Source organism: Bacillus cereus group sp. RP37, assembly GCF_040459695.1.
In the GTDB taxonomy this organism is placed as follows: Bacteria; Bacillota; Bacilli; order Bacillales; family Bacillaceae_G; genus Bacillus_A.
Genome location: NZ_JARVHP010000001.1, coordinates 4,139,223 through 4,196,893, shown reverse-complemented (window position 1 = coordinate 4,196,893; position 57,671 = coordinate 4,139,223). Strand labels below are relative to the sequence as shown.

Here is a 57,671-nt window from a genome sequence, read left to right as displayed (position 1 = left end):
TAATATGTACTAGAATTAATTTTTTGAAAATTATACGCAATTAAAGGTCTGATTTCAAGATGATGGTAGCAATGTTAACGTATCCCTTTACAAAAAAATAAAAAAATAAACATTTTATTAAAAATTTTAACAAAAAAACAAAAAACTATATTCACAATTGTTATATTATATGTATAATGAAAATTGTAGAAACTTGGAGATTATTCTTTCAATTCTACTTTTTTACAAGTGAGGGTACAGGAAGTGCAATTAGGGGAGGCAACACAACATGAAGAAAAAGATACCGTTATTACTTGCATCGACGTTGACGGTCAGTATGTTAGGAGCTTGTAGTTACCAAAAAGAGGATAATAAAGCAGGCGCAAAAGAAAAATCCTCAAACAAGCAAGTGTTAAATCTAACCGAGACAGCTGAAATTCCAACTATGGATACGACGTTATCAACAGATGCAGCATCTTCTAACATCATGAATAACACAATGGAGGGATTATATCGTCTGGGGAAAGACGATAAACTTGTTCCAGGTGTCGCTAAATCTTATGAGAAATCAGAGGATGGAAAAAAGTATGTATTTAAATTACGTGAAGATGCGAAATGGTCTAATGGTGAACCTGTAACAGCGAAAGACTTCGTTTATTCTTGGAGAAGAGCTGTAGATTCAAATACGGGTGCTAAGTTTGCTTACATACTATTTGATGTTAAAAATGCGGAAAAAGTTAACAAAAAAGAATTACCAGTTGAAGAACTTGGTGTAAAGGCAATTGATGATCATACACTTGAAGTGGAATTAGATAACCCTGTTCCTTATTTTGTAAGTTTAACAGTCTATCCAACCTTGTATCCTTTGAATGAGAAGTTTGTAACAGAACAAGGAGCAAAATTTGGATTAGAATCCAATACGACACTTTATAATGGTCCATTCGTATTAAATGAATGGAAGCATGAACAAAGTTTCCAACTTAAGAAAAATCCAACGTATTGGGAAAATAAAGAAGTAAAACTTGAGGAAATAAACTTCAATATTGTTAAGGATCGTTCAACTGCTATAAATTTATATGAAACGAAAGCAATTGATCGTGTAGTGTTAACATCAGAATTTGTAGATAAATACAAATCAGATGCTGACTTTAAAACGATTAAGAGACCATCTACACAATTTATTCGCTTAAATGAAAAGAATAAATTTTTAGCAAATAAAAATATCCGAAAAGCAATTGCAATGTCCTTTGAACGTGAAAACATCGGAAAAGTGATCTTAAACGATGGTTCAGAAGGAATATATGGTTTTGTTCCGAAAGGCTTAGCAAAAGGTCCGAATGGAAAAGACTTCCGTGAAGAAAACGGAAAGCTTATAAAAGAGGATATGAAAGAAGCACAAAAATACTGGGAAGCTGGTAAAAAAGAACTTGGTGTAGACAAAGTAGAGTTAGAGCTATTAAACTTTGATACTGATGATGCGAAAAAAATCGGAGAGTATTTAAAAGGCCAATTTGAAAAGAACTTACCAGGTTTAACAGTTTCAACAAAAATGCAGCCATTTGCACAAAAACTAAAACTTGAAGCAAGTGGAGATTATGCAATGTCATATGCGGGATGGAGTCCAGATTATATGGATCCAATGTCATTCCTTGAAATGTATACAACAGGTAATGCACAAAATAAAGTGAATTACGCAAATGCAGCGTATGATGATTTAATTAAAAAAGCGAAAACAGAAGTTGATGTACAAGCTCGCTGGGATGCTCTATTAAAAGCAGAAAAACAATTGCTTGAAGATGCAGCGATTGCTCCAGTATATCAACCTGGTAAAGCATATTTACAACGTGGCTCAATTACTGGCCTATTAGAACATAAATATGGCGGAGAATTTAGCTATAAGTGGGTTGAACTTAAAAACTAAAAATGGTTTCCATCATGAATAAGGGTATATGCCTATGATGGGCATATGCTCTTATTTTAAAAAAATAAAAGTAAGAATATTTTAAACTATCTTATTGCTTTTGAGAAAAACGGGGAGGTGCTTGACTATGGGACGTTATGTATTAAAACGTTTCGTGTACATGGCTTTGACATTATTTTTAATTACTACACTGACTTTCTTTTTGATGAAATTACTTCCGGGTTCTCCGCTTAAAAACCAGGAGAAGCTATCACCGGCACAAAAAGAAATCATTCTTGAAAAATATGGCTTAAATGATCCAGTACCAGTTCAATATGCACGTTACTTAGGTAACTTAGCAAAAGGTGATTTAGGGGTATCATTCCAATATGATAACCGTCCGGTAACAGATATGATTGTGGATCGAATTGGACCATCAGCACAACTTGGTTTACAAGCGATTATATTAGGAACATTTATCGGTTTAATTTTAGGAATCGTTGCGGCACTTCGCAACAATACGTGGGTCGATTATGGGGCGACAATTATTTCCGTACTCGGGATGTCGGTACCATCGTTCGTATTCGCCGCATTACTACAATATTTCGTAGGGGTAAAACTTGGATGGTTCCCAGTAGCATTCTGGAAAGGACCAGAGTTTACAGTAATGCCTACAATCGCTTTATCGATGGCAGTTATCGCAACAATCGCACGTTTCGCTCGTGCAGAGTTAATTGAAGTTATGCAAGCTGACTACATTTTAACAGCGAAGGCAAAAGGAATTAGCCAAGGCGTTATCATTATCAAACACGCACTTCGTAACGCGTTAATTCCAGTTGTAACAATTTTAGGACCAATGGTTGCAGGTTTAATTACAGGTACATTAGTTATTGAGCAAATTTATGCTGTACCAGGACTTGGGGAACAATTCGTTAAATCGATTACAGTGAACGACTATACAGTTATTATGGGAACTACAATTTTCTATAGTGCGATTTTCATCTTAGTTATTTTCATTGTTGATATTTTATACGGAATTATTGATCCTCGTATTCGTTTAGCGGGAGGGAAAAAATGATGAAAGATGTACAAAAATTATCTCCAGATTTATTTCAACAAGCCAATCAAAATAATGTTGATAATGAAGTCATTGCCCGTCCAAGCTTAACGTTTTGGCAAGATGTAAGAAGACGTTTGTTCCAACATAAAGGGGCAATGTTCGGTTTCGTTTTATTAGCGCTTATTATCTTACTAGCAATTTTAGGACCGATGGTAAGTAAGCATTCTTATAAAGAGCAAGATTTAGGTCGTTCGAAATTACCACCGAAAATTCCTGTTATTGAAAATGTTCATTGGCTACCATTTGACGGTACAGATCAATATGGTGTTGACCAATATGAAAAACGTGATATTAAAGAGTATTTCTGGTTTGGTACAGATGATCTTGGACGCGATTTATGGACAAGAACATGGGAAGGTACACGCGTATCATTATATATCGCTCTTTTAGCAGCAGCAATTGACTTAGTAATTGGGGTTGCATATGGAGGTATTTCAGCGTTCTATGGCGGTAGAGTAGATAATATTATGCAACGTATTATGGAGATTATTAACGGTATTCCATACTTAATCATCGTTATTTTAATGGTAATCATTATGGGATCTGGTATATGGTCAATTACACTCGCAATGGCGATTACAGGTTGGATAGGGATGTCGCGTATCGTTCGTGGACAAATCCTGAAATTAAAAAATCAAGAATACGTATTAGCATCTCGTACATTAGGTGCAACAAATACACAGTTAATTGTAAAACACTTAATCCCGAACGTAATGGGACCAATTATCGTAATGACAATGTTTACAATTCCAACAGCAGTGTTTGGTGAGGCGTTCTTAAGCTTCATCGGTTTAGGTATTCAGCCACCATTCGCATCACTTGGTTCTCTTGTAAACGATGGTTATAAATCAATTCAAACGTATCCACATATGATGTTCATCCCAGCGGTTGTCATCAGTATGTTAATCTTAGCATTCAACTTAATGGCAGACGGATTACGCGACGCGTTAGATCCAAAAATGCGTAAGTAAAAGAGGGGAGAAGTAAAAATGAAAACATTGCTAGAGGTAAAAGATTTGCAAGTCTCCTTTGATACACATGCAGGTGAAGTACAAGCTGTACGCGGTGTTACTTTTGATTTGAAAAAAGGAGAAACATTAGCGATTGTAGGAGAATCTGGTTCTGGTAAATCAGTTACTTCTAAAGCGTTAATGGGATTAATTCCGAATCCTCCAGGACGTATTAAAAACGGTGAAATCGTATTTGAAGGTCGTGACTTAACGAAACTAACAGAAAAAGAAATGCAACAAGTGCGCGGTAAAGATATCGCGATGATTTTCCAAGATCCAATGACATCATTAAACCCAACGATGACAATTGGAAATCAAATTATGGAAGGCCTTATTAAACACCAAGGGATGAGTAAAGCTGATGCACGTAAAGTTGCGTTAGAATTAATCGATCTTGTAGGTATTCCAAATCCAGAAGCGCGCTTAAAACAATACCCTCACCAATTCTCAGGTGGTATGAGACAGCGTGTAGTTATTGCGATGGCGTTAGCTTGCAACCCAAAATTATTAATTGCCGATGAGCCGACAACAGCGCTAGACGTTACAATTCAGGCGCAAATTTTAGAGCTTATGAAAGACATTCAGCAAAAAACAGAAGCGGCAATCATTTTCATTACGCATGACTTAGGTGTAGTGGCAAACGTTGCGGACCGCGTGGCAGTTATGTACGCTGGTAAAGTTGTTGAAATCGGAACTGTAGATGAAATTTTCTACAATCCAAAACATCCGTATACTTGGGGCTTAATTGCATCTATGCCAAGTTTAGATGGTTCAGAAGAAGAATTATATGCAATCCCTGGAACGCCTCCAGATTTATTGAAGCCGCCAAAGGGAGATGCTTTTGCACCACGTAACCCACAGGCATTGAAAATTGATTTTGAAATGGACCCACCTTTATTTAAAGTAAGTGATACACACTATGCGGCAACTTGGTTACTTCACGAGCAAGCTCCAGAAGTAAAACCGCCGGCAGTTGTTGAAAAACGTATTCTTCAAATGAAAGCAGGTGAACAACATGACTAAACAACGTGAGAAATTAATTGAAGTAAAAAATGTAAAGCAGCACTTCGACGTGAGTGGTGGTGTTGTCAAAGCGGTTAATGATATTTCATTTGATATTTTCCGCGGAGAAACATTTGGTCTTGTAGGAGAATCAGGTTGTGGTAAATCGACAACTGGAAGAACGATTATTCGTTTATATGATGCAACTGCTGGTGAAGTGTTGTTTGATGGTGAAAATGTACATGGTAAAAAATCACGCGCACAACTGAAGAAGTTCAACCGTAAAATGCAAATGATTTTCCAGGATCCATATGCATCATTAAATCCTCGTATGACAGTAGGGGATATTATCGCAGAAGGTATTGATATTCACGGACTAGCAAAAGGCAAAAAAGAGCGTATGGACCGTGTGCATGAATTATTAAACACAGTTGGTTTAAATAAAGAGCACGCAAACCGTTTCCCACATGAATTCTCAGGTGGACAACGTCAACGTATCGGTATCGCTCGCGCACTTGCTGTAGAGCCTGAATTTATCATTGCCGATGAGCCAATCTCAGCACTTGACGTATCAATCCAGGCGCAAGTTGTAAACTTACTGAAAAAGTTACAAAAGGAAAAAGGTTTAACATACTTATTCATTGCCCATGATTTATCAATGGTAAAATACATTAGTGACCGCATCGGCGTAATGTACCGTGGTCAAATCGTTGAGCTAACAACAAGTGAAGAGTTATATGCGAATCCAATTCATCCATATACAAAATCACTATTATCAGCGATCCCGCTTCCGGATCCAGATTATGAGCGCAATCGTAAACGTATCGTATACGATCCATCTCAGCATGATTATGCTAGTGAAGCACCAACAATGCGTGAAATTCGCCCAGGACATTTCGTATTATGTTCTGAAGCAGAGTATAAGAAATATAAAGAGATTTATCAATAATAAAAAAGCCAATCTTCCGTTATGGAAGATTGGCTTTTTTCTACTATATAAAAGAGTTGTCAACATTTCTCGGTAAGTCGATTTATTTAAAGAATCGCTCATATAAGTTTCATTTACTAAAGACTACACCTTAATCAAACGAGTATTATTGCGCTTGAACAGAAACAATCTCTTCTTTTTCTTCAGGTTTAACAAGTGCATAACGCTCCCACGCTCTACTTTTCCAGCGGAAGAACATAATAATGGCACGTGTCCATTCATCGATAGCAATCGCTAGCCAAATACCAACGAGCCCCATATCTAAATGGAAGGCGAAAAAGTAACCGAGTGGTAAACTCATTAACACCATAGAGAATGCTCCGATTAAAACAGGATATTTTGCATCACCAGCTGCACGAAGTGAATTGATAATAACGATGTTCATCGTGCGTCCCGTTTCAAGTAGTATACTTAGTAAAAGAACTGATGCACCTAATGTAATAATGTGCGGATTATCTGTAAATAGTCCCATTAATTGTGTGCGGAATGTAATAACGAGAGCGACCATACATAAAGTGACGCCAATTGCCCATTTCACACTTTTCCATACGCGTTCATATGCTTCATCTTTTTCACCACCGCCAACGAGGCGCCCGATAATAATTGCTGTTCCCATACCGATTGCAATAGCGAATAAATAAGTGAACATAGAAATATTCGTAGCGTATTGTCTAGCCGCTAATGATTCCGTTCCTAAGTACGTTGCATAATACAGAAAGACAATTTGGCAAGCTTGATACATAACTTGCTCAAATGCAGAGGGAATCCCGATTTTTAAAATTTTCCCGATGTATTCTTTTGATAAGGTGAAGTAATATTGTATTTTCACACGGTATTCCATAACGCGGTACAGTAACCAGAAGAAAACGATAAGAGCGATTAATCTGCTGACAGCAGAAGAAATGGCAGCCCCTTGTACACCGAGTTCTGGGAAACCAAATTTCCCGAAAATGAGTACATAGTTTCCAGCGATATGAATAATATTCATTCCAAGTGAAATAAACATCGCTTGCTTTGTGAAGCCGTGTACGCGGATAATTGCGGCTAATGAATTAATAATAGCTTGAAGGAAAATAGCTCCCCCGACGATGGATAAATAGTTTTGTGCATACATGAGTACATCGCCTTGTAAGTTCATTGCCATCATCATATGTTTTGAAAATAAAAGAAAACCAGCGCTTATAACGAGTCCGACCACTAAATTTAATGTGACGGCTAAAGCTGATATTTTAGATGCTTCCATAAAACGTTTGGAACCGAGGTATTGAGATACGACGATAGCTGCGCCGTTCCCGATGACTTCTAGTACCAAAATAGCGATATGGAGATATTGATTCGCTGCACCAACCCCAGATACAGCATCGTCTGATAATGCACTTAACATGAAAGTATCAGCGATACCCATTAACATAAATAGAAAAACTTCTAGAAAAATAGGCCATGTTAATAAGAATAAACTTAATTTCTCTGTTGGCCCGTTTTTTGCCTGAATTGCTGTCATGTCCGTCCCCTCTTTACCGATATCTATTTTTAGCAAGGTGTATCGTAACATACTTTCTTATCCTTTGCACCCATTTGAGCCTACATATTTTTAATATGAAGGGCCTGCAATTTTATGTTAAAAAGAGAAGGATAATTATGCACAAAGTATTATGAAATATAAAATTTATTTTTCTCTGATAATTTAGAAAAATATAAAAATAGTTATTATCGACACTTTAGCGAGGAAAAATAGTAATATGAAACGTTTACATGGATACATTTTTTAACAGAAAATTTTAATGAAATAGAAATATAAATATACAAAAAATATATTTGTGTGTATAATATGAATTATTAGAACATATATATATTTCTTTCTGTTTGAAAATGAAAGGGCTAACATTTTTTGGAGGGTGGAAGTATGAAAAAAAAGATACCAGTTTTTGTAGCGTCAACAGTAGCAATGAGCATGATGTTAGGGGCATGTAGCTATCAAAAAGATGAACCGCAAGCGAACGCAAAAGGGGATAGCGGGAAAAGCGGTGCGAAGCAAGTTATTAATCTAACAGAAGTGTCTGAAATTCCGACAATGGATACAACACTTGCCTCGGATGCTGCTTCTTCAAAAGTTATGAATAATACAATGGAAGGGCTATATCGACTTGGGAAAGGCGATAAGTTAGTTCCAGGTGTAGCGAAATCCCATACGAAATCTGAAGATGGTAAAAAATATACATTTAAATTGCGTGAAGACGCTAAATGGTCGAATGGTGATCCTGTAACAGCAAAAGATTTTGTATATGCATGGCAAAGAGCTGTTAACCCGGATACGGCAGCGAAATCAGGATATATTATGTTAGATGTGAAAAATGCAGAGAAAATTAATAAAAGAGAGCTATCACCGGATCAATTAGGTGTAAAAGCGATAGATGATTATACATTAGAAGTTGAATTGGATAATCCAGTTCCATATTTTCTTGATTTAACGGTGTATCCACTATTTTTCCCATTAAATGAGAAGTATATGAAAGAACAGGGAGAAAAATTTGGTTTGGAAGCAAATACAACGTTGTATAACGGTCCATTTGTATTAAATGAATGGAAGCATGAACAAAGTTTCCAACTAAAGAAAAATCCAGGTTATTGGGATCAAAAAGAAGTGAAATTAGAAGAAGTTAATTTTAATGTTGTAAAAGATACAGGAGCAGCTGTTAATTTATATAATACGAATGCGATTGACAGAGTTGGTTTATCAGCGGAATTAGTTGATAAGTATAAAGGGCAAAAAGATTTTAAAACAATTAATGATCCAACTGTGTTCTTCTTGCGTTTTAATCAAAAAAATCCAGCGTTAGCTAACAAAAATATTCGTAAGGCTATTTCTAGTGCATACGATCGAGATGGTATTGGTGAGGTTATTTTAAACAATGGTTCTAAGGGAGCTTATGGTTTAGTACCATCTGATTTTGTTAAGGGACCAGATAAGCAGGATTTCAGAAAAGAAAATGGAAAACTTTCAAAAGTAGATGTGAAGGAAGCTAAAAAATTCTGGGAAGCAGGAAAGAAAGAATTAGGTAAGGATAAAATAGAACTAGAATTTTTAAACTTTGATAATGAAGAATCTAAGAAAATTGGTGAGTATGTAAAGGGAGAATTAGAAAAGAATTTACCAGGTCTAACAGTAACGATTAAGATGCAACCATTTGCACAAAAATTAAAACTTGAAGATAGTGGACAGTTTGATATTTCATTTACTGGATGGGGGCCTGATTTCCCTGATGCAATCACATTCCTTGATATGTTTATAACAGATGGTTCACAAAATAAAATGAGTTATTCTAATGCCCAGTATGATGGCCTTATTAAAAAGGCAAAGCAAGAAGGTTCAGATGTAAAAGGACGTTGGAATGACCTGTTAAAAGCGGAAAAAATCTTATTTGAGGATGCAGCAATTGCACCAGTATTCCAACGCGGTAGATCTATATTAGAAAGAGAAACAATTAAAGATGTATATATCCACAAATATGGCGGCGAATTAAGCTTTAAGTGGGCATCTGTAGAAAAATAAAAAAAGCAGGCTGACCGCCTGCTTTTTTTAATACGTACGTTTCTTATAAATACCTTTTCCGCCAACTTGGTTCCAGCCGGACTGTACATCCAAGCTTTTATTAACAAACTTCATCTTTTCTTTTCCGCCAAAGAGTTTTTCACCAATGCTATTTGTAATGACACCAATCAATGCTGTTATTCCGATGATGAGGGCAGCAACAGTGACAAAATCAATAAAAAAAGCAATCATTTGCAAATTCCCCCTTTGCCTGTCTGTATTTTTATTGTATGAGATAAAAGATAAAAAAGAAAGAACTGTCAGAAAAATAATGGATTTATTTTAGAAATCGTATAGACATGAATGAGAATATTTGTTAAAATAAGAACAAATGTTCCTTTCAATTCTCACTTGTACAGTCTTACATTTCTTAATTGATTTATCAGGAAAAGGTAAGAAAACGTTCTCTTTTTCATAGGAAAGATTATGAGAAAATAACTATATATCATATGAGGAATCTATGAAAACTGAGTGTTAAAAGGGTTAAAGGTTATTGTTAAAGAACAGGTAATGTGAGTGTAATCTTGTTACATAGCAGTGGAATGCACGGAAGAGTTTTCTCAATTAGAAGGAAATTTACTGTATATTTCTTGCAAAATCTATTGTATAATGATTATAGAAGTTACTTATTAAAAGTAATTGTTGTTTGCTTAAAGTTGTTGCTTACATGAAATGCGATTTTTGCACTTTGTTTTAAGACAAGGTATCGCGAAAAATTGCTGAATTTAGAAATTTAAACTGTAATTAGTACAGAATTTGTACTCTTTAAGGAGAGTGAGCTTTGTATGGTAACATTATATAGTTCTCCAAGCTGTACGTCTTGTAGAAAGGCGAAATTATGGCTAGAGGAAAATCATATTCCTTATACAGAACGTAATATTTTCTCAGATCCATTAACGATTGAGGAAATTAAAGAGATTTTACGTATGACAGAAAGCGGAACGGATGAGATTATTTCTACTCGTTCAAAAGTTTTCCAAGAATTAAATGTAAACTTAGAGTCTTTACCACTTCAAGATTTATATAAGATGATTCGTGACTATCCAGGGATTTTACGTCGTCCAATTATGATTGACGAGAAACGCCTTCAAGTAGGTTACAATGAAGACGAAATCCGCCGTTTCTTACCACGTACAGTAAGAACGTTCCAATTACGTGAAGCACAGCGTCTTGTAAATTAATTATAATAATATGAAAACCTTCTACCTATTATATAGTAGAAGGTTTTTTTTAATGTTTCACATTTCGTAATCGAACTTGTTGAACGATAAAGCCGATACATAAAATGGTGAAAATAAACAAGTATGGAATGCTTGCAGTGAAACTTGGGTTGTTATGAAAAAAGGTTGCAAGTCTGTCTTCATGTGTGACCATTTTTCCTGCTGTATAGGAGAGAATCGCTGCCCCGCAATAAATGAGGAATGGAAAGCGTTCCATCAGTATTAAAATGAGTTTGCTGCCCCAAATAATAATCGGGATCGAAATGAGTAAGCCGATTATTACGAGTAAAAATCTTCCGTGAGCTGCCCCTGCAATGGCAATAACATTGTCAAATCCCATAACGAGATCCGCGAATACAATTGTACGCACAGCTTGAAATAAAGTTGTTTTTCCTTGAATAGAAGAAAGATCGTTGCTATTATCAGTTAGTAAATTTACTGCAATTAATGTAAGTAAAACGCCCCCGATAAGTTGCAGAAATGGAATATCGAGTAAATAGACAGCTAGTATAGTGAGGATAATTCTTAGTACGATTGCTAAAAGAGTACCAATTAAAATAGCTTTATTTCGTTTCGATTCAGGTAAATTTCGGCTAGCTAGTGCGATGACGATTGCGTTGTCACCCCCTAGTACAACATCGATACCGACAATCATTAGTACAGATGTTAAAAACTCTAAGTCCATTCGTCTGCCTCCATTTATGATGTTTTAATAAGCGAACTATATGTATGTGGTGAAGAAAGAGACTAAATAATCTTCTCTAATAAAAGTTTCACTTTATTACAGTGTACGGGGGAAGGGGGAAATGTATGTCCAAATTTTTTGTGAGTGAGAAATCGCTATAATGATATATTTGTGTAGATGGTCGAATAAAGATAGGTATATAACTATTTTTGTAAAATAAATCGATTTTATTTCCATTCTGGAGAATCTTATCATAAAATGAGAGTACAAGAATCTATTGATTTGTCATATGAGTGGGGAATCCCTTCATAACAATTCTAAGCAGGAAGGGAGAGTTGTATTTTGGATATTGAAAGAATTAATGACCATACGATGAAATTTTTTATTACGTACATTGATATAGAGGACAGAGGGTTTAATCGTGAGGAGATTTGGTATGACCGCGAACGAAGTGAAGAGCTCTTTTGGGAGATGATGGACGAAGCTCGTGATCATGATGATTTCTTTATTGATGGACCGTTATGGATTCAAGTGCAAGCAGTCGATAAAGGGATTGAAGTACTTGTAACGAAAGCAGAGCTTTCAAAGGATGGACAAAAGCTAGAACTACCAATAGGTGTAGATAAAATTATAGACATTCCTCTAGATGAAGGCATTGAATCATTATTCCAGCAAGAATTAGTGGAAGAGGTAGAAGAACAAGCAGGAACAAACTTTAACGAAGATGGTACGTTTGGCTTTTTAATTAAATTTAATGATTTTGAAGATGTCATTTCATTAAGCCACCGTCTGATCTTTGAAGATATAAAAGATGAGCTATATTCATTTGAGAACCGCTATTATGTATATGTGGAATTCGATGAAGTGCTACATGATGAAGAAGAAATTGATCGTATTTTAAGTATTGTTTTAGAATACGGAGAAGAATCAACTTTAACAATTCATCGTGTAAGTGAGTATGGGAAACAAATTGTGAAAGAGCATGCGCTTGAAACAATTCGCAATAATTTTCCTGCTAAAACGTAGGCCGATTTCTGTAGTATGAAATCGGCTTTTTATATGAAGAATAGGAAAGCTTTCTTAGTAAGGAGGTAAGAGATGAAAAATACGTTAAAGTTGATTTTCTTTGTTCTACTATTGTTCGCATTATTTGTTTCGTTACGTATGTTTATTGATGTAGCATTTTATTCGGATGTAATTGGGATAAAAGATGTTTCGATTTTAGGTATTATTAGTATTTTATTTACAGTATCTGCATTTTTAATTGGCTGCGTTATTTTCTTAGAGAACCGTCATCCGTCTAAAACACTTACATGGCTCATTGTGTTAGGTATTTTTCCGGTATTTGGATTTTTCGCTTATTTATTATTTGGACAGAATTTTCGGAGGAAGAGAATGTTCCAAAAGAAGGCGTTGCTCGATGAACAAGCATTTTTACAATATAAGGGGCATGAAGATTACGAAGAACGGATTTTGCGCAATCATAAACATCAAGAGCTGTTATTTCGTTTAGCGGACCGCTTAGGCGCTTTAAATATTTCATTTCAAACTGAAACGAGAACATTAACAAATGGAGATGAAACATTTCAAGCCATTTTAGATGGATTAAAACGAGCGAAACATCACATTCATATGGAATATTACATTGTACGTGATGATAAGCTTGGAACAGAAATTAAAGATATTTTAATACAAAAATCAAAAGAAGGCGTAGTCGTTCGTTTTTTATATGATGCGGTTGGAAGTTTTAAATTATCGAATTCGTATATTGAAGAATTGAATGATGCAGGAGTAGAAATGGTTCCATTTTTCCCTGTGCGCTTTCCGATTTTAAACGATAAGATTAATTATCGAAACCACCGAAAAATCGTTATTATTGATGGAAATGAAGGATTTGTAGGTGGATTAAATATTGGTGATGAATATTTAGGGAAAGATAAGTACTTCGGTTTTTGGCGAGACACGCATTTATATTTGCGTGGTGAAGCTGTACAAAGTTTACAGCTTATTTTCCTTCAAGATTGGTTTTATATGACTGGTGAGGCTGTCCTGGCCCCTGAATATTTACAAGCGAAAGCAGTTGAGGGTGATCATTGGGGAGGCGTGCAGCTTGTTGCAGGTGGGCCGGATAATAAATGGGAAACAATTAAACATTTATATTTTGCCATGATTGCTTCTGCGCGGAAATCCATTTGGATTGCGACGCCGTATTTCATTCCGGATGATGATATTTTATCCGCATTAAAGGTAGCGGCACTTGCTGGTATTGATGTTCGTTTGCTAATGCCGAGTAAGCCTGATAAGCGCACTGTCTTTTACGCATCAAGATCGTACTTCCCAGAGCTTTTAGATGCAGGGGTAAAGATATATGAATACGAAAAAGGTTTTCTTCATAGTAAAGTTGTCATTGTTGATTCTGATTTAGCGTCAATTGGGACCGCTAATATGGATATGAGAAGTTTTCATTTGAACTTTGAAGTAAATGCCTTTTTATATGATACAGATAGCATTAGAAAACTTGTTCAAGATTTTAAAGAGGATATAGAAGAATCAAGTGAAATTCATGTCGATCGTTTTCATAAAAGGCGTCTTCATAGACGAATTGTTGAATCAACGTATCGGTTATTATCACCTTTATTATAAAAAGAGATGTCCGAAATTGGGACATCTCTTTTTTTAAAAGGAATTTGTAATAAATTGTAGAATATAAGGAGCTGAAAGGGTGTGATTCCGATGTTTATCGCCGAAAGAGAAAACGGAGAAAAAATTCATCTACTCTATCATCATGATGAAGAGCTTTTACACCGTATGCGTAAAACGGAAAGCTTCTTTTGCATAGCTTGCGGGAAGGAAGTGCAAATGAAATTAGGGAAACAAAAAAGTTGGCATTTTGCTCATAAGAAAGTGGATTCATGTTTAGCCTTTTATGAAGCGGAATCTATGTATCATATGCATGGTAAAGAATTGTTATATAGGTGGTTCAAACGTCAAAACTTTCATGTAGATATAGAGCATTATCTTCCGGAGATTCAACAAAGACCAGATATTTTCTTAGAGAGAATGGGCAAAAAAATTGCGATTGAATACCAATGCGCAAATCTCTCCATAGAGCAGCTGTACAAGCGAACTTATTCGTATTGGCGAGCTGGTATACAGGTTATTTGGATCATTGGTGGAAATCAATTGAAAAAGCACTCTGCATACTGGATGAAATTCTCCTCACTTCTGGCTTTCTCCTTACAGTCTTATCCTCAGCCACTTCTTATTTTCTTCTGTTCGAAACAAAAATCATTTATGAAATGCGCATTTGTTACTCCATTTTCTACAAATGTCTCTTTTTCACATACTATATATTTATCAACTGAAACGACTACTTTTGAAATGCTATTTTCCCCCATCTCTTTCCGAAAAGAAACATTAGGTGAGGAATGGAAAAAGCGAAAGAGCTACTTTCGGCAAAATGCTTTGCCTATTTGGAGTTATAATCATAAGTCACTATTACGCCTCTTATATCAATGTAAATGTACCCCAGCGAATTTTCCTTCTGAAATCGGTGTGCCGCTCCCGTCCTCATTTGCTTTTCAAACAAATCCGTTTGTATGGCAAGCTTTTCTATATATGAAGTGTATAGGTAAGTTTGCGGTAGGGGATTATATTTCCCTTCAATATGTGTGTAGTTATGTGAAAACGTATACGAAAAGGCGCATGCTCCCGTACTTTTCACAGCATATATGGAAAGTAGCAGTTACTGAATATATGACATTTTTATGTTATGCAGGTGTATTGCAGAAAGTAGGGGCTTATAAGTACCGGAAAAAAAGGGGGATAGTTATGTTAAAAACAGAGGAGGAAATCATGAAATATGATGAAATTTGCTTAGCGTATGCCTTATCTTTATTTGAGGCAAAGTACAACATGAGAGAAGGAAAAGGGGATATAATAAAGACTGATCGTGAAGGAATTACATAAGAAAAATCGAATTGTATGTAAGTAGAGATATTTAAAGGAGGGCTTAAAGGATGTCTGAACAAAACACAAAAACATTACCAAATCGCAGTGAGATTGAAGAAGCAAACACATGGCGACTAGAGGATATTTTCCAAACAGATGCAGAATGGGAAAAGGAATTCCAAGCTATTAAAGAGCTATTACCGAAGTTAACTGAATTTAAAGGGAAACTTGGTGATTCTGCGAACAATTTACTTGAAGCATTACAATATGAAGATGAAATTTCAATGCGATTAGGTAAGCTATATACATATGCACATATGCGTTACGATCAAGATACAACAAACTCTGTGTATCAAGCGTTAAATGACCGCGCGACAAATTTATATTCACAAGTATCTAGTAGCACAGCATATATTGTGCCTGAAATTTTATCGATTTCAGAAGATACACTGCAAACATTCTTGAAAGAAAATAGAGACTTAAGTGTATATGAACATGCATTAGAAGAAATTACGCGTCAACGCCCTCACGTATTATCTGAAGCGGAAGAGGCTCTATTAGCAGAAGCATCTGAAGTAATGAGTGCGTCAAGTAATACATTTGGTATGTTGAATAATGCGGATTTGAAATTTCCATCTATTAAAGATGAGGATGGAGAAGAAGTGGAAATTACACATGGTCGTTACACTCAGTTTTTAGAAAGTGATGATCGTCGTGTGCGCGAAGATGCATTCAAAGCTGTATATGAAACGTACGGAAAGTATAAGAACACATTTGCAAGTACGTTAAGCGGAGCTGTGAAGCGTAATAATTTCAATGCGCGTGTTCGTAAATATGATTCTGCACGTCAAGCGGCATTGAGTAATAATAATATTCCTGAAGCGGTGTATGATCAACTTGTTGAATCTGTAAATGATAATTTACACTTGCTACATCGTTACATTGATATTCGTAAGCGTGCACTAGGACTTGAGGAGCTTCATATGTATGATTTATATACACCACTTGTACCAGAAGTGAAAATGAACGTGAAGTATGAAGAAGCACAAGACATGTTATTAAAGTCTTTAAACGTACTTGGTGATGAGTATGTTGACATTTTAAAAGAAGCATATGAAAATCGTTGGGTAGATGTGTATGAGAATAAAGGAAAACGAAGCGGAGCATATTCATCTGGTGCATATGGAACAAATCCGTATATTTTAATGAACTGGCATGATAATGTAAATAATCTATTTACACTGGCTCATGAGTTCGGTCATTCCGTGCATAGTTACTATACAAGAAAGACGCAGCCGCACGTATACGGTGATTATTCAATCTTTGTTGCGGAAGTAGCATCAACTTGTAATGAAGCGCTACTAAACGATTATTTATTAAAAACGACAGAAGATAAGAAAGAGCGTCTATACTTATTAAATCATTATTTAGAAGGATTCCGTGGTACTGTGTTCCGTCAAACGATGTTCGCAGAGTTTGAGCATATTATTCATAAGAAAGTACAAGAGGGACATGCGGTTACGCCAGACATGTTAACGGAAATCTACTATGATTTAAATAAGAAATATTTCGGTGATGCTTTAGTAATCGATGAAGAAATTGGCTTAGAGTGGTCTCGTATTCCACACTTCTACTACAACTATTACGTATACCAATATGCAACAGGATTTAGTGCAGCAACGGCTCTATCTAAACAAATTTTAGAAGAAGGGCAACCAGCAGTAGAACGTTACATTAATGAGTTCTTAAAAGCGGGAAGCTCAGATTATCCAATTGAAGTACTGAAAAAAGCTGGAGTAGATATGGCATCTCCAGAACCGGTAAAAGAAGCGCTACAGGTATTTGAAGAGAAATTAAATGAATTAGAAGCATTATTATTTGAAGAGAAGTAATAGAAAAGACGAGGGATTTACCTCGTCTTTTTGTTTACATGTTATTTTGTCGATATTTGTCGAAAAACAAAGTGGATTTCCTTCTTTTTTCTAAATTAGAAGGCAGTTTTATAGTTAATTAAAATCCTTTAAATCGTTTTTTATGGTTGAAATAAGAGAGAGCGATGACAATGACTCCAAATAAAAGAGGAAAGGCAATAATTTTAGGAAAAGCTTGTAGTAGAGAGAGGATATACAAGAAAAAAGAAACGATGACAGCTAGAAAGATAAGTGAAATATACGTTTTTTTCATACAGAACACCTCCAAAATAGCTTTTTTATAGCTTATTCAGAAATGAAAACGTTTAGAATGTGACAAAAGTGTGAAATTCGACAAAAGGGGTTGTCATCTGACGTCGAATCTTGTAATATAATAAGCGTGAACGAATTCACATACAAACATATACCCCTTTGTTTGAACGTGAAAATTTCTCCCATCCCCTTTAATATTTTTATAAGCCGTAAAGAAAAAGACCTGGTGTTTACACCAGGTCTTTTTCTTTTGCTATCCATTTCCAATAACGCTCACATTTTACGTCAATCATTTGTACTTTTCGTTTCAGTTGTAATTTTTTTAGTTCACGCTCGATCTCTTGCTGCGAGCAGTCATATATAAATGCTACTTCTTTTGAAGATATAAATTGCGTTGCTTCTAGTAACACTTCTAAAGGTGGTAATGGTTCTGGCTCGATTTCACATTTTACAAGTTCTTTCAATAATTGTACGTATACGTCGTAGGAATAAGTTCCAGCGATTTTAATACCTTCTTCATCTGAATTCGCATGAAAAAATACGAGAGAAGGTATTTCTGTAATATGCATCTCATTTGTGAATTTTAAGTCACATTGGAAAGCTTTTTTTGCGCTAGCGGAATGTAGGTCTTTTTTAAATTCTTCTACATCAATGTCGCTATCTCTTGCACATGCAAGTAATAATTCGCAGTCAGGGTTTGATACATTTTCAAGGAAAATGTATTCTTGGAGTTTTCGCAAAAACTTCGAACCTGCTTTTCGGCCCTGTAACTCCGCTGCCTTAATTGCCATAGAAACTAAATATGGTGTTGACGATGCCTCTTGCATATGTATCTTTCCATCACATGAAAAACCTTGTAAACTTGTTGTCTTTTCCCACACAAATCGAATATTAGCAGGTTTATTCCATTTGTGTGAGGAAGCGTTCGTTCCGTCCACTTTTCCTGTTACGATATGACGAATAGAGAAGTATTTCCCGTATTCAAGCCATAGTTTAATAATAAAGGGCTCAATTTCCCAGCAATCTTTACAAAGTGGATCAATAAATAAATATGCTTCTACAGACTTATGCTCACATGCGGAAGGAGATGGCATATTGATATGCTTTGCTTCCTGCTTATCCATTACACTTCACCTGTTTCGTTTGGAGTATTAACCATATGCTGAGCAGTTAATGCTAAACGTTCAAAAACGAACTCTCTTATATGACCGTGCACTCCTGTGTCATCCATTGCTTGCTCCATACATGATAGCCAAGCCTCTGCTCGTTTTGGGGTAATCTCAAACGGAAGATGGCGTGCTCTTAACATGGGATGACCATGTTCTTCAGTGTACAAATTAGGACCACCTAAATATTGTGTTAAAAATTGTTTCTGCTTCCTAGCGGTTTCTGTTAAATCATCCGGGAAGATGGGAGATAGGTCAGGGTGTTTACTGACATAGGAATAAAATGTGTCTACTAATATTGCAATGCATTGTTCACCGCCAATTGCTTCAAATGGTGTCATCGGTTGCTTGCTCATCCTTTATAAACTCCTTTTTCCATGAAATGTATATCTATTGTAGCAATGGAATGTTAGGGAGGGCAAATAAACAGCCTTCATAACATTCTTTGCTTATTCTATAGGTGTAAATGAATCTTTCACTTTTTTAAAAGTGAGATGTATCCACTAGTAGAACGTATTCACTAGTGGAATTTTCACTTTAGCGTGCTTTGTTTTGTTTGGCAAGGAAAAAGCGTTTTACTTTGTTATTTGTATGACGGATTGGTATGTTATGCTGCGTTAATAAATGAATAAATGCAGCTTTTCCTGTTTCTTCATCTTGCACTTCAAATTCAATTTCATAATCATCGTGATTGTAATAGAAACTATGATCAAAGACAAGCGTTCCGCCTTCAAATAATGTTTCAGCTCTTTCTGTTGTTAAACTACCCATATAAGTTAAAGTGGAAACAGGAATTTGTAATTTGTGTAGTTGATCTAGTACGGCCCCTTGAATGATTACGTTTGTTTCCATCATCTTTCTTGCTTCGTCTTCTGTTATGACTTGATGCGTCTCTAACAAGCCGACTTCTGCAGGTTGTTTCAATGTTAATGTATAAGTTTCCCCTTTATGACGAATACGAAGTGCAGAGCCAGCTTCTTTTAAAGAGAAATCCGGTGTTTCAAAGTAGTGATTCACTTGCTTCGTAAATACCTCAATAGAGAATGATTTACATAATGTATTGAATTCTTCTTCTGTAACAATATTTTTAAATTCAATTTCAATTTCTTGTGTCATTGTATGCGCGCTCCTTTTGAAAAATAATTCTTTACACATTATCGCTTTTTCGCAAATTTGGTTCAATGTTTTATTTGTTTGCGTCCATGTTATGATACAATAATACTGTTAAGTAAGACAGGAAGTTGAGATGGAGGAGTTAGAGCATGCAAAATAAAATTCAAGTTAAGAGCGTAGAAAAGAGAGAGAATGCTCTTATTTTTTGTGCGGAAAATAATGAGATAGAGGTAAAGGAGTTAAGTGCGCGTAATCATGTACTTGTAGACTCAGACAATTTATCATTTTTATATATCTTAGAAAACGAATCGTCTTTCATTTATGTAAGTATTCCGCACACATGCTGGGAAGCAATGCATGAAGCGATGAATAAAGATATGGCAATGTTCGTTCGCGTGAATGACGTTGAAATGGAATTAGAAAGTTTAAAAGAAGAAGTAGAATATTTAGTTGAAAATATTGAAGGTAATGCAAATTACGGAGAAGAACTAGTAACTGCTGTAGAAAAAGTATTTCTATAAGCAAATGGATTGATTTTGGTGGTGGTTGAAATGAATCGAAATTGGGAAGAATTTTTAGCACCTTACCATCAAGCGGTGGCAGAGCTGAAAGTGAAACTAAAAGGAATGCGCACTCAATTTGCAATGTTAACAGAGCATTCTCCAATTGAGTTTGTAACAGGAAGGGTAAAGTCGGTTGCCAGTATTATTGATAAAGCGGAGAAGAGAAATGTACCGCTAGACCGGCTCAGAGAAGATATGCAGGATATCGCGGGCCTTCGAATGATGTGTCAATTTGTTGATGAGATTAAGCCTGTGGTAGAATATCTTCGAAAACGAAATGACTTTGAAATCGTGGAAGAGCGTGATTATGTCACGCAAAAGAAAGACAGTGGCTATCGCTCTTATCACGTTGTCATTAGTTACCCTGTTCAAACGATTCAGGGAGAACAAAAAGTATTAGTAGAAATCCAAATACGCACACTAGCAATGAACTTTTGGGCAACAATTGAGCATTCTTTAAATTATAAATATAGTGGACGTTTTCCTGAAGATATTAAAATACGCTTGCAACGTGCAGCGGAAGCGGCATTTTTATTAGATGAAGAAATGTCTTCTATCCGTCTTGAAATTCAAGAAGCGCAGAAGGCTTTTTCAAGAAAGCAAGAAACGAAAGATTCCGAATCATAAACTAAAGGGTGTTGGGCGATGAAATTTACAATTATGTCAAAGGGAGATCAATCATCAGATACACTGGCAAGCACGATGAAAGAATACTTGCTAGATTTTGGATTTATAATGGATGAACAGGAACCCGATATTGTAATTTCTGTTGGGGGAGATGGAACGCTTTTATATGCGTTTCATCGTTATTACAATCGATTGGATGAAACAGCATTTGTTGGTGTACATACAGGGCATTTAGGTTTCTATGCAGATTGGTTACCGACAGAAGTAGAGAAATTAGTAATTGCAATTGCTAAAACACCATTCCAAGTGGTGGAATATCCGCTTTTAGAAGTGATTATTCGCTATGTGAATGGGAGTAAAGAGTCACAGTATTTGGCGATGAATGAAGCAACTGTAAAAAGCGCAGAAGGTACATTAGTAACAGAAGTGGAAATACGCGGAGAGTACTTTGAAACGTTCCGCGGGGATGGTCTATGTATTTCTACTCCTTCAGGAAGTACTGCGTATAATAAGGCGCTTGGCGGAGCGATTATTCACCCTTCTATTGAAGCGATTCAAATTGCAGAAATGGCATCCATTAATAACCGTGTGTTTCGTACTGTAGGTTCGCCACTCGTACTGCCGAAACATCATACATGTGTGTTGAAGCCGACTGCAGGAATGAACTTGCAAATTACGGTGGACCATTTAACAATGGTTCATCAAGATGTGAAATCAATTCAGTATCGCGTTGCAAATGAGAAAGTACGATTTGTTCGTTTCCGTCCATTCCCGTTCTGGAAACGAGTTCGTGACTCGTTTGTTGCAGATAAATAGAAAGGGTTTATATATTTGAACAGATTTACATTGAAATGGGATATAAAATTGGCTGAAGAGGGAACTTTAGTTAGAGAATTTTTAAAAACAAAAGGGATTTCTAAAGCCGCATTAACGGATATAAAGTTTCACGGCGGAGCTATTGAAGTAAATGGTCAACATGCGAGCGTTCGTCATCAGTTGCAAGCTGGTGAAGAATTGCGTGTCTTTTTTCCAGTGGAGGAAAGAAGTGAAGGGATGATTGCAGAAGATATCCCTTTGTGTATTGTCTATGAAGATGATGCGGTTCTTGTCATAAACAAAGAGGCGAACATGTCAACGATTCCGTCTAGAGAACATCCGGCAGGGAGTGTTGCTAATGCACTCTTATCTCATTATGATAAGCAGCATCTTGCAAGTACGGTGCACATTGTAACAAGGTTAGATCGTGATACTTCAGGGCTTATGCTTATTGCAAAAAATCGTTTCGTGCATCATCTTTTATCGAAACAGCATCAACAAAAAGCTGTGAAAAGGACATATGAAGCAATCGTTCATGGCGAGATGATAGAACGAGAAGGAACGATTGACGCACCGATTGGACGAAAATCGGATAGCATTATTGAGCGAACCGTTTGTGAGGATGGGCAGAGAGCAGTTACTCATTTTAGGGTGATTGATAGTGCCTATCATAAGACGCATGTATCACTTGAGCTTGAGACAGGCAGAACGCATCAAATTCGTGTACATATGGCGCATATAGGACATCCGTTGCTTGGCGATAACTTGTATGGTGGAAAAAGGGATGAAATGAAACGACAAGCACTTCACAGTATATCTTTGACGTTTTATCATCCTATTTTAGAGAAGGAAATGTCTTTCACTGCAATCATTCCAAGCGATATGCAAGAGGTATTAAGACATACTTAAAAAGGGAACAAAATTCTTCTGTAATGAAGAATTTTGTTCCCTTTTTTCTTAGCGGAATAATATTAAAATTTGGTTTTCACCTGTGCGCTTTATAACGAAAAATCCACTTTCGGATTTTGTAGCAATGCCATCGTTATTTGGACGACAATATCCATGCGTTTCGCAAGTGCCGTCATCACGTACTAACATTTGTCCAATTAATCCTACAGGAAGCCACTCGGTACGATCTTTTCTTGCTATATATTTGCAAGTTGGATCCCATTCGGTATTTAAATGAGGTTGTATGTCTTGCGATTCCGTACTTACATATTGGCGTTTTCCAAAGCTATCTGTTTTGTAGCGCTTTTGCCAACTTAAAGCACCGCTATTTCCTATAAGAGCGGGAGTTGCACTAGATATACCTAAGATGAATGAATCGTTTGAAGTAGCGATTCGAATTTTTTCTTCGCTACTAAATGTAACGAAATAACCTACATCAATAAGTTTATTGTCTACTGTTTCAAACATTTGTGCAAAATCAGTTCCGCTTGCATTGTAAGAAGCGCCATCAATGTACATTTCTCCATTATGAGCAAGCCACTTTGCACCGATATTATGATCGGTTTCATTTGTGCCGTTTGCAATAAACCAAGAATAAGATTCTTCTGCTGTGCCGAAGCGTCCCATAATATGGCTACCTGCAAAATGAGCTGTTGATGTATGATTACCTTCCGCATGAGAAGAGAATCCGTTAGCGATAGTCGCGGTTCCTTCTGCATGTGCTGCTTCGCCTAAAGCGATCGTATGTTTACCTTCCGCATGAGAATAAGAGCCGCCTGCTGTCGTTTCACTTCCTTCACTATGGGAACTATGTCCAGTGGCTTTTGTTTTTGATCCTTCTGCATGAGAGAAAGAAGCTTTTGCGTGTGTCAAGAAGCCTTCTGCATGTGTTGCTATGCCTTCAGCATGAGAGTGAAGCCCCTCTGCATATGCATATCGACTGCCCTTTTTTACTTTTGTATTTTCAGATGTAGGAGTCTCAATTATGAGTGGTTTTTCTATCTGTATATCATTCGATGAAGCTAATGCTTCTTTTATTTTTTTTACTTGATTTATTATAGTAGCTGGAATTTCTGGTTCCGCTTTTTTATTTATTGCTACAGGAATGTTTTCTTCCTCATTTTTCTCTGTTTGCTCGGAAAGCATTATATGTTCTGTGTGAGTAGAGAGAGGTTTGTTTTTTTGCTGCATCTTTGTTTTTCTATTATCGATTATGCGGCTCATTACAGCATTTTCTAAAGAGACATATTTTGGTCTAGTTTTGTTTTTGGGGGATGCCTCTTGTCCTTCCAGTTCTTCTAAAGCTGCAGCTCGAATGCTGCACCAGTTGTTAATTCCGTACATGGGCAGATAAAAAGGCGGGCATTTTCTTTTTTGTTTAGAAGATTTTTTCTTCATTCTGTCACCTCCTGCGACAGTATATGCGGTGTAATTAAAAAAAGATGCACTTTATTGCATCTTTTTTTAATTACTTCACCCAGTTTTTATATGAGATCCGCCTAAATGATGCGGTAATCCCTCGTAATTTATGAATGGTACCTAAATAAGGAGAGTTATGAAATTGGGCGAAATTTCTCAGGGACAAAAGGCAGGGAGGAAGGGACGGAAACAGTCTCCATTTCAGGATAACGTAATCCAGTTAAACTGCCACCAAATACAGCGCCAGTGTCAATGTTGACTGTATGCTTTACAAAGCGAGGTTCTTTTACGGGTGTATGTCCATATACAATCCAAGCTGTTCCTGCATAGTCCTTTGCCCAGTCATGACGGACAGGTGAGCCGTCAGCATGTTTTTCTCCTGTAATATCGCCATATAATACAAAGGTTTGTACTTTTTTATCTTGTCTTCCTATGTAATCTTGCCGAATTCCGGCATGACATACAAGTAACCTTTTCTCATCGAGTACGTGATATAAAGGGGATTGCTCGTAAAGTGTGATGAATTTTTCTTTTATCATGTTTTGTTTATGAGAAGGTAATGCTTCATATTCGGCAACAGTTGTTTCGAGTCCATGAGCGATTGTCACATTACGCCCAAGGAAAAATCGGTATAGTTTATTACAGTGATTTCCCGGAGCGTAATAAGCTAATTTTTTATTTATAACAAGTTCCCATACAATTTCAATCATACGTAGTGAATGAGGGCCACGGTCTGTAATATCACCAACAAATGCAAGCTTACGTCGATTGGGATGAATCGGTAGACCGCTATTCCAGTTATATCCGAGTTTCGTCGTTAAATTTTGAAATTCTTGGAAGCATCCATGAATATCCCCTATAATGTCATATTTCATATTTAAACCTCCATCATATTTTTCATTAGTATATCTAAAAAAGGATAGAGATAAAAATATACCGTTTTTATGCTTCATTTGAACATAAAGATTTTCGTTCTGGAGCGAACGTTTAAAACAAATCCAATTGCTATCATGTATGTGAGTAAGGAACTTCCTCCGTAGCTCATAAGGGGTAATGTGATTCCTGTAATAGGTAGTAATCCGATGGTCATCCCGATATTTTGAAATACTTGAAAAGTAAACATTCCGATTGTACCAGCGCAGATGTAACTACCGAAAGGGTCATTACTTTCTAAAGCGATATGAATCATGCGGAAAATAAGTAGGAAAAAAAGTGAAATGATGACACTTGCGCCTAAAAAGCCAAATTGCTCAGCGACATTGGTGAAAATAAAATCTGTATGTGGTTCTGGAAAGTATATTTGTCCATTTTCCCAACCTTTTCCTTGCATTTCCCCTGATCCAGTAGCTAAGAAAGCTTGTCTTAATTGATAGCCTTGCGCATCATACTTGTATGGCGCTAACCAGCCGTAGAAGCGATTTAGTTGATATTCTTGTAAAATGTGTGCTTTAAAGAATTTTGCATGCGTGAAAAAAATATAAGTTAATGTAACGCCAACTGCAAAAATACCGGAAACTAATCCGAAAATAAAGCGCCAACGTATACCAGAAACTAGTATCATTGCTGCGAGCATAGCTGAAATTACCATTGTGTTTCCTAAATCAGGTTCCTTTGCAATAAGTAGTAGTGGTGGCAAACTTGTTGCGAATATTTTTCCGAGTAATAAAAAATCGTCGTGTATTGTTCGGAAAAAATATTTCTCATTGTGATTTGCTATAATTCGTCCGGTGACGATAATTAAAAACAATTTCATAATTTCAGAAGGTTGGAAATTTCCGATGCCTGGAAGCCTGTACCAAGCGGTAGCACCTTTTATTGTAACGGCACCTGGTACTTGAAGTTCTAGTCCAATAAGTAGTACCAATGCAAAGCTATATAAATACCAAGCAATTTTTTGATAACGATCGAAATCAATAATCATAATCATGCCAATGGCTATAAATCCAATGAAGTACCATTGGATTTGCTTTAATACAAAATTTACATTTTGCAAAAATGGTGGTAAAGAGGCTTGTGCACTTGCAATTGCAAAGCAACTAACAGTCCCAATGGCAAATAAGATGAATAGTAATACGTAGTCTATTTGATATTGAGAATTTGGATCTTTCAATGTATGTATTCCTTTCTATCGCCTAGTAAGTATATGGATCATGTCATGATAAAAATAATATACAAGCAGACTATGCATACATTTATTCCACTATTTGTGGGAAGTCATACATCACGAGGAAGGAATAGTTCCTTCCTTGTGATGGACTATATTGCACGGAGTTCTTTTGTAATTATATTTAAACAATAGGAAAGACGTGCATGTGTATTTATATCTGGAATGAGGTTTGGAAATAGATTGTAAAATTTGACCGCATTTTTATACCATCCGTAAGCTCTTATCAACCCTTTTTTATAATATTTGGTGTCTTGTAAGAAACCATACTTTTTTGAGGTTAAAACGAGCTGGGAAAAATCTTCACAGCCTTCAAGGAATTTGTGACGTACTTGCTGTCCAGTATGAAGGCGGAATGAACTTAAAGGCTCAGTGATATACATCGCATCACCTTTTGAAAGTAAACTTATCCAAGAGGCCATATCAACACTACAACCATATTTTCTGCCATTTAAAGTGCCGAAAGGTTCTGTTAATAGATTTTTTCTAAAGAGTACGATTGTAGGTTCGCCGATAATATTTTGTCCAGCTAAAAGCATACGGTTTCCAAAATCTTTCCCACTTAGTAGAGTATCTTCGTCATATAATTTTTTCATGGAGGGATGTTGTTCAATTGTATCGCCATTATCATCAATCCAAGTACGATAGGATGTGATAAGTGCGAGATTTTTATTTAAGTCTTGCTGGAAATAAAACATCATTTTTTCGATTTTATTATTATAAAATATATCATCGTCCATTAAGAAATTTATGTACTCTCCATTTGACTGTTCTAAGAGCATAAGGGCGTTATGAAATTGTCCTAGAGTAGAGGCATTTCGAATGTACGTTATATGTTTATGCTTATGTAAATAATGTCTGTATATTAATTTTTCTGTTTCATTATTTGTGCTATCGTCTCCTACGATAATTTCAATATTTGAATACGTTTGTGCTAATGCACTTTCTAGAGCGATTTTAAAATAATGTGGTCGATTATAGGTGGGAATAAGGATGGAAACGAGAGGCGGACCATTTTTAATATTCATATACAACTACCTTTCAGCAATTTTTTGTGTAAGAATAATATCTTGATAGCTTGTATGTTCAGTTCTGCTACACCATGAACCATAATGGGGGGGAGTCTGTACTTTTAACCCATATTTATTTAATAGGGTGCGAATATCTTCCTCAGGATAGGCAACTGCGAAATTCGGGATATCTTTATTTAGTACATAACAATTGTCAATTTGATGATAAAAACCTAACGTACTTAGTCCTGCATTTAAGTAATAGGAAGATTCATGATTAATTAAAAAGAGAGTAATAAAACATCTCCCATCTTTTTTCAGAACTCGTGCAATCTCGCATACGTAATGTTCTAATTCTTTCGGAAGGAGATGGGTAAATACAGACGTTAAAAAAATAAAATCGAATGATTCATCTTCATATGGAAACTTGTATTGGGAGGCATCTTCTTTTCCATCGGGATTGTAGAATTGGTTATATATATCGACATGTTCAAAATGGAAATTGTTACGGCGTGTTGAAATGTTATTTTTGCACCATGTAATTCCCACATTGAATAAGTCAAATCCATAATAAGTACCATCATCGTTTAAATAATTCATTAATGGAACCGCCATTCGGCCGATACCGCAGCCTATATCTAACACTGTCTCATTTGATTTTAAGTTGCCAATTTCAATAAAATACTGCATAAATTCTTTTCCAACCTCTTCAAAGTCACCACCTACATATTGAACGAGTTCTGGGGGTGGAATTAATGTGATTTTTTTCTCATTTTCGTTCATACATTCACTCCGTCCTTGTAGTAAAGTCGGGGATTTCTATTGTATATAAGTTAATCATTTATAGTGAGGGGAACTTTACACGATTGGTTCTTATGAATAAGTAGTGTGATAGAACCCCTCAAAAAATAAAATTGTATGCTATTCTTTTCGCCAATAAATACCGAAATCATCAATTTTAGTAATAGGAGCTTTTAAGTTTCTTTCATTTCTGAAATCTGTTACAGCCTCTGCGCATGTTACCAATCCATAATCATCAATAATCATATAGCCACCTGTTGAAACTTTATCGTATAAGTTTACAAGACTATCCATCGTTGATTCATACATATCACCATCAAGGCGAGCAATTGCAATTTTTTCTACCGGTGCTGAAGGCAATGTATCTTTAAACCAACCCTTTAAAAATTTCACCTGATCATTTAATAAATCGTATTTTCTAAAATTTTCTTGCACTGTTTCTAAAGAAACTCGTAAGTAATCAAATGTGTGTAAATAATCACCGTAATCTTTCGGATATTGTTCTAAGTTAGGTGCTGGCAGACCTTCAAACGAATCGGCAACCCACACAGTACGATCCGTAATGTTGTTTGCTTGTAAAAAACCATTCATAAAAATGCATGATCCTCCGCGCCATACACCAGTTTCAATAAAATCACCTTCTATATTTTCACGGACGACAGTTTCCATAGCCTCATGTAATTGATTCATACGTTTTCGACCAACCATGCTGTGTGCTGCTCTTGGCCAATCCTTGCCGCCTTGCCGCTCATTTTTTGAAACGTTAGGATCAACGATTTTTAAATTGTGATTTTCTACGTATTGCTTAAGAAATAAAGGAAGCGGAACTGTAACTGGTTCATATGATAGCTCTTTAGATATATGTAACGAAGCAGGTAAGTATGGTTCGTATTCTAACCATATTTCAAATAAAATTGTTTTCTTTAATAACTCAAGATAAAGCTGGACAGCAGATTTATTTTCCATATAAGAGCCTCCTGCGGAATGTCATACAACATTATGACTATGTAGAAAAGAAAGATTTAATGATTGAATTGACCAATAAAAAAGCAGTAAAACTGATTTCAGTCTTACTGCTAGGTACAAAATTAAGCGATTTTCTCAATAATAATTGATGCACTGGTACCAAGAGCTAGTGATAATCCAATTCCTGTAACAACTGCTTCAACGAGTGATGGTGTTGTAGTAATTTGTGTAATGGCTTGGATAACGATAGGAGCTCCAAGTGAAATTAAGCTTGTGCCCGCACCCGGTACATTAACTCCATTAACTTGAATTCCAAGACTTCCCAATAAACTTACTGACGCTGTATACGCAATAACAGTAATTTTATAGAAGCCAGTTTCACTAATTACGAAAGTATCAGGGTCCATTTGAGAAATTGCTGTACCAAACTGAGATCCAACAGTATTAAATGGTACGGGATCATTAATTCCAAGAGCTAAAGAAACTGTAGCTGAGTTAAAGGCATACAATCCTGCTGGAAGTCCTAATCCAGAAGGTCCAGTCGGTCCAGTCGGTCCAGTCGGTCCAGTCGGTCCAGTCGGTCCAGTCGGTCCAGTCGGCCCAGTCGGTCCAGTAGGTCCAGTTGGTCCGGTAGCTCCAGTTGGTCCGGTAGCTCCAGTCGGTCCAGTCGGTCCAGTCGGTCCAGTCGGCCCAGTAGGTCCAGTCGGCCCAGTCGGTCCAGTCGGTCCAGTCGGTCCAGTCGGCCCAGTAGGTCCAGTCAGCCCAGTCAGCCCAGTCGGTCCAGTTGGCCCAGTCGGCCCAGTTGGTACAGTTGGTCCAGTCGGTCCAGTAGGTCCAGTTGGCCCAGTCGGTCCAGTTGGCCCAGTTGGTACAGTTGGTCCAGTCGGCCCAGTTGGTCCAGTCGGTCCAGTCGGCCCGGTTGGAAGAGTAAACGGTGGTATTGGTGGTAATGTTGGTCCTACAAGATTAGGGTCAAATGCACTAGCTGATAAAGATTCATCGGGATTTAATCCATCTGAATAATTATTATTTGACATAAATTCACCTCCATAAAGCGTTCATTATATAGTAGATGCAAAACCGGAAGAAAATGACACGGACATTTGAATTATTGAAAAGAAATCTTAAACTGCTTGTGCAAGTTAAAAAAGTGGAAAGTTTATTGTATGTATAACATATGATTGATTTGGAAGAGGGTGATTATGTTGAACAAGCAAGGAATTACAATTAGTTTATGTATGATTGTTCGAGATGAGGAAGATACAATAGGTCGATGTTTAGATGCAGTAGAAAAAATTGTTGATGAAATTATTGTAGTTGATACAGGTTCCATTGATCGTACGAAAGAAATTGTAACTCAATATACCTCTAACATATATGACTTTCCATGGATTAATGATTTTGCGGCAGCTAGAAATTTTTCTTTTTCGAAAGCAACGCAAGAATATATATTATGGCTAGATGCTGATGATGTGTTATTAGAAGATGCTCAAGAGGCATTGAGCCTATTAAAAAGAGAATTAGATCCTAATGTGGATGCTGTTTCGATGCCTTATCATCTTGTAATGGATTCTAACGGGAAACCTTTATATTGTACAAAAAGATATCGACTTGTAAAGCGTGAAAAACAATTTCAATGGTTTGGAAAGGTGCATGAGTATTTAGCTATTTTTGGTGAGATTTTTAATAGTAATGTTGCGATTACGCATAAAAAAGAAAAGAAAGTAACGAACCGTAATTTAAAAATTTTTCAAGATGCTGTAGCAGCTGGAGAAGAATTGAGTCCGAGAGATTTGTTTTATTACGCGAATGAATCTATGGATAATCAAAAATATGATGATGCAGTTCTACTATATGAAACATTTCTTAATCAAGACGAAGGTTGGTATGAAGAGAAAATTTATGCATGTGGTAAATTAGGAGATTGCTATGCAAAGCTTGGAATGTGGGAGAAGGCAGTTGAATCTTGTGTAAAGTCATTTCGGTATGATGTCCCTAGAGGAGAGAATTGTACAAGAATAGGATATATATATATGGATCAACAAAAATACAATGAAGCAATTTTTTGGTTTAAACTTGCAACAGAAGTGCAAATGGCAACAGATAGTCCTTTTCACAGTCCAGCTAGCTACACGTGGATTCCTTATTTACAAATGTGTATTTGTTATAGCAAGTTAGGCGAGCAAGATAAAGCTTATTATTACAATGAATTAGCAGCTTCATATGTTCCAAATAATGCTGCAATTGAATATAACCGCAAATATTTTCGGAGTGTTTTTGATAAGCAATATAAATCGTTATAGGTTGCTTTTTTTAGAAATGGCTTATTGGGATTCTAACTCTAATAGATTGGCTATATAGTAAAGTATTGGTTACATCTATAGACTTTAGATGAGATTTATATTTCTAATTCTAATTCAATTTGCATAAGGAGTGTGTGAAATGAATTCCCAAAAAAATTCTTTATACGAAGAAAAGTCTGGGCATTATTATAATGCAGTGAATCCGAATTTATTAAAGCATATAAAAAAGGAATGGAAAGAAGTTCTTGATATCGGTTGCTCGAGTGGTGCACTGGGAGCTGCCATAAAAGAAAATGGCACACGTGTATCAGGAATCGAGGCATTCCCAGAGGCGGCAGAACAAGCAAAAGAAAAACTAGATCATGTTGTCTTAGGAGATATAGAAACAATGGATATGCCGTATGAGGAGGAGCAATTTGATTGCGTTATATTTGGTGATGTATTAGAGCATTTATTTGATCCGTGGGCTGTAATAGAAAAAGTAAAGCCATATATAAAGCAAAATGGTGTAATTTTGGCTAGTATACCGAACGTTTCTCACATTTCAATATTAGCGCCCTTACTCGCTGGAAATTGGACGTATACAGAATATGGATTATTAGATAAAACGCATATTCGCTTCTTTACATTTAATGAAATGCTACGAATGTTTTTAAAAGCAGGTTATTCGATTAGTAAAGTAGATCGTGTATATGTTGATCATAAAATGTATGAACCGCTTATTGAGGAGTTATATGGAATTTGTAAAAAATATCGTCTTGGAAGTGGCTTCATGGCTGAGACGGTTGTATTTCAATATATTATTGAAGCAGAAAAATCACAATTATGAGTACGGCAGATAAAACAATATTATTTGTTACGTGTATAAATGATCGAAAAATGTATGCACAATGTGCAAGGCATATATTACAATTGCCAGTTCCTCCAGGATACACTATACAGTTTATGCCGATTCGGAATGCGAAAAGTATGACGAGCGGATATAATCAAGCAATTTCGCATCCAGCAAAATATAAAGTGTATATACATCAAGATGTTTTCATTGTAAATGTAGGATTTTTATATGGATTACTTCAATTGTTTCAGGAACATGAACATCTTGGAATGATTGGTATGGTTGGAGCCCAATATGTTCCTCCAAATGGAACATGGAATGTAGGCAGAGGAGTTGTTGGAAAAGTAATTGGTTATATGAATGATTTATTTTATATGGCCAGTCAAGAAAAGCCGTACCATGAGTCAAAAACATTTATGCCAGTTGAATGTATTGACGGTTTATTAATGGCAACGCAATACGATATTCCGTGGCGAGAAGACTTGTTTGATGGATTTGACTTTTATGATGTATCTCAATCGTTTGAATTTAGAAAAGCTGGATATACAGTTGGGGTTCCTGTACAGCGTGATGCGTGGTGCATTCACTATCATATTGATGTGAATATGACCAACTATGAAAAGTATAGAAAGATATTTGTGGAGCACTATATGTCAGATGTAAATCAAGACGAATAGAGGGGCTACAAAATGAAAGATCATACAATACTAGTCGTTGTTTGTATAAATAATGAAGAGCTATTTGAACAATGCGAGAGACAAATAAGAAACCTTTTTGTTCCCCCTGGTTATGTCGTACAAATTTTTCCGATACGAGATGCGAAAAGTATGGCAAGTGCATATAACCGAGCACTTTCATATCCCGCGAAGTATAAGGTTTATATACATCAAGACACTTATCTTGTTAATCGAGAGATGTTTTATACACTCATTTCTCTTTTTAAAGATAACGAAAAACTTGGTTTAATTGGCGTAGCTGGTGCTCAGTTTTTACCGAGCAACGGGATATGGTGGGAAGGGAAAAATTTAGTAGGGAAAGTGATTGAGTACAGAAGACAGAATTATCAAGTATTAAATTTAGATCAGCTGTTTTATGGGAATCAATCATTTATGTCAGTTCAGGCAATTGATGGATTATTAATGGCCACACAATATGATATTCCGTGGCGAGAAGACTTGTTTCAAGGATTCCACTTTTATGATGTGTCGCAGTCTTTAGAGTTTCAAAAGGCGGGTTATTTAATTGGTGTCCCTAATCAAGCGAATTTATGGTGTATTCACTACAACGGGGATGAGTTTGATGCGGATACATATGAGAAGTATCGGAAAGTGTTTGTAGAACATTACAAAGATATATTATCTCCATCATAAGGGAGAGATGCAGGGTGAAAGGAATTATTTTAGCAGGTGGAACTGGATCGAGATTATATCCAATAACGAAAGTAACGAATAAACATTTGCTTCCTGTTGGACGTTATCCAATGATATATCATGCGGTGTATAAGCTAAAACAATGCGAAATTACAGATATTATGATTATTACAGGTAAAGAGCATATGGGAGATGTTGTTAGTTTTTTAGGAAGCGGTCAAGAGTTTGGTGTGTCCTTTACGTATCGTGTGCAAGATAAGGCTGGCGGAATTGCGCAAGCATTAGGGCTTTGTGAGGATTTCGTCGGGAAAGATCGTATGGTAGTTATATTAGGAGATAATATCTTTTCTGATGATATTCGTCCGTATGTTGAGGAGTTTGCGAGTCAAAAAGAAGGTGCGAAAGTACTGCTGCAATCTGTAGATGATCCGGAGAGATTCGGCGTAGCAAATATTCAAAACCGCAAAATAATTGAAATTGAAGAAAAGCCGAAAGAGCCGAAAAGTTCCTATGCAGTCACAGGAATTTATTTGTATGATTCGAAAGTCTTTTCTTATATAAAAGAATTAAAACCTTCCGCAAGGGGAGAACTTGAAATTACAGATATCAATAATTGGTATTTAAAACGAGGGGTACTTACTTATAATGAAATGAGCGGTTGGTGGACTGATGCAGGAACTCACGTTTCTCTTCAAAGGGCGAATACGTTAGCGCAGGATATAAACCTTGGTAAACAGTTTAACGGAGAATAGGTGAGAATATGAAAGTTATAGAAACAAACTTTACCGACGCAAAATTGTTAGAACCGAGATTATTTGGAGATGAGCGTGGCTTTTTTACTGAAAGTTATAATAAGAAGGTGCTGGAAACATTAGGGGTTACGTATTCATTTGTACAGGATAATGTTTCGTATTCGGCAGAAGCGGGAACGATTCGGGGATTACACTTTCAAAAAAAACCGAAAGCACAAACGAAACTTATTCAAGTTATGCAAGGAGCAATTTATGACGTTATCGTTGATTTGCGAAAAAATTCACCAACGTTTAAACAGTGGAGAGGATATATTTTAAGTGCGGATAATCATCGGCAATTATTAGTGCCAAAAGGATTTGCACATGGTTTTTGTACACTTGTCCCGCATACTATTGTTATGTATAAAGTAGATGAGTATTATAGTGCTGATCATGACTCAGGGGTACTATGGGACGATAAAGACTTAACAATTCCATGGCCGGTAACAAGTCCTATTTTGTCTGACAAGGATCGAATATTACCATCACTTCAGGAATGTGAAGATAGTTTTTGAGTAGGAGAGTTGTTTATGAATATATTAGTAACAGGTGGGGCGGGATTTATTGGAAGTAATTTTGTGCATTACATGTTACAAAGCTATGAAACATATAAAATTATTAATTTCGATGCATTAACATATAGTGGAAACCTAAATAATGTAAAGTCTATTCAAGATCATCCGAATTACTATTTTGTAAAAGGGGAAATTCAAAATGGAGCGCTGCTAGAATATGTTATTCAGGAACGTGACGTGCAAGTAATTGTCAATTTTGCAGCGGAATCACATGTGGACCGCAGTATTGAAAATCCAATCCCTTTTTATGATACAAATGTAATTGGGACAGTCACCTTATTAGAATTAGTAAAAAAATATCCACATATTAAATTCGTCCAAGTATCAACAGATGAGGTGTACGGCTCTTTAGGAAAAACAGGGCGATTTACCGAGGAAACCCCGTTGGCTCCAAATAGTCCATATTCTTCAAGTAAAGCGAGCGCCGATATGATAGCTATATCTTATTATAAAACATATCAATTACCAGTTATAGTAACGCGTTGCTCCAATAACTATGGGCCATATCAATATCCTGAAAAATTAATTCCGTTAATGGTTACGAATGTGCTGGAAGGAAAAAGATTACCGTTATATGGTGATGGATTAAATGTAAGAGATTGGTTACATGTTACGGATCATTGTAGTGCGATTGACGTTGTTCTGCATAAGGGGCGTATAGGAGAGGTATATAATATAGGTGGAAATAATGAAAAAACAAATATAGATGTTGTGGAACAAATCATTACTCTCTTAGGAAAAACAGAAAAAGATATTGAATATGTGGTAGACCGTTTAGGTCATGATCGTCGTTATGCGATTGATGCACAAAAGATGAAGAATGAGCTTGGGTGGGAACCGCAGTATACGTTTGAAAAAGGGCTAGAAGAAACGGTGGAATGGTATGAACATCATATAGAATGGTGGAAACCACTAAAAGAAAAGTAAGGGGCATATCAATGAAAGAACGGATTATCATAACAGGAGCAAATGGTCAATTGGGAAAGCAACTACAAGAAGAGTTAAATCCTGAAGAATATGACATATATCCATTTGATAAAAAGTTACTAGATATAACAAATATATCTCGAATGCAGCAAGTGGTACAAGAAATAAGGCCACATATCATTATTCATTGTGCAGCGTATACGAAGGTTGATCAAGCTGAGAAAGAACGAGATCTTGCTTATGTAATAAATGCAATAGGGGCTCGAAATGTAGCGGTTGCTTCACAATTAGTTGGGGCGAAGTTAGTTTATATTAGTACGGATTATGTATTTCAAGGCGACAGACCGGAGGGGTACGATGAATTTCATAATCCGGCGCCGATAAATATATACGGAGCTTCTAAATATGCGGGAGAGCAGTTCATCAAAGAGTTACATAATAAATACTTTATCGTTCGTACATCGTGGTTATATGGTAAGTATGGAAATAATTTTGTGAAAACGATGATACGATTAGGGAAAGAAAGAGAAGAAGTATCTGTTGTAGCGGATCAAATCGGTTCTCCTACGTATGTGGCGGATTTAAATGTAATGATTAATAAGCTCATTCATACTTCTTTATACGGTACGTATCATGTATCCAATAGAGGATCATGTTCTTGGTTTGATTTTGCAAAGAAAATATTTTCGTATGCAAATATGAAAGTGGATGTATTACCGGTTTCAACTGAAGAATTTGGATCGGCGGCAGCGAGACCAAAATATTCTATTTTCCAACATAACATGCTACGATTAAATGGTTTTTTACAAATGCCTTCTTGGGAAGAAGGATTAGAGCGTTTTTTTATAGAAACAAAAAGTCATTAACAATTTTAAGTTAATGACTTTTTTGTTTGCCTTTAAGAGGTTTTATGTTACTATAATTATAGTATCAGGTACTAATAACAAGTATAAGTATTTCTGGGAGGATATATCATGGAACTATTACAAGGGAAAACATTTGTTGTTATGGGCGTTGCGAACCAAAGAAGTATTGCATGGGGAATTGCTCGCTCTTTGCATAATGCAGGTGCAAAATTAATCTTCACATATGCAGGAGAACGTTTAGAGAGAAATGTTCGTGAATTAGCGGATACATTAGAAGGACAAGAATCACTTGTATTACCTTGTGATGTAACAAATGATGAAGAACTTACAGCTTGTTTTGAAACAATCAAGCAAGAAGTTGGTACAATTCACGGTGTTGCACATTGTATTGCTTTTGCAAATCGTGATGATTTAAAAGGTGAATTTGTAGATACTTCTCGCGATGGATTTTTACTTGCACAAAATATTAGTGCATTCTCTTTAACAGCTGTAGCAAGAGAAGCGAAGAAAGTAATGACAGAAGGCGGAAATATTTTAACGTTAACATATCTTGGCGGCGAGCGCGTTGTGAAAAACTATAACGTTATGGGTGTTGCGAAAGCTTCATTAGAAGCGAGCGTGAAATATTTAGCTAACGATTTAGGTCAACATGGCATTCGCGTTAACGCTATTTCTGCAGGTCCAATTCGTACGCTATCTGCAAAAGGTGTAGGCGACTTTAACTCAATCTTAAGAGAAATTGAGGAGCGCGCACCACTTCGTCGTACAACAACGCCAGAAGAAGTTGGGGATACAGCGGTATTCTTATTCAGTGATTTAGCACGCGGCGTAACAGGAGAAAACATTCACGTTGATTCAGGGTATCATATCCTAGGATAAATATAATATTCATTTTTAAAGGACAATCTCTAAATGTTGAGATTGTCCTTTTTATTTGTTCTTAGAAAGAACGATTTTTAACGAAAGTTCTTACCACGTTATGAATATAACTATAATAGTACACGATTTATTCAGCTACGTATGGAAGTGGGAGGGACGAGTGTGAAGAATAAAAATAAAAGTTCAACAGTTGGAAAACCGTTGTTATATATTGCACAAGTAAGTTTAGAACTTGCTGCACCGAAAATAAAAAGGATTATCTTAACAAATTTTAGGAATGAGGATCAGAAAGAGGAAAGTAATAGAAATGAAAATGAAAATGAAAATGCTGTAAGTAGTGCTGTGGAAGAGGTGATAGAACAACAAGAAGAACAGCAGGTAGAAGAAAAAATAGAAGAAGAGGAACAAGTACAAGAGCAGCAAGAGCCAGTGAGAACTGTTCCGTATAATAAATCATTTAAGGATATGAACAATGAAGAGAAAATTCATTTTTTATTAAACCGTCCTCATTACATTCCTAAAGTAAGGTGCAGAATAAAAACGACCACAGTTTCTTATATTGGATCGATCATATCGTATCGTAATGGAATTGTAGCTATTATGCCGCCAAATAGTATGAGAGATATTAGGTTATCTATAGAAGAGATAAAATCAATTGATATGGCCGGTTTTTAAATATGTAAAGGTGGTAGAAATCTTCTACCACCCCAATAGTTTTTTAGTTCACTTTACTTATTAGATAGAAACGTCGCGTAAGCACTGAATCGCACAGAAGCAGTTTAAATCAACAGTAATACAAGTAGATGTCGATACTAATCTTGCATTTGGTACAGCTAAAAACGTACAAATTGGATTATCACCAGGTGGTACCGGAGAACCGTCACCTAATACAACAGTTAACACACGTAGCACAGCACAGCTATCATCATCTACACTTTCCACACGGAAAATTGGAGACTGGCAGCTAACAAGGCTTGCAGATGGTGCAAATGCTTCAAATGGCGTTCCCGCTTTTGTGTATAAAATAAAAGGGCGTGTATTCGCTACCGATGCAGTGTTGTGTGCGCCTAAAAATGGAATTTCACAACCAGATCCACATGTTGTTGTAGAACAATCTTGTAATTCATTGATGAATTTTACAACGTCAACTACACAATGAGAAGAGCTATGGTGTTTATTTTCGTTACAACTCATTAATGTCACTCCTTATCTTCTTGTTTGTATTTACATTAATAAGATATTGGAGTCGAGGAGATTTGGTCACAATCTCAAGAGCTTTTTTTTTAAATAGGCGAAAGAAGATAAGGGAAGGTGGAATCATGCTGTTTACAAGTTGGCTTTTATTTTTCATTTTCGCGTTAGCTGCTTTTAGGCTCACCCGTTTAATTGTTTATGATAAAATTACAGTTTTTTTGCGAAGACCGTTTATTGATGAAGTAGAGATTACAGAGCCGGATGGAAGTGTATCAACTTTTACAAAAGTAAAAGGTAAAGGATTAAGAAAGTGGATTGGAGAATTATTAAGCTGTTATTGGTGTACAGGTGTATGGGTTAGTGCTTTTTTATTAGTTTTATATAATTGGATTCCTATCGTTGCAGAGCCGTTACTTGCATTATTAGCTATTGCAGGAGCAGCAGCAATTATTGAAACGATTACAGGATATTTTATGGGAGAATAATATATTTTCATAATACGAGAGAAAGCGGAGTTCAAAAGAATGAGGGAACGGAAATAAAGAGTTGTTCATATAGTAAATAGACAGAATTGACAGTAGAGGAGATGTTTGCTGTGAGCAATAATCCAAGGCAAAATTCATATGACCTGCAGCAATGGTATAATATGCAGCAACAACACCAAGCACAACAACAGGCATATCAAGAACAATTACAGCAACAAGGATTTGTGAAGAAAAAGGGATGTAATTGTGGGAAAAAGAAAAACACAATAAAACATTATGAAGAATAAAACACTCATATTACTGTGAGTGTTTTTTATTATAAATATAAAAAGCGGTATTTCTAAGGAAGAAATACCGCTTTTTACTAGCTAATTTGTGCAACTGTTAATGCTGCCGCACGGATGTCTACAGTTCCAATTAACTCAACTGGTACAATTTGAATTAAATCGCCAGGGTTTAAGTTAATCAGAATAACACCACTGGATACGTCTACTTCACCAGTACCAATAACGTTAGAACGAACTGCTGTACCTGATCCAGGAATAATGTTAGCTGGCGTACCTAATGATAAGAAGAAACGACCAGCTTCTGGTGCAACAGGTGCGTTATCAAGACTAATTGTTAATGTATAACTGATTTGATAAATACCAGCTCGTAGAATTCGAATGCCATCTCCGACACTTACTGTATCATTTATTACAGGAACAGTAATATTTGGGTTTGGACTTACGCTAGGTAATAGTAGTGGTGTAAATAATGAAGCGAACTGAGGGGCAGAAGCGTTGAAAGCAAAACCGAAGGCAGGTAGTGTACTAGCTGGTTTCGCCTCACAATCGATTTTAGTAAATTCGCAATCAGAAGAGAACATGTTTTTCACTCCTTTATCTGTTTCTACTTTCAGTTAATGAAAAGGACAGGTTCTATGTTCTAGACAAGTTCCCAATTTTATAAAAAATACATAATAATACCTTTTAAGCATGGATTGGGTGGCAGAAAACTCTGCCACCCAATCCATGCTTAAATTAGTATTTAGTTTATAGAAACATCGCGTAAGCATTGAATAGCGCAGAAGCAACTTAAATCAACAGTAAGACAAGTGTTGGTCGATATTAGTCTTGCATTTGGTACAGCTAAAAACGTACAGATTGGGTTGTCACCAGGTGGTACAGGAGAACCATCACCTAATACTACAGTTAATACACGTAATACAGCGCAGTCATCATCATCTATACTTTCTACGCGGAAAATGGGAGATTGGCAGCTAGTAAGGCTTGCAGATGGTGCAAAGGCTTCAAAAGGTATTCCGGCTTTTGTGTATAAAATAAAAGGACGTGTATTCGCTACGGATGCACTATTATGTGCGCCTAAAAACGGAACTTCGCAACCAGATCCACATGTTGTCGTTGCACATTCTTGTAGTTCATGTATAAAACGGACGACATTGGATACACAATTGAAATCAAAATCATGGTCATGATGGTCTTCGTTACAATTGCAGCTCATTATGTTCACTCCTTATCGTGAGTTCTGACATACACTATTACAATATGAACGGGATATGGCTGATATTACGTTAATTCTCATGATGAAAACAAGGAATTTATATGAGAGGGATGTACATAATGCAATATAAAAAAAAAGACATCCTTATTTGGTGGATGTCTTTTCAGGGAAATCTTTACGTACTGTATATAAAAAGCGGGATATATCTAATTTCTTTCCTCTGAAAAATTGTGGGGAGGAAATGTAAAGTTCTTCTTTCGCACGTGTAATTGCGACATAAAGTAGTCGGCGTTCTTCTTCTAAAGCTTCAGAAGTCTCTGTAACGCGATCATTTGCATCTTTTAAAGAAGAAGTATGGGGCAAAATACCATCGCTTGCTCCAAGTAAAAAGACGCATGGAAATTCAAGGCCTTTTGCGTTATGAATAGACATAAGAGAAACAGCATCTTTTTGCGGCATTGTTTTTAATGCTTCCATTTCTTTTTGACCTTGAATTGCTTCAGCAATAAATTGTAAATAAGCTGGAATATCGGTGAAACGATTTGCTGATTCCATTAATTCTTCTAACATTTCTTCTTGTATATCTTTATGCATCGTAAAGGAAGAACGATCGTTACTTTGTAAGTACTCTAAATATTTCCCCTTACCATGAATAATTTCTTTTAATGCTTTTTTCGGTTCTAATTCTTTTATAAATTTAATAAAATCGATGCGCTCATTTACCTTTTTCACTTGAAAAGGTTTCAAGCTCGGATTTAATAGTAAGAAATGAAGAAGAGAAGGGAAACGGCCCTCACCATATTTCCATTGTTCACGTTCAATAAATGAAATACAATCATCACGCCCGATATACATCGTTGGCAATATATTTGAAAGTGATTCTAGTCGAAACGGTTCAATTACTAGCCGTAAATGATCTAATACAGGCTTAATTAAAGAATGTTCATAAAATGACTGACTCGCACCGTGTTTGATAAACGGGATTTTGTGAATTGTAAGCTGGTCAAGTAACGAACGGCTTACAGAATGTGTGCGATACAGTAAACAAAAATCTTTATAGTTTCGTTCGCCGCTATCTACCTTTTCTTGAATGAGCTGCAAAATTTGATTTGCTTCATCAAGAGTCGTAGCCGGTCGTGCATAAAAAGGTTGTACACCTTCTTCGCGCACAGAATATAGCTCCTTATCAAAACGCTCTTGATTTAGTTTGATAACTTCATTTCCAAGTCCGACGATAAATGGATTGGATCGGTAATTCGTATTAAGTGCGATAATCGTAGTGTTATCAAATTCTTTTGGAAAAGATAAAATAATTTGGTGACTTGCTCCTCGCCAGCCATATATCGCCTGGTCGTCATCACCTGCGATAAATAAATTATTTCTTGGCGAAGCTAACAATTTTACAATTTCATATTGTGCATACGATGTATCTTGGAACTCATCTACTTCAATATAGTGGAAACGTTGTTGTAATTGGGTAAGTAAAGGAGCATTATTTTCTAACATATAATATGTTTCTAATAAGATGTCATCGAAATCGATATAATTATATCGTTGTTTCACTTCTTCAAAACGTTCATATACTTCTTTAAATTCTTGTTCAACGGGTGTTTTTGCTTTTACATCTTTCGGACGATTCAATTTGTTTTTCTCAAGTGAAATCATCGCGAGCATCGTTTCAGCATCATAAGCATCTTTTAAACGTAACTCTTTTAAAATTTTCTTTATCATAATTTGTTTATGTTTTTCGTTTGCTAAAATTTGCTGATTATATCCTTGACTACGAAGCAATTTTAAAAAGACAGAGTGGAACGTACCAGCAACAACGTAGCTACTCGCTGCATGATTCATACCTGGTAAATTCGCTACACGATTTCGGATTTCTTCAGCCGCTTTTTGTGTAAATGTAAGCAATAAAATATTTCGTGGATGAACTTGTTTTACATTTACTAAATAACCTACTCGAGTTGTTAAAACAGATGTTTTTCCGCTTCCGGCACCAGCTAATGTAAGGACTGGACCTTCTGTCGTTCGGACGGCTTCTAATTGTTTCTCGTTTAAAAATACATTTTGCTGTTCGAGAGCGCGGAAATACGCTGCATCTGCATCTTCTTCCATAATTAAATGGGTAGATGTTTTCGGAATATGATATGTTGCACGTGGAATATCAGCGTGCGTTAATGATTTTTGTGAAAATTTTTCTTGTGTCATATATTCACCTTCAAAACTATAGCATCAACATTTAACTTTAGCGGAAGAAAAAGAAAATAGCAATGTAAAAAACAGGAGGGGATACCTCCTGTTTTCAAATTACAATTCTTTTATCATAACGATGTGAGGAATATTTGCTTCCATAAATACATCAGAATTCGTTACATATCCAAGTTTCTTATAGAAATCTTCAGCATGTGTTTGGGCATGTAACTTTAATTTTGGTAGCGAGTGTTCCTTCGCATATGCTTCAAGTGCATCCATAACAATTTTTCCAACGCCTTTTTTACGATGGGAAGCTAGTACGCAAATGCGTTCCATTTTTCCTATTCCATCCAGTATGCGAAAACGACCAGCACCAACTGGAACATCATTATCATATATAACAACGTGTGTCGAAGTTTCTTCAAACTCATCATACTCTTCGTCAGCAGAAACTTGTTGCTCATTCACAAATACTTGCTTACGTACAGAGAATGCATCTCTTAGTTGTTCGTCTGTTTGTACGATCTGTGCATGCAAATTAGTTGTTCCCCTTTCCAAGGTGGAATGTTTCGTATACAGTCCACGTTCCGTTTTCTAATTGATATAGAAGATGGAAGCGATCAATTGGTTGTTCATAATAGAAATCTTTCATACGTAATCGACCTAATACATCAGCATGCTCTGCATCTGATAAGCCTTGTCCGATTGTTAAATGAGGTACGAAAGCGTATTCGCGTTCTTGTGTGAAGAATTCGCTATGCATTTCCTCATTTAAGAAAGTAAGTTCAGGTGTTTTTTCTACTTTAAAATAAAGAACATTATTAACAGGTGCGAATGAACCAACTTTTCCGACATGAAGGGTGAAAGGGTTCGTTTTACTTGCGATTGTATGTAACTCGTTTACAATCGATTCTAGTTGATCATCTTGCGTCTCAAAGGGTGTTTTCAATGTAATATGTGGCGGAACTAATGCGTAGTGCGGATCATAACGTTTACGCAATCCGTTCGCTTTATCTTGAATCATTTTAGATGGAAAAATTACAATGCCTAATTTCATGTTCCAATTCCTCCCTTTGTAAGTCTAGTTAGATTTTGAGAAAATAACTCTCTTAATCTATTATATCAAATTATTCTGAATACTGCTCTCTATTATTTCATTGATAGCATATGAGAGAAAGCTTTCGGTAAATCAGTTTGCCAATATTTCCACGTATGATTACCTTCGAACTCCTCGTAATGCGTGGTGAAATTTCTATCTGTCAGAAGTGTATTGAGCTCACGGTTCGGTTGTACGAAATCAGATACTTGCCCATCAGTGCGCTTTACAGCTGTTTCTTCTGTCCCAATGACGTGATAAAGCTCTAGCGCTTCCGGAGTTTTGAAGTCTTTTGCTAAGTTCATCACTGTTTCGTCCACAAATGGTGATTGCATAACGACTTTACCAAATGTATGCGGATACATAAGTGCGGTCATAAAGGAAACTGTTCCGCCAAGAGAATCACCAATTAACACACGACCTTTTCCCATTTGGTACGTTGGATAATTTTCATCGATATATGGTGCAAGCTCATGAGCAAGGAAACGAATGTAAGCAGCATTCTTTACATCGCTCGGGAAATATTTTTCCTTACGATCGTGTACATTTTTATATGGAATACCGACAATAATTGTACGGTCAATTTCTTCAGTTTCACGAAGGCGCTCAATTACACGGTGTGCTTTCCCAAGCTGAAAATAATCTCTACCATCTTGTGCAATTACAACTGTATGTTTGTGCAGTGGTGTGTAATTTACTGGTAAGTAAACGAGCAGTGTAACATCTTCTTGAAGTGATGCACTATAAAATGAAATTTCTTCAATTCTCCCTATTGTTTGATTCATATGGATCCCCCTAAATAAAAATTTACTGTAATGATTGTAAGAGCGACGCTTGTAGTGAAAAAGAAAGCAATATTCACTAATAGGTGCTTTCGTTTCTATTTTACCATAATGGTACGAAGAATCTAAAAAATTAGTATTTAAGTTAGGAAAGAAAACGGATATAATGAAGTGGGATTTTTGACAGGTGAGAGGGGAGACAAGGTTTGAAACAAGAAAAATCAATCGCACTACCATTAGCAATTTCAATTATAGCAATTTCATTCGCAGCAGTTTTTGTAAAGATGTCCTCAGCACCATCTTCTATTTTAAGTATGTATCGATTATGGATTATCGTGCTTATTATGCTGCCAATCGTTTGGAAAAAGCGGGAAGAGTTTAGTAGGATTCAAAGAAAAGATTGGGGATTTTTAATTGGATCTGGTTTCTTTTTAGCGCTTCATTTTCTTTTATGGTTTGAATCTTTAAAGCATACGACAGTTGCTAGTTCGACGATTATTTTAGCACTTCAACCAATCGTATCTTTAGTTGGAGGGTTTTTCTTATTTAAAGAAAGAACAACATACTCAGCTATTGCGACAATGGGAATTGCGATACTAGGTGTAATGTGTATTGGCTGGGGAGATTTAGGGCTAAGTGAACAAGCGATTTATGGGGATATATTATCCTTTTTAAGTGTGATAGCAGTTGTCGGTTATTTATTTATCGGGCAAACGACAGTAAAGAAAGTATCACACTGGATTTACAGCTTTACAGTTTTTGCATTCGCAGGTATTTTTATGGGGATTTATAATATAGTATTGCAAGTGCCTTTTACAGGTTATACGAAGTGGGACTGGACCGTTTTTCTTTTACTTGCGATTGTACCCACAGTGTCACATGTCATTAATAACTGGTTATTAAACTACGTAAATGCAACAACAATTTCAATGAGTATTTTAGGAGAACCAGTTGGAGCAACTATACTAGCGTTCTTCTTACTTGGGGAAAAATTAAACGCAATGCAAATTATCGGTAGCATGCTCGTATTGTTTGGTGTATCTGTTTTCTTACTACAGCAACAAAAACGAACAGCAAAAAATGTAGTGAACGAACCGGCTTATACACAGGAATTATAACGAGCCTATTCTAATATACGAAAAGAGAAGTTATTGGTAACTTCTCTTTTTTTGTTCTATGCAGAAAATAAAACAGATCAATAGGGGGAATTCCAGCCATATAGCATGAAAAAAGATAATATATAGTGGATTTACATCATACGTTTCTCATACAAATATAGAAGGGGAGGGAGAGACCAAATGAAAGATATTTTAATGAAATACATGACAAAGCTTACAACATTAAGTGAAGAGCAGCAGCGTATAATCGTGGAAGAATTACAAATTGAAGAATATAAAAAAGGAACAGTACTCCTAAGACAAGGAGATGTTCCGTCTAAATGTTACTTTGTATTAAAAGGATGCGTGAGGCAACATTGTATAGATGAAGCCGGGAAAGAAGTTACATCAAATTTTTATACAGAAGAACAAGCAATTGCAAATTTCAATCATCATAAACAAGATAAATCATCCTCACATACATTAACGTGTCTAGAAGACTGCCTAGTTGTAGTTGGCGACCTGTATTGTGAAAAGGACATGTATAAGAAATATTCACAGTTAGAAGAAATGACACGTCAAATGATTGAATACAATTTTGGTGAGGTACAAGAAGAACTTACATTATTTATTGCATCGACACCAGAAGAGCGCTACAAATCATTATTACAAAAACGACCTCATTTAATCAATCGTGTTCCTCAATATCAATTGGCAAGTTATCTAGGTATTACGCCAGAATCATTAAGTAGAATTAAGAAACGACTCAAACAGTAGAGTCTTTTCCACCTCTAATCAATAGCCATATACTAAATCCTAGTTCACCTGCGATCATCGGTAGTTGAAAGACAACATTAAGAATGGAAATCATCGCATCATATTGTGAAAACATTGTATTCATGACGTGAATTACGATATAACCGATAGCAGCGATGAATAGTAATACACTAATCAATTTCGGTATTTGTTTAGATAGAAAAGTTACATATCCTAAAGTGAAAAGATGTAAGCCGAAAATGATTAACCCTACAGACCAAATGTATTTAAAAGCTTCTAGAAATAACATTGTATATGCTTCTGAATTAGCAACTGTACTTTTTGAAAGAAGTAATACAAATGTTAAATTGAATATAGCAATCCCAAGTATAGCTGTATACATAAGACGAAGACAGGTAGCTAGTAATGAGAGGCTAGCATGGATAGGTTTTAGAAAGAAATAAAGAGCCCACGAGGCGATAATATCCGTAATGAAAATGATAATCCATCCGAAGATTTCTGCTTTGAAAAGTAAACTTGAAGTTTGAATATTATGGAGTGTCGTGCTCGCATTACTTGGTACAACGAGATTTCCATGAACAAAACCGTAAGAAAAAAATGCAGTGAATGCCATGATAAGAAGAGAAGTGCCTGCAAATAAGGAAAATTTTCGCTCAGTCATAATACGTCCTCCTATTCTAATGTTGTTTTCATTGTAATAGGGAAGAGGAGGAGATTCATTGACTTAAATCAAGAGAGGGGAAGTTTAGTGGAATTTCCATCAAAAAAAGATATATGGTTATATCCGATTTTTTTTGTTGTCATTGGAGCGTGTTTTGCTCCCATATTTGTAGGAAGAGAACATTTTCTTTTGTTTTTCACAATCCCATTAGCCATATTATTTATTTGGAGTTGGTTTTCAACAAAATATATTGTTGGAGAAGAAGCAATTATTATTAAATCGGGTCTCGTTAAAAAACGTATATTTATACGAAATATAAAACAAATTTCAAATACGAAAAATCCAATAGCAGCTCATGCCTTATCATTTGATCGAATTGAAATTGTTTACGGCGCACATAAAACAGAAATTATTTCTCCTAAAGATAAAGAGCAATTTATTAGTCATGTGAAAAATAAAAATCCAAAGTAAAAGAGTGGCTTCATAGCCACTCTTTTACTTTGGATTTGTCATATAAGGTTGTACATGAATAATACATAGGTCACGGAACTTTCCTTCAGCAGTTGTGACAATTACGACTGCTCTTCCTGCACTTTTTCCAGTAATGGTTACTGTATCACCTTTTGGATACAGTGTGATAACATCAGCATTCATATTTGTCCAAATAAGTTCGTTATTGGTGGCTTGTACTGGCAAAACAGAAGCGGATAACTCAGTGCTTTGTCCCGTTCTTACTTTTAACTTGTTTTTTTCCATATGAACACCGATGACTGAAACAACAGAAGGAGCAATTGAAATTTTAGGTGGATTAGGTTGTATGTTCAAACAAGACGCAGAAGTATTGGTGATAGGTGAAAATTTTCGTGTTTGTTGTTGCTGGAAAGCTGCTAACATGTTGGAGTCCCCTTTCTGTATAAGTGCTGATACTAACACTATAAAGGAGTAGTGTTATGCTAAATTTAACGAAACATAAAGAATTTGTTAAATTCGAGTAGAAGATTGTCGAACTTTGATTAAAAAAGCTCTGCTGTTACGATATCAGCAGAGCTTTCACCTTATAGACTATGTTGTTTTTCGAAATCCTCAAATTGTTCTTCAACTTCTTTTGAAGTTTGCGTTAGTAAACTAACAATTATGATCACTAGTAAACTAATAGCGAAACCAGGAATCATTTCATATAAGAAGTTTTTTAAGAATTTAAATTGTGTCCATATAATAACAGTCGCAGCACCAGAAATCATACCAGCAAGTGCGCCCCATTTTGTCATACGTTTCCAATATAGACTTAATAAAATAGCAGGTCCGAATGAGGAACCAAATCCAGCCCAAGCGTATCCAACAAGAGCTAAAATCGTATCATTTTGTTTAAACGCTAAAGCGCATCCGACTAATGCAATAACAAGTACAGCCATACGACCGACAAATACAAGCTCTTTATCAGAAGCAGAACGTTTAAAGAATGTACGATATAAATCTTCAGTTATAGCACTAGAAGTAACGAGTAACTGAGATGAGATTGTACTCATAATAGCTGCTAAAATGGCTGCTAATAAAAATCCAGTAATAAGTGGATGGAATAAAATTTTTCCAAGTTCAAGGAAAATTGTTTCTGGGTTAGATAATGTTAAATCTTGTTGTGAGTAGTAAGCAATACCGATAAGACCAGTAAACATAGCGCCGACAACAGAGAAAATCATCCAGCTCATACCAATTCTTCTTGCGCTTTTAATTTCTTTTACAGACGAAATTGCCATAAAGCGTACGATAATATGAGGTTGTCCAACATAACCAAGACCCCATGCGAATAAAGAAATCATCCCTAAAGTAGAGGCACCTTTAAAAATATCTAAACGTGTTGGATCTACAGAGCGAATGGTATCAAATGCAGGTCCAAGTCCGTTCGAGTTCATAATTGTTACGATAGGAACAAGAATAAGAGCGACTACCATAATGATTCCTTGCACGAAGTCTGTCCAACTTACTGCTAAGAAACCACCAAATAATGTGTAAGCTACAACAACGCCTGCAACAATGAATAATCCAACATGATAGTTCATGCCAAATGAATTTTCAAATAATACAGCGCCTGAAACTAATCCTGAAGCTACATAGAAAGTAAAGAAAATCATAATAACAAGTCCGGATACTAAACGTAGCATGTGAGATTTGTCGTGGAAACGGTGTTCCAAAAATTCTGGGATAGTAATAGAGTTATTTGCAATTTCAGAGTAGGTACGTAAGCGAGGAGCGACATATAGCCAGTTTGCGTATGCGCCTAGTGTCAGGCCGATCGCAATCCAACTACTACTTAATCCAACGCTAAACATTGCACCGGGTAAGCCCATTAAAAGCCAACCACTCATATCGGATGCTCCAGCGCTTAATGCTGTTACTGCGGGGCCTAATGTACGCCCGCCAAGCATATAATCTGTTAAGTTGGACGTTCGTTTATAGGCGAAATAGCCAATTACTAACATCCCGAGCATGTAAATAGAGATAGAAGTTAAAGTTAACATCTGCGTACTCATGTAGTTCCCCTTCCTTTTGTCATGTCTTTTGATGCGTTATGCATATTTATAATCTATCATGATTATTCTGAAAAATCCATACGGAAATATGAATTTTCAGAAATGTAAGCGTTTTTTGACATCATTTTACTTTTTTAATATATAATATTCATACAAAAAACCTTATTTTTAATAGAGTATTTATTATATTTACATAAAAAGAGGTTGTTTTGTCAATATAATATTGAAAGGAAAGAAAAATAAATTTTTTTAAAAAGTATTGACTTGTGAAAAAAGTCAGGTCTATAATGAGTGCAACTTAAAAAAATGCAAGCGTTGATGAAGAAGAGTACACATGATGAACATGTCAGAGAGCTGATGGTTGGTGCGAATCAGTATGGGATTGATGTGGAATGGGCTTCGGAGCTTCCAAACCGAAACGAAAGAAGTAGGCTTTGGCGACATGATCTCATCGATACAAGAGACACGTATTGTTTTTGATACGGTAAAGTGCGTTACATTTGTAACGAATTAAGGTGGCACCACGGGAGTACCCGTCCTTTCTATAGGATGAGTACTCCCTTTTTGTGTACAAAAAATTAAATAAATGAAATCGTTGAAGTAAGAAGAGTACGTATATTGGAGACGTTACAGAGAGCCGGGGATAGGTGGGAGCCCGGTGCGGTGCCATATACGGAATGGGCTTACGAGAGGTATGCTGAACAATTATTTTCAGTAGGCAACCCGGGTTCCGCCGTTACAAGGATAAGGTATATATTTTGTACCTGAATAAAGCGGGATGCTTTTGCGTCCAACATGAGGTGGTACCACGGTAAATTTATCGTCCTCTACATATTTCGATATGTAGGGGACTTTTTTTATTTTTCGGAGTGAGGTGAAAGGCATGATGACAAAAGACGAATTTATGAAGCAAAACGAACAAGGAAAAGCATTTTTAGTAATCGCTGAAGAAGAAGGAGATAGCATTACGCCAATTTCTTTATATAGACGTATGAAGGGAAAGAAAAAGTTTTTATTAGAAAGCTCCCAGCTTCATCAAGATAAAGGACGCTATTCTTACTTAGGATGTAATCCGTATGGTGAAGTGAAAAGTATTGGTACAGAAGTGGAACGAACGATTTATGGTCAAACAGAAGAGTTGCAAGGTAACGTACTACAAGTGTTAGAAAAAGAAATCGCGTCAGCTCAAGTAGACAGCCCATTTCCATTTTGCGGAGGAGCAGTTGGTTATATTGGCTATGACGTCATTCGGCAATATGAAAACATTGGAGCGGATTTACACGATCCATTGAATATTCCAGAAGTACACCTTTTACTATATCGTGAGTTTATCGTGTATGACCACTTACGCCAAAAATTATCATTTGTATATGTATGCAGGGAAGATGATGTAGCTTCTTATGAAGAAGTATACGAAAGGCTGCGAGTATACAAAGAGGAATTGCTACAGGGAGAAGAAGTTGAAGTAACTGAAATAAAATCAACATTATCATTCACTTCCTCTATAACGGAAAAAGAATTTTGCGTGATGGTAGAAACAGCGAAAGAATACATTCGCGCCGGGGACATATTCCAAGTCGTATTATCCCAGCGTTTGCAAAGTGAATGTATTGGTGATCCATTCGCGTTATACCGAAAACTTCGGATCGCCAATCCATCACCATATATGTTCTATATCGATTTTCAAGACTATGTTGTACTCGGTTCCTCGCCAGAAAGTTTGTTATCAGTAAGAGACGATAAAGTGATGACGAACCCAATTGCCGGTACGAGACCGAGAGGGAAAACGAAGCAGGAAGATGCGGAAATTGAGAAAGAACTGTTAGAAAATGAGAAAGAACGAGCGGAGCACATGATGCTTGTGGATCTTGGGCGTAATGATATTGGCAGAGTAAGTGAAATTGGATCTGTGACGATAGATAAATATATGAAAGTAGAAAAATATTCTCACGTTATGCATATTGTATCTGAAGTTTACGGAACATTACGAAAACGGATGAGTGGATTTGATGCATTAGCGTATTGTCTACCAGCAGGAACAGTGTCAGGCGCTCCGAAAATTAGAGCAATGGAAATTATAAATGAGCTAGAGAATGAAAAAAGAAATGTATACGCGGGTGCAGTTGGATACGTTAGTTTTTCAGGGAATCTTGATATGGCGCTCGCCATTCGAACGATGGTTGTAAAAGATGAAAAAGCATACGTTCAGGCAGGAGCGGGAATTGTTTATGATTCAGACCCAGTAGCTGAATATGAAGAAACGTTAAATAAAGCGAGAGCGCTCTTGGAGGTAATGAAATGATTGTACTAATTGATAATTACGATTCATTCACATATAACTTGTATCAACTGTTAGGGGAATACGAAGAAGATATTGTTGTCGTAAGAAATGATCAACTAACGATAGAACAGCTAGAGGGGATGAATCCAACAGGAATTGTGCTTTCACCAGGACCAGGAAAACCAGAGGATGCTGGCGTTTGTATCGATGTCATCCGTCATTTTTATAAGAACGTTCCCATATTAGGTATTTGCCTTGGACATCAAGCAATTATATCAGCATTTGGAGGAGACATTGTTAGAGCAGAGCGCATTAAACATGGAAAAACATCGCGCGTGAAACATAACGGAACGTCAATCTTTTCATACGTGACACAGCCGCTAACAGCGATGCGCTACCATTCGCTGGTTGCAGCACAAACGAGTTTGCCACAATGTTTTGACATACTAGCGACAGCGATGGACGATGGAGAAATTATGGCAGTTCGTCACAATTATTATCCGCTCTTCGGATTACAGTTTCATCCGGAATCAATTGCGACAGAAGAAGGCGGAAAGTTAATACGTGCCTTTTTAGGCGAAGTGAAAGAGGAGGAAAGAGTATGAATAACTATCTTCGTAAATTAGTGGAGGGGAAACATTTAACAGAAGAGGAGATGTATAGAGCAGGGCTTCTTTTATTAAATGAAAACATATTGGAAAGTGAAATTGCAGCTTTCTTAGTCTTACTGAAAGCGAAAGGTGAAACAGCAGAAGAAATATACGGCCTGGTTCGAGCTCTTCGTGAAAAGGCATTACCGTTTTCGAACCATATACAAGGAGCGATGGACAATTGCGGGACGGGTGGTGACGGTGCTCAAACGTTTAATATTAGTACAACATCGGCATTTGTACTGGCAGGAGCTGGCGTAAAGGTTGCAAAACATGGTAACCGTGCTGTTTCTAGTAAAACAGGAAGTGCAGATTTATTAGAAGAACTCGGTGTAAATATTAGCAGTACGCCAAACGAAATTGATTATTTACTAGAGCATGTCGGGATCGCATTTTTATTCGCACCAGCGATGCATCCAGCATTAAGGCGCATTATGAAAATAAGAAAAGAATTAAACGTTCCGACGATCTTTAACTTAATTGGACCGTTAACAAATCCGGTGAATTTAGAAACACAATTTGTCGGCATTTATAAACGAGATATGTTACTACCAGTTGCGCAAGTATTACAGAAACTAGGGAGAAAACAAGCGCTTGTCGTAAACGGAAGTGGTTTTTTAGATGAAGCATCATTGCAAGGAGAAAATCATGTTGTCATTTTAAAAGAAAATGAAATAGTAGAAACGAGTATTGAACCTGAGAAATATGGTTTCGTAATAGTGAAAAACGAAGAGATAAGAGGTGGGAATTCGAAAGAAAATGCAAAGATTACGCTTGGAGTATTAAGCGGAGAAAAGAGCGTCTATCGCGATACTGTTTTATTAAATGCAGGTCTGGCCCTTTTCGCAAATGGAAAAGCAGAAACGATTGAAGAAGGAATTAAACTTGCAGCGCATAGTATTGACTCTGGAAAAGCATTAGCCAAACTAAACTTATTAATTGCAGCAAGTAATGAAAAATTAGAAAGGGTGAATTAAAGTGGGGACGATTTTAGACAAAATTGTAGACCAAAAGAAAAAGGAAGTTGAGGCATTATATGAAACCTATACACCAATAAAAGAAAGTAGAAAGACACATTCACTCGTAGAAGCATTGCAGCAGTTTACTGTTATTGCCGAAGTAAAGCGGGCATCACCATCAAAAGGAGATATCAATTTACACGTTGATGTACGAAAACAAGTGAAAACATACGAAGATTGTGGCGCAGGAGCAGTTTCTGTTTTAACAGACGGTCAATTTTTTAAAGGATCGTTTCAGGATTTACAAACGGCAAGAGAAGAAAGTAACATTCCGCTTTTATGCAAAGATTTCATAATTGATAAGATTCAAATTGATAGAGCATATGAAGCAGGAGCAGATATTATTTTACTAATCGTAGCGGCGTTAACGAAAGAGAAGTTAAAAGAGCTGTATAGCTACGTACTAGAAAAAGGATTAGAAGCAATTGTTGAAGTTCATGATGAACAGGAATTAGAAATTGCAATCCAATTAAATCCGCACGTTATCGGTATTAACAACCGTAATTTAAAAACATTCGAAGTCGATTTAAGCCAAACAGAAAAGCTTGGAAAACGATTAAATGAGGAGAAATTACTTTGGATTAGTGAGAGTGGGATTCATTCAAAGGAAGATATTATTCGCGTCAAACGAGCCGGAGCAAAAGGTGTATTAGTTGGAGAAGCACTTATGACATCATCTTCTATTCGTACCTTTTTTGAAGATTGTAAGGTGAACATATGAAAGTGAAAATTTGCGGGATTACTAATATGGAAACAGCAAAATGTGCTTGCGAATACGGAGCAGATGCACTCGGATTTGTTTTTGCAGAAAGTAAGCGAAAAATCACTCCAGGGCTAGCGAAAGAAATCATTCAGGAGCTTCCAGCAAATGTATTAAAAATCGGTGTTTTCGTAAATGAATCAGTAGAAGAGATACAGAAAATTGCAGATGAATGCGGGTTAACGCATGTGCAACTACATGGGGATGAAGACAATCATCAAATTATAAGATTGAATATTCCGTCTATAAAGGCTCTCGGAGTGACTTCGGAGGCCGATATGAAAAATGCTCAAACATATGAAACGGATTATATATTGTTTGATAGCCCGAAAGAAAAGTTTCACGGAGGAAATGGAAAGAAATTTTCATGGGAACTACTTGTGCATATGCCAAAAGAGTTGCGAGAGAAAACGATATTAGCTGGTGGATTAAACGCTCTTAATATAGAAGAAGCGATTCGAACTATTCAGCCGTACATGGTCGATGTAAGTAGCGGAGTAGAGACAGAAGGAAAGAAAGATCTAAAGAAAATAAAACAATTTATTATAAAAGCGAAGGAGTGTTCCAAATGAATTACGCATATCCAGATGAAAAAGGTCACTACGGTATATACGGAGGACGATACGTTCCAGAAACGTTAATGCAATCTGTATTAGAACTAGAAGAAGCATATAAAGAGGCAATGGAAGATGAAGCGTTTCAAAAGGAATTAAATCATTATTTAAAAACGTACGTAGGAAGAGAAACACCGCTTTATTTCGCTGAAAATATGACGAAGTATTGCGGCGGTGCAAAGATTTATTTAAAACGTGAAGATTTGAATCATACAGGAGCTCATAAAATTAACAATACGATTGGTCAGGCACTTCTTGCAGTACGAATGGGTAAGAAAAAAGTTGTCGCTGAAACAGGAGCAGGACAACATGGAGTAGCAACAGCTACTGTATGTGCCCTTCTCGGATTAGAATGCGTCATCTTTATGGGAGAAGAAGATGTGAGACGTCAAAAATTAAATGTGTTCCGAATGGAATTACTCGGAGCGAAAGTAGAAAGTGTAGCGGCAGGTAGCGGTACGTTAAAAGATGCGGTGAACGAGGCGCTTCGTTACTGGGTTTCACATGTGCATGATACGCACTACATTATGGGATCTGTTCTTGGACCGCATCCATTCCCGCAAATTGTTCGTGATTTTCAAAGTGTAATTGGGAAAGAAACGAAAAAACAATATGAAGCGTTAGAAGGAAAGTTACCAGAAGCAGTCGTTGCTTGTATTGGTGGTGGGAGTAATGCGATGGGGATGTTTTATCCGTTCGTACACGATGAAGAAGTTTCTCTTTACGGCGTAGAAGCAGCTGGAAAAGGCGTCCATACAGAAAAGCATGCAGCTACTTTAACGAAAGGAAGCGTTGGCGTTTTACACGGATCGATGATGTATCTTCTGCAAAATGAAGAAGGACAAATTCAAGAAGCTCACTCTATTTCAGCAGGACTCGATTACCCGGGTGTTGGGCCAGAACATAGCTTGCTAAAAGATATTGGCCGCGTTTCTTATCATTCGATTACAGATGATGAAGCGTTAGAAGCATTTCAATTATTAACGAAAAAAGAAGGTATTATTCCGGCATTAGAAAGTTCACATGCTGTCGCATACGCATTAAAATTAGCACCGCAAATGAAGAAAGACGAAGGGCTTGTCATTTGCTTATCCGGGCGTGGTGATAAAGATGTAGAAAGTATAAAACGTTATATGGAAGAGGTGTAAAAAATGGGAGTAGAAAAAATTAAAGCAGCGTTTGAAAATGGTAAGAAAGCATTTATTCCGTACGTAATGGGCGGAGATGGTGGCCTTGAAAAATTAAAAGAAAGAATTTGTTTTCTAGATGAAGCAGGAGCAAGCATCGTTGAAATCGGCATTCCGTTTTCAGATCCAGTCGCAGACGGTCCAACGATTCAAAGAGCAGGGAAACGAGCGCTAGACAGCGGTGTAACAGTAAAAGGTATTTTTCAAGCATTAATAGAGGTAAGGAAAGAAGTACAAATTCCGTTTGTACTCATGACATATTTAAATCCAGTACTAGCATTCGGAAAAGAACGATTCATCGAAAACTGTATAGAAGCAGGTGTAGATGGCATCATCGTTCCAGACTTACCGTATGAAGAACAAGACATTATTGCGCCGTTTCTCCGAGAGGCAAATATTGCTTTAATTCCACTTGTAACTGTAACAAGCCCAAGTGAGCGAATCGAAAAAATTACGAGTGAATCAGAAGGATTCGTCTACGCCGTTACAGTGGCGGGCGTAACAGGAGTACGTCAAAACTTTAAAGGTGAGATTCATAGTTACTTAGAAAAAGTAAAATCACATACGCAATTACCGGTAGTGGCAGGGTTCGGTATTTCAACAAAGGAACATGTAGAAGAAATGATTACAATATGTGATGGAGTTGTCGTCGGAAGTAAGGTCATTGAGCTGTTAGAAAATGAAAAACGCGAAGAAATATGTGAGTTAATACAGGCAGTAAAACAAAAAGAAGAGGCGTGAGTCTCTTCTTTTTGTTTTACGTAATAAATGTTAAAATATACAGAAAATACATATAAATTAGAGGGTGAAGAAGCATGCTAAGACGAAAACTACTATATCTTCTTTTAACCGTACCACTATACGCTTGGCTCATTAGCATGACGAAAATAGAGTTGATGGCTCTATTTTTAGGATATGTATTTATCTTTTCTAACTTAAATCGCATTCAAGAACAGTCTATTTTAGAAATATGTATATTTTCGATTAGTATAGAATTATTTAGTATCGTTTCGATTGTATTATTAAATGAATTATTCAGATGGATCCATTTATTTGAATTAATGAAATTTGGAAA

62 protein-coding genes and 2 other annotated features (1 of these 64 only partly in view) are annotated in these 57,671 nt (G+C 36.4%); of the genes, 38 read left to right on the top strand and 24 right to left on the bottom strand.

Translation table 11 applies throughout. The features are described 5' to 3' along the window. Positions 1 to 268: 268 nt before the first annotated feature. From QCI44_RS22155 to QCI44_RS22135, 5 genes are all read left to right on the top strand, one after another. Complete coding sequence (locus QCI44_RS22155; RefSeq protein WP_016088895.1) at positions 269 to 1,900, top strand: peptide ABC transporter substrate-binding protein; 1,632 nt, start codon at positions 269 to 271, stop codon at positions 1,898 to 1,900. A 127-nt stretch (positions 1,901 to 2,027) separates the two neighbouring features. After that, entirely contained in the window at positions 2,028 to 2,957 is a 930-nt protein-coding gene (gene opp3b, locus QCI44_RS22150; protein ID WP_000534165.1) for an oligopeptide ABC transporter permease, read from the top strand. Continuing rightward, positions 2,954 to 3,970, top strand: a complete 1,017-nt coding sequence (gene opp3C, locus QCI44_RS22145; protein ID WP_016088894.1) for an oligopeptide ABC transporter permease — start codon at positions 2,954 to 2,956, stop codon at positions 3,968 to 3,970. The genes opp3b and opp3C overlap by 4 nt, the downstream gene beginning before the upstream one ends. 18 nt (positions 3,971 to 3,988) lie before the next feature. Continuing rightward, positions 3,989 to 5,032, top strand: coding sequence for an ABC transporter ATP-binding protein (locus QCI44_RS22140; RefSeq protein WP_000854346.1), 1,044 nt, complete (start codon positions 3,989 to 3,991; stop codon positions 5,030 to 5,032). Continuing rightward, entirely contained in the window at positions 5,025 to 5,960 is a 936-nt protein-coding gene (locus QCI44_RS22135; RefSeq protein ID WP_016088893.1) for an ABC transporter ATP-binding protein, read from the top strand. Before QCI44_RS22140 ends, QCI44_RS22135 begins: the two co-directional genes overlap by 8 nt. Before the next feature lie 145 nt (positions 5,961 to 6,105). Here the strand turns inward: QCI44_RS22135 and QCI44_RS22130 are convergent, their stop codons facing one another. Further along, positions 6,106 to 7,551 carry an MATE family efflux transporter gene (locus tag QCI44_RS22130; protein ID WP_002108704.1) on the bottom strand — a complete coding sequence of 482 codons (1,446 nt, stop codon included), beginning with the start codon at positions 7,549 to 7,551 and terminating at the stop codon, positions 6,106 to 6,108. A 351-nt stretch (positions 7,552 to 7,902) separates the two neighbouring features. Between QCI44_RS22130 and QCI44_RS22125 the strand changes: the two genes are divergently transcribed. Then, complete coding sequence (locus QCI44_RS22125) at positions 7,903 to 9,549, top strand: peptide ABC transporter substrate-binding protein (RefSeq protein ID WP_000727246.1); 1,647 nt, start codon at positions 7,903 to 7,905, stop codon at positions 9,547 to 9,549. A gap of 27 nt (positions 9,550 to 9,576) precedes the next feature. Here QCI44_RS22125 and QCI44_RS22120 read toward each other — a convergent pair whose 3' ends face one another. Further along, entirely contained in the window at positions 9,577 to 9,780 is a 204-nt protein-coding gene (locus tag QCI44_RS22120) for a hypothetical protein (RefSeq protein ID WP_000559978.1), read from the bottom strand. A gap of 593 nt (positions 9,781 to 10,373) precedes the next feature. Between QCI44_RS22120 and spx the strand changes: the two genes are divergently transcribed. Beyond that, on the top strand, positions 10,374 to 10,769 hold the full coding sequence (gene spx / locus QCI44_RS22115; protein ID WP_000258267.1) for a transcriptional regulator Spx: 396 nt from the start codon (positions 10,374 to 10,376) through the stop codon (positions 10,767 to 10,769). A 49-nt stretch (positions 10,770 to 10,818) separates the two neighbouring features. Here the strand turns inward: spx and QCI44_RS22110 are convergent, their stop codons facing one another. Then, entirely contained in the window at positions 10,819 to 11,493 is a 675-nt protein-coding gene (locus QCI44_RS22110) for a TerC family protein (RefSeq protein WP_016088892.1), read from the bottom strand. Positions 11,494 to 11,835: 342 nt separating this feature from the next. On the opposite strand from QCI44_RS22110, the gene mecA reads away from it, so the two are divergent. The 4 genes from mecA (at position 11,836) to pepF (ending at position 17,336) form a co-directional block, all read left to right on the top strand. After that, entirely contained in the window at positions 11,836 to 12,519 is a 684-nt protein-coding gene (mecA, locus tag QCI44_RS22105; RefSeq protein WP_000350711.1) for an adaptor protein MecA, read from the top strand. 72 nt (positions 12,520 to 12,591) lie between these two features. Further along, positions 12,592 to 14,136: a cardiolipin synthase gene (locus QCI44_RS22100; RefSeq protein WP_016088891.1), complete on the top strand. Its 1,545-nt coding sequence runs from the start codon at positions 12,592 to 12,594 to the stop codon at positions 14,134 to 14,136. 81 nt (positions 14,137 to 14,217) lie between these two features. Beyond that, a complete protein-coding gene (locus QCI44_RS22095) occupies positions 14,218 to 15,462 on the top strand; it encodes a competence protein CoiA (protein WP_016133905.1) in 1,245 nt (414 codons plus the stop codon). Positions 15,463 to 15,512: 50 nt separating this feature from the next. Then, positions 15,513 to 17,336, top strand: a complete 1,824-nt coding sequence (gene pepF / locus QCI44_RS22090; RefSeq protein ID WP_016088889.1) for an oligoendopeptidase F — start codon at positions 15,513 to 15,515, stop codon at positions 17,334 to 17,336. Between the two features lie 118 nt (positions 17,337 to 17,454). Here the strand turns inward: pepF and QCI44_RS22085 are convergent, their stop codons facing one another. The 4 genes from QCI44_RS22085 to QCI44_RS22070 form a co-directional block, all read right to left on the bottom strand. Next, positions 17,455 to 17,628 carry a hypothetical protein gene (locus QCI44_RS22085; RefSeq protein ID WP_016088888.1) on the bottom strand — a complete coding sequence of 58 codons (174 nt, stop codon included), beginning with the start codon at positions 17,626 to 17,628 and terminating at the stop codon, positions 17,455 to 17,457. 229 nt (positions 17,629 to 17,857) lie between these two features. Next, positions 17,858 to 18,751: a ClpXP adapter SpxH family protein gene (locus QCI44_RS22080; RefSeq protein ID WP_016133906.1), complete on the bottom strand. Its 894-nt coding sequence runs from the start codon at positions 18,749 to 18,751 to the stop codon at positions 17,858 to 17,860. Continuing rightward, positions 18,751 to 19,149: a globin domain-containing protein gene (locus QCI44_RS22075; RefSeq protein WP_000043382.1), complete on the bottom strand. Its 399-nt coding sequence runs from the start codon at positions 19,147 to 19,149 to the stop codon at positions 18,751 to 18,753. Before QCI44_RS22075 ends, QCI44_RS22080 begins: the two co-directional genes overlap by 1 nt. Positions 19,150 to 19,330: 181 nt before the next feature. Next, the gene (locus QCI44_RS22070; protein ID WP_016088886.1) at positions 19,331 to 19,909 is read right to left on the bottom strand and encodes a CYTH domain-containing protein; all 579 of its coding nucleotides are present in this window, start codon (positions 19,907 to 19,909) and stop codon (positions 19,331 to 19,333) included. Positions 19,910 to 20,055: 146 nt separating this feature from the next. Between QCI44_RS22070 and QCI44_RS22065 the strand changes: the two genes are divergently transcribed. From QCI44_RS22065 to QCI44_RS22050, 4 genes are read left to right on the top strand one after another with little or no spacing between them, the layout of a single operon-like run. Then, entirely contained in the window at positions 20,056 to 20,427 is a 372-nt protein-coding gene (locus tag QCI44_RS22065) for a UPF0738 family protein (RefSeq protein ID WP_016088885.1), read from the top strand. A 30-nt stretch (positions 20,428 to 20,457) separates the two neighbouring features. After that, complete coding sequence (gene yjbM, locus QCI44_RS22060; RefSeq protein WP_001081482.1) at positions 20,458 to 21,096, top strand: GTP diphosphokinase; 639 nt, start codon at positions 20,458 to 20,460, stop codon at positions 21,094 to 21,096. An 18-nt stretch (positions 21,097 to 21,114) separates the two neighbouring features. Then, entirely contained in the window at positions 21,115 to 21,912 is a 798-nt protein-coding gene (locus QCI44_RS22055) for an NAD kinase (RefSeq protein WP_016088884.1), read from the top strand. A 15-nt stretch (positions 21,913 to 21,927) separates the two neighbouring features. Then, positions 21,928 to 22,821 carry an RluA family pseudouridine synthase gene (locus QCI44_RS22050; protein ID WP_016133907.1) on the top strand — a complete coding sequence of 298 codons (894 nt, stop codon included), beginning with the start codon at positions 21,928 to 21,930 and terminating at the stop codon, positions 22,819 to 22,821. 48 nt (positions 22,822 to 22,869) lie between these two features. Here the strand turns inward: QCI44_RS22050 and QCI44_RS22045 are convergent, their stop codons facing one another. The 7 genes from QCI44_RS22045 to QCI44_RS22015 form a co-directional block, all read right to left on the bottom strand. Next, positions 22,870 to 24,258, bottom strand: a complete 1,389-nt coding sequence (locus QCI44_RS22045) for a peptidase G2 autoproteolytic cleavage domain-containing protein (protein WP_016133908.1) — start codon at positions 24,256 to 24,258, stop codon at positions 22,870 to 22,872. A gap of 155 nt (positions 24,259 to 24,413) precedes the next feature. After that, positions 24,414 to 25,154 (bottom strand): bis(5'-nucleosyl)-tetraphosphatase PrpE, encoded by a 741-nt coding sequence (prpE, locus tag QCI44_RS22040; protein WP_016088881.1) that lies wholly within the window; start codon positions 25,152 to 25,154, stop codon positions 24,414 to 24,416. Between the two features lie 74 nt (positions 25,155 to 25,228). Then, the gene (locus QCI44_RS22035; RefSeq protein WP_016088880.1) at positions 25,229 to 26,389 is read right to left on the bottom strand and encodes an FtsW/RodA/SpoVE family cell cycle protein; all 1,161 of its coding nucleotides are present in this window, start codon (positions 26,387 to 26,389) and stop codon (positions 25,229 to 25,231) included. Between the two features lie 146 nt (positions 26,390 to 26,535). After that, positions 26,536 to 27,471: a glycosyltransferase family 2 protein gene (locus tag QCI44_RS22030; RefSeq protein WP_016088879.1), complete on the bottom strand. Its 936-nt coding sequence runs from the start codon at positions 27,469 to 27,471 to the stop codon at positions 26,536 to 26,538. A 6-nt stretch (positions 27,472 to 27,477) separates the two neighbouring features. Next, complete coding sequence (locus QCI44_RS22025; RefSeq protein WP_016088878.1) at positions 27,478 to 28,236, bottom strand: class I SAM-dependent methyltransferase; 759 nt, start codon at positions 28,234 to 28,236, stop codon at positions 27,478 to 27,480. 138 nt (positions 28,237 to 28,374) lie between these two features. Continuing rightward, positions 28,375 to 29,220 carry a TylF/MycF family methyltransferase gene (locus QCI44_RS22020; protein ID WP_016088877.1) on the bottom strand — a complete coding sequence of 282 codons (846 nt, stop codon included), beginning with the start codon at positions 29,218 to 29,220 and terminating at the stop codon, positions 28,375 to 28,377. 122 nt (positions 29,221 to 29,342) lie between these two features. After that, the gene (locus QCI44_RS22015; RefSeq protein ID WP_353811441.1) at positions 29,343 to 30,257 is read right to left on the bottom strand and encodes a BclA C-terminal domain-containing protein; all 915 of its coding nucleotides are present in this window, start codon (positions 30,255 to 30,257) and stop codon (positions 29,343 to 29,345) included. A gap of 165 nt (positions 30,258 to 30,422) precedes the next feature. Between QCI44_RS22015 and QCI44_RS22010 the strand changes: the two genes are divergently transcribed. From QCI44_RS22010 to QCI44_RS21965, 10 genes are all read left to right on the top strand, one after another. Then, positions 30,423 to 31,523 carry a glycosyltransferase gene (locus tag QCI44_RS22010; protein WP_016088875.1) on the top strand — a complete coding sequence of 367 codons (1,101 nt, stop codon included), beginning with the start codon at positions 30,423 to 30,425 and terminating at the stop codon, positions 31,521 to 31,523. 139 nt (positions 31,524 to 31,662) lie between these two features. After that, entirely contained in the window at positions 31,663 to 32,352 is a 690-nt protein-coding gene (locus tag QCI44_RS22005) for a class I SAM-dependent methyltransferase (protein ID WP_016133910.1), read from the top strand. Continuing rightward, positions 32,349 to 33,035: a glycosyltransferase family protein gene (locus QCI44_RS22000; protein ID WP_016088873.1), complete on the top strand. Its 687-nt coding sequence runs from the start codon at positions 32,349 to 32,351 to the stop codon at positions 33,033 to 33,035. The genes QCI44_RS22005 and QCI44_RS22000 overlap by 4 nt, the downstream gene beginning before the upstream one ends. A gap of 12 nt (positions 33,036 to 33,047) precedes the next feature. Continuing rightward, positions 33,048 to 33,728 carry a glycosyltransferase family protein gene (locus QCI44_RS21995; protein WP_016133911.1) on the top strand — a complete coding sequence of 227 codons (681 nt, stop codon included), beginning with the start codon at positions 33,048 to 33,050 and terminating at the stop codon, positions 33,726 to 33,728. A 14-nt stretch (positions 33,729 to 33,742) separates the two neighbouring features. After that, on the top strand, positions 33,743 to 34,480 hold the full coding sequence (locus tag QCI44_RS21990) for a sugar phosphate nucleotidyltransferase (protein WP_016088871.1): 738 nt from the start codon (positions 33,743 to 33,745) through the stop codon (positions 34,478 to 34,480). An 8-nt stretch (positions 34,481 to 34,488) separates the two neighbouring features. Continuing rightward, entirely contained in the window at positions 34,489 to 35,034 is a 546-nt protein-coding gene (gene rfbC, locus QCI44_RS21985; protein ID WP_016088870.1) for a dTDP-4-dehydrorhamnose 3,5-epimerase, read from the top strand. Between the two features lie 15 nt (positions 35,035 to 35,049). Next, positions 35,050 to 36,021, top strand: coding sequence for a dTDP-glucose 4,6-dehydratase (gene rfbB, locus QCI44_RS21980; RefSeq protein WP_016088869.1), 972 nt, complete (start codon positions 35,050 to 35,052; stop codon positions 36,019 to 36,021). Between the two features lie 11 nt (positions 36,022 to 36,032). Next, on the top strand, positions 36,033 to 36,887 hold the full coding sequence (gene rfbD, locus QCI44_RS21975; protein ID WP_016088868.1) for a dTDP-4-dehydrorhamnose reductase: 855 nt from the start codon (positions 36,033 to 36,035) through the stop codon (positions 36,885 to 36,887). Between the two features lie 108 nt (positions 36,888 to 36,995). After that, the gene (gene fabI / locus QCI44_RS21970; RefSeq protein ID WP_000421885.1) at positions 36,996 to 37,766 is read left to right on the top strand and encodes an enoyl-ACP reductase FabI; all 771 of its coding nucleotides are present in this window, start codon (positions 36,996 to 36,998) and stop codon (positions 37,764 to 37,766) included. Positions 37,767 to 37,907: 141 nt separating this feature from the next. After that, on the top strand, positions 37,908 to 38,441 hold the full coding sequence (locus QCI44_RS21965; protein WP_080118053.1) for a CotO family spore coat protein: 534 nt from the start codon (positions 37,908 to 37,910) through the stop codon (positions 38,439 to 38,441). A 60-nt stretch (positions 38,442 to 38,501) separates the two neighbouring features. On the opposite strand, the gene exsY is transcribed toward QCI44_RS21965, so the two are convergent. Next, complete coding sequence (gene exsY, locus QCI44_RS21960) at positions 38,502 to 38,960, bottom strand: exosporium assembly protein ExsY (protein ID WP_016088866.1); 459 nt, start codon at positions 38,958 to 38,960, stop codon at positions 38,502 to 38,504. 125 nt (positions 38,961 to 39,085) lie between these two features. On the opposite strand from exsY, the gene QCI44_RS21955 reads away from it, so the two are divergent. Continuing rightward, complete coding sequence (locus QCI44_RS21955; RefSeq protein WP_016088865.1) at positions 39,086 to 39,445, top strand: DUF1360 domain-containing protein; 360 nt, start codon at positions 39,086 to 39,088, stop codon at positions 39,443 to 39,445. Between the two features lie 101 nt (positions 39,446 to 39,546). After that, positions 39,547 to 39,732, top strand: a complete 186-nt coding sequence (locus tag QCI44_RS21950; RefSeq protein WP_033659643.1) for a hypothetical protein — start codon at positions 39,547 to 39,549, stop codon at positions 39,730 to 39,732. A 77-nt stretch (positions 39,733 to 39,809) separates the two neighbouring features. Here QCI44_RS21950 and exsF read toward each other — a convergent pair whose 3' ends face one another. The 6 genes from exsF to QCI44_RS21920 form a co-directional block, all read right to left on the bottom strand. Next, positions 39,810 to 40,313, bottom strand: a complete 504-nt coding sequence (gene exsF, locus QCI44_RS21945; protein ID WP_000492933.1) for an exosporium protein ExsF — start codon at positions 40,311 to 40,313, stop codon at positions 39,810 to 39,812. Between the two features lie 161 nt (positions 40,314 to 40,474). Next, positions 40,475 to 40,948 (bottom strand): spore coat protein CotY, encoded by a 474-nt coding sequence (cotY, locus tag QCI44_RS21940; RefSeq protein WP_016088864.1) that lies wholly within the window; start codon positions 40,946 to 40,948, stop codon positions 40,475 to 40,477. A gap of 144 nt (positions 40,949 to 41,092) precedes the next feature. Next, positions 41,093 to 43,159, bottom strand: coding sequence for an ATP-dependent helicase (locus QCI44_RS21935; RefSeq protein ID WP_016088863.1), 2,067 nt, complete (start codon positions 43,157 to 43,159; stop codon positions 41,093 to 41,095). Positions 43,160 to 43,258: 99 nt separating this feature from the next. Continuing rightward, positions 43,259 to 43,681 (bottom strand): GNAT family N-acetyltransferase, encoded by a 423-nt coding sequence (locus tag QCI44_RS21930; RefSeq protein ID WP_016133912.1) that lies wholly within the window; start codon positions 43,679 to 43,681, stop codon positions 43,259 to 43,261. Between the two features lies 1 nt (position 43,682). Continuing rightward, positions 43,683 to 44,201, bottom strand: a complete 519-nt coding sequence (locus QCI44_RS21925) for a YjcG family protein (protein ID WP_016088861.1) — start codon at positions 44,199 to 44,201, stop codon at positions 43,683 to 43,685. A 92-nt stretch (positions 44,202 to 44,293) separates the two neighbouring features. After that, on the bottom strand, positions 44,294 to 45,025 hold the full coding sequence (locus QCI44_RS21920) for an alpha/beta hydrolase (protein WP_016088860.1): 732 nt from the start codon (positions 45,023 to 45,025) through the stop codon (positions 44,294 to 44,296). Positions 45,026 to 45,228: 203 nt separating this feature from the next. Here QCI44_RS21920 and QCI44_RS21915 point away from each other — a divergent pair, with 203 nt between their 5' ends. Further along, positions 45,229 to 46,140 (top strand): DMT family transporter, encoded by a 912-nt coding sequence (locus tag QCI44_RS21915; RefSeq protein WP_016088859.1) that lies wholly within the window; start codon positions 45,229 to 45,231, stop codon positions 46,138 to 46,140. Between the two features lie 180 nt (positions 46,141 to 46,320). Continuing rightward, positions 46,321 to 46,896, top strand: a complete 576-nt coding sequence (locus QCI44_RS21910; RefSeq protein ID WP_016088858.1) for a Crp/Fnr family transcriptional regulator — start codon at positions 46,321 to 46,323, stop codon at positions 46,894 to 46,896. Here QCI44_RS21910 and QCI44_RS21905 read toward each other — a convergent pair. Continuing rightward, the gene (locus tag QCI44_RS21905; protein ID WP_016088857.1) at positions 46,886 to 47,557 is read right to left on the bottom strand and encodes a DUF4386 domain-containing protein; all 672 of its coding nucleotides are present in this window, start codon (positions 47,555 to 47,557) and stop codon (positions 46,886 to 46,888) included. The two genes, QCI44_RS21910 and QCI44_RS21905, sit on opposite strands and share 11 nt — an antisense overlap. A gap of 87 nt (positions 47,558 to 47,644) precedes the next feature. Between QCI44_RS21905 and QCI44_RS21900 the strand changes: the two genes are divergently transcribed. After that, on the top strand, positions 47,645 to 48,028 hold the full coding sequence (locus QCI44_RS21900; protein WP_016088856.1) for a PH domain-containing protein: 384 nt from the start codon (positions 47,645 to 47,647) through the stop codon (positions 48,026 to 48,028). Positions 48,029 to 48,052: 24 nt separating this feature from the next. On the opposite strand, the gene QCI44_RS21895 is transcribed toward QCI44_RS21900, so the two are convergent. Both QCI44_RS21895 and putP read right to left on the bottom strand, forming a co-directional pair. Continuing rightward, complete coding sequence (locus QCI44_RS21895; RefSeq protein ID WP_016133916.1) at positions 48,053 to 48,451, bottom strand: Ig-like domain-containing protein; 399 nt, start codon at positions 48,449 to 48,451, stop codon at positions 48,053 to 48,055. Positions 48,452 to 48,612: 161 nt separating this feature from the next. Next, positions 48,613 to 50,085: a sodium/proline symporter PutP gene (gene putP / locus QCI44_RS21890; protein ID WP_016088854.1), complete on the bottom strand. Its 1,473-nt coding sequence runs from the start codon at positions 50,083 to 50,085 to the stop codon at positions 48,613 to 48,615. Between the two features lie 306 nt (positions 50,086 to 50,391). Beyond that, positions 50,392 to 50,629: a binding site (T-box leader), on the top strand. A 42-nt stretch (positions 50,630 to 50,671) separates the two neighbouring features. After that, positions 50,672 to 50,916, top strand: a binding site (T-box leader). A gap of 52 nt (positions 50,917 to 50,968) precedes the next feature. Here putP and trpE point away from each other — a divergent pair. From trpE to QCI44_RS21850, 8 genes are all read left to right on the top strand, one after another. Then, complete coding sequence (gene trpE / locus QCI44_RS21885; RefSeq protein WP_141533936.1) at positions 50,969 to 52,387, top strand: anthranilate synthase component I; 1,419 nt, start codon at positions 50,969 to 50,971, stop codon at positions 52,385 to 52,387. Beyond that, complete coding sequence (locus QCI44_RS21880) at positions 52,384 to 52,971, top strand: aminodeoxychorismate/anthranilate synthase component II (protein WP_088083431.1); 588 nt, start codon at positions 52,384 to 52,386, stop codon at positions 52,969 to 52,971. The genes trpE and QCI44_RS21880 overlap by 4 nt, the downstream gene beginning before the upstream one ends. Further along, complete coding sequence (trpD, locus tag QCI44_RS21875) at positions 52,968 to 53,993, top strand: anthranilate phosphoribosyltransferase (protein ID WP_088083432.1); 1,026 nt, start codon at positions 52,968 to 52,970, stop codon at positions 53,991 to 53,993. Before QCI44_RS21880 ends, trpD begins: the two co-directional genes overlap by 4 nt. A 1-nt stretch (position 53,994) precedes the next feature. Next, positions 53,995 to 54,756 carry an indole-3-glycerol phosphate synthase TrpC gene (gene trpC, locus QCI44_RS21870; RefSeq protein WP_088083433.1) on the top strand — a complete coding sequence of 254 codons (762 nt, stop codon included), beginning with the start codon at positions 53,995 to 53,997 and terminating at the stop codon, positions 54,754 to 54,756. Further along, positions 54,753 to 55,367, top strand: coding sequence for a phosphoribosylanthranilate isomerase (locus QCI44_RS21865; protein ID WP_088083434.1), 615 nt, complete (start codon positions 54,753 to 54,755; stop codon positions 55,365 to 55,367). The genes trpC and QCI44_RS21865 overlap by 4 nt, the downstream gene beginning before the upstream one ends. Further along, positions 55,364 to 56,557, top strand: a complete 1,194-nt coding sequence (trpB, locus tag QCI44_RS21860; protein ID WP_088083435.1) for a tryptophan synthase subunit beta — start codon at positions 55,364 to 55,366, stop codon at positions 56,555 to 56,557. The genes QCI44_RS21865 and trpB overlap by 4 nt, the downstream gene beginning before the upstream one ends. Before the next feature lie 3 nt (positions 56,558 to 56,560). Next, the gene (gene trpA / locus QCI44_RS21855) at positions 56,561 to 57,337 is read left to right on the top strand and encodes a tryptophan synthase subunit alpha (RefSeq protein WP_088083436.1); all 777 of its coding nucleotides are present in this window, start codon (positions 56,561 to 56,563) and stop codon (positions 57,335 to 57,337) included. Between the two features lie 74 nt (positions 57,338 to 57,411). Continuing rightward, on the top strand, positions 57,412 to 57,671 hold the 5' portion of the coding sequence (locus tag QCI44_RS21850; RefSeq protein WP_016088846.1) for a DUF4029 domain-containing protein. Its footprint extends 100 nt past the window's final position; the window shows 260 of its 360 coding nt (coding positions 1–260); the start codon lies at positions 57,412 to 57,414; its stop codon lies beyond the right edge, outside the window.

Excerpts from the sequence above, each read along its gene's own strand:
- QCI44_RS22155 (WP_016088895.1), top strand. The coding sequence starts at position 269 with ATGAAGAAAAAGATACCGTTATTACTTGCATCGACGTTGACGGTCAGT.
- opp3b (WP_000534165.1), top strand. The coding sequence starts at position 2,028 with ATGGGACGTTATGTATTAAAACGTTTCGTGTACATGGCTTTGACATTA.
- opp3C (WP_016088894.1), top strand. The coding sequence starts at position 2,954 with ATGATGAAAGATGTACAAAAATTATCTCCAGATTTATTTCAACAAGCC.
- QCI44_RS22140 (WP_000854346.1), top strand. The coding sequence starts at position 3,989 with ATGAAAACATTGCTAGAGGTAAAAGATTTGCAAGTCTCCTTTGATACA.
- QCI44_RS22135 (WP_016088893.1), top strand. The coding sequence starts at position 5,025 with ATGACTAAACAACGTGAGAAATTAATTGAAGTAAAAAATGTAAAGCAG.
- QCI44_RS22130 (WP_002108704.1), bottom strand. The coding sequence starts at position 7,551 with ATGTTACGATACACCTTGCTAAAAATAGATATCGGTAAAGAGGGGACG.
- QCI44_RS22125 (WP_000727246.1), top strand. The coding sequence starts at position 7,903 with ATGAAAAAAAAGATACCAGTTTTTGTAGCGTCAACAGTAGCAATGAGC.
- QCI44_RS22120 (WP_000559978.1), bottom strand. The coding sequence starts at position 9,780 with ATGATTGCTTTTTTTATTGATTTTGTCACTGTTGCTGCCCTCATCATC.
- spx (WP_000258267.1), top strand. The coding sequence starts at position 10,374 with ATGGTAACATTATATAGTTCTCCAAGCTGTACGTCTTGTAGAAAGGCG.
- QCI44_RS22110 (WP_016088892.1), bottom strand. The coding sequence starts at position 11,493 with ATGGACTTAGAGTTTTTAACATCTGTACTAATGATTGTCGGTATCGAT.
- QCI44_RS22100 (WP_016088891.1), top strand. The coding sequence starts at position 12,592 with ATGAAAAATACGTTAAAGTTGATTTTCTTTGTTCTACTATTGTTCGCA.
- pepF (WP_016088889.1), top strand. The coding sequence starts at position 15,513 with ATGTCTGAACAAAACACAAAAACATTACCAAATCGCAGTGAGATTGAA.
- QCI44_RS22085 (WP_016088888.1), bottom strand. The coding sequence starts at position 17,628 with ATGAAAAAAACGTATATTTCACTTATCTTTCTAGCTGTCATCGTTTCT.
- QCI44_RS22080 (WP_016133906.1), bottom strand. The coding sequence starts at position 18,751 with ATGGATAAGCAGGAAGCAAAGCATATCAATATGCCATCTCCTTCCGCA.
- QCI44_RS22075 (WP_000043382.1), bottom strand. The coding sequence starts at position 19,149 with ATGAGCAAGCAACCGATGACACCATTTGAAGCAATTGGCGGTGAACAA.
- QCI44_RS22070 (WP_016088886.1), bottom strand. The coding sequence starts at position 19,909 with ATGACACAAGAAATTGAAATTGAATTTAAAAATATTGTTACAGAAGAA.
- QCI44_RS22065 (WP_016088885.1), top strand. The coding sequence starts at position 20,056 with ATGCAAAATAAAATTCAAGTTAAGAGCGTAGAAAAGAGAGAGAATGCT.
- yjbM (WP_001081482.1), top strand. The coding sequence starts at position 20,458 with ATGAATCGAAATTGGGAAGAATTTTTAGCACCTTACCATCAAGCGGTG.
- QCI44_RS22055 (WP_016088884.1), top strand. The coding sequence starts at position 21,115 with ATGAAATTTACAATTATGTCAAAGGGAGATCAATCATCAGATACACTG.
- QCI44_RS22045 (WP_016133908.1), bottom strand. The coding sequence starts at position 24,258 with ATGAAGAAAAAATCTTCTAAACAAAAAAGAAAATGCCCGCCTTTTTAT.
- prpE (WP_016088881.1), bottom strand. The coding sequence starts at position 25,154 with ATGAAATATGACATTATAGGGGATATTCATGGATGCTTCCAAGAATTT.
- QCI44_RS22030 (WP_016088879.1), bottom strand. The coding sequence starts at position 27,471 with ATGAATATTAAAAATGGTCCGCCTCTCGTTTCCATCCTTATTCCCACC.
- QCI44_RS22025 (WP_016088878.1), bottom strand. The coding sequence starts at position 28,236 with ATGAACGAAAATGAGAAAAAAATCACATTAATTCCACCCCCAGAACTC.
- QCI44_RS22020 (WP_016088877.1), bottom strand. The coding sequence starts at position 29,220 with ATGGAAAATAAATCTGCTGTCCAGCTTTATCTTGAGTTATTAAAGAAA.
- QCI44_RS22015 (WP_353811441.1), bottom strand. The coding sequence starts at position 30,257 with ATGTCAAATAATAATTATTCAGATGGATTAAATCCCGATGAATCTTTA.
- QCI44_RS22010 (WP_016088875.1), top strand. The coding sequence starts at position 30,423 with ATGTTGAACAAGCAAGGAATTACAATTAGTTTATGTATGATTGTTCGA.
- QCI44_RS22005 (WP_016133910.1), top strand. The coding sequence starts at position 31,663 with ATGAATTCCCAAAAAAATTCTTTATACGAAGAAAAGTCTGGGCATTAT.
- QCI44_RS22000 (WP_016088873.1), top strand. The coding sequence starts at position 32,349 with ATGAGTACGGCAGATAAAACAATATTATTTGTTACGTGTATAAATGAT.
- QCI44_RS21995 (WP_016133911.1), top strand. The coding sequence starts at position 33,048 with ATGAAAGATCATACAATACTAGTCGTTGTTTGTATAAATAATGAAGAG.
- rfbC (WP_016088870.1), top strand. The coding sequence starts at position 34,489 with ATGAAAGTTATAGAAACAAACTTTACCGACGCAAAATTGTTAGAACCG.
- rfbB (WP_016088869.1), top strand. The coding sequence starts at position 35,050 with ATGAATATATTAGTAACAGGTGGGGCGGGATTTATTGGAAGTAATTTT.
- rfbD (WP_016088868.1), top strand. The coding sequence starts at position 36,033 with ATGAAAGAACGGATTATCATAACAGGAGCAAATGGTCAATTGGGAAAG.
- fabI (WP_000421885.1), top strand. The coding sequence starts at position 36,996 with ATGGAACTATTACAAGGGAAAACATTTGTTGTTATGGGCGTTGCGAAC.
- QCI44_RS21965 (WP_080118053.1), top strand. The coding sequence starts at position 37,908 with ATGGAAGTGGGAGGGACGAGTGTGAAGAATAAAAATAAAAGTTCAACA.
- exsY (WP_016088866.1), bottom strand. The coding sequence starts at position 38,960 with ATGAGTTGTAACGAAAATAAACACCATAGCTCTTCTCATTGTGTAGTT.
- QCI44_RS21955 (WP_016088865.1), top strand. The coding sequence starts at position 39,086 with ATGCTGTTTACAAGTTGGCTTTTATTTTTCATTTTCGCGTTAGCTGCT.
- QCI44_RS21950 (WP_033659643.1), top strand. The coding sequence starts at position 39,547 with ATGTTTGCTGTGAGCAATAATCCAAGGCAAAATTCATATGACCTGCAG.
- exsF (WP_000492933.1), bottom strand. The coding sequence starts at position 40,313 with ATGTTCTCTTCTGATTGCGAATTTACTAAAATCGATTGTGAGGCGAAA.
- cotY (WP_016088864.1), bottom strand. The coding sequence starts at position 40,948 with ATGAGCTGCAATTGTAACGAAGACCATCATGACCATGATTTTGATTTC.
- QCI44_RS21935 (WP_016088863.1), bottom strand. The coding sequence starts at position 43,159 with ATGACACAAGAAAAATTTTCACAAAAATCATTAACGCACGCTGATATT.
- QCI44_RS21925 (WP_016088861.1), bottom strand. The coding sequence starts at position 44,201 with ATGAAATTAGGCATTGTAATTTTTCCATCTAAAATGATTCAAGATAAA.
- QCI44_RS21920 (WP_016088860.1), bottom strand. The coding sequence starts at position 45,025 with ATGAATCAAACAATAGGGAGAATTGAAGAAATTTCATTTTATAGTGCA.
- QCI44_RS21910 (WP_016088858.1), top strand. The coding sequence starts at position 46,321 with ATGAAAGATATTTTAATGAAATACATGACAAAGCTTACAACATTAAGT.
- QCI44_RS21905 (WP_016088857.1), bottom strand. The coding sequence starts at position 47,557 with ATGACTGAGCGAAAATTTTCCTTATTTGCAGGCACTTCTCTTCTTATC.
- QCI44_RS21895 (WP_016133916.1), bottom strand. The coding sequence starts at position 48,451 with ATGTTAGCAGCTTTCCAGCAACAACAAACACGAAAATTTTCACCTATC.
- putP (WP_016088854.1), bottom strand. The coding sequence starts at position 50,085 with ATGAGTACGCAGATGTTAACTTTAACTTCTATCTCTATTTACATGCTC.
- trpE (WP_141533936.1), top strand. The coding sequence starts at position 50,969 with ATGATGACAAAAGACGAATTTATGAAGCAAAACGAACAAGGAAAAGCA.
- QCI44_RS21880 (WP_088083431.1), top strand. The coding sequence starts at position 52,384 with ATGATTGTACTAATTGATAATTACGATTCATTCACATATAACTTGTAT.
- trpD (WP_088083432.1), top strand. The coding sequence starts at position 52,968 with ATGAATAACTATCTTCGTAAATTAGTGGAGGGGAAACATTTAACAGAA.
- QCI44_RS21865 (WP_088083434.1), top strand. The coding sequence starts at position 54,753 with ATGAAAGTGAAAATTTGCGGGATTACTAATATGGAAACAGCAAAATGT.
- trpB (WP_088083435.1), top strand. The coding sequence starts at position 55,364 with ATGAATTACGCATATCCAGATGAAAAAGGTCACTACGGTATATACGGA.
- trpA (WP_088083436.1), top strand. The coding sequence starts at position 56,561 with ATGGGAGTAGAAAAAATTAAAGCAGCGTTTGAAAATGGTAAGAAAGCA.